The 55,576-nt window shown below is 62.7% G+C and carries 56 protein-coding genes and 1 tRNA gene (2 of these 57 only partly in view); 29 read left to right on the top strand and 28 right to left on the bottom strand.

Going from position 1 to position 55,576, the window contains the following annotated elements; genetic code table 11:
* The 7 genes from eda to ACVIGB_RS50840 all read right to left on the bottom strand — a co-directional run.
* A protein-coding gene (gene eda / locus ACVIGB_RS50870; protein ID WP_456723552.1) for a bifunctional 4-hydroxy-2-oxoglutarate aldolase/2-dehydro-3-deoxy-phosphogluconate aldolase crosses the window boundary here: on the bottom strand, positions 1-336 show its 5' portion. 315 nt of this gene lie to the left of the window's left edge; the window shows 336 of its 651 coding nt (coding positions 1-336); it begins with the start codon at positions 334-336; the stop codon falls past the left edge of the window.
* A complete protein-coding gene (locus ACVIGB_RS50865; protein WP_456723553.1) occupies positions 333-1,289 on the bottom strand; it encodes a sugar kinase in 957 nt (318 codons plus the stop codon). The genes eda and ACVIGB_RS50865 overlap by 4 nt, the downstream gene beginning before the upstream one ends.
* Before the next feature lie 26 nt (positions 1,290-1,315).
* On the bottom strand, positions 1,316-2,302 hold the full coding sequence (denD, locus tag ACVIGB_RS50860; protein ID WP_456723554.1) for a D-erythronate dehydrogenase: 987 nt from the start codon (positions 2,300-2,302) through the stop codon (positions 1,316-1,318).
* A gap of 52 nt (positions 2,303-2,354) precedes the next feature.
* Entirely contained in the window at positions 2,355-3,278 is a 924-nt protein-coding gene (locus ACVIGB_RS50855) for a carbohydrate ABC transporter permease (RefSeq protein ID WP_092113049.1), read from the bottom strand.
* Entirely contained in the window at positions 3,271-4,230 is a 960-nt protein-coding gene (locus ACVIGB_RS50850; protein WP_212315055.1) for a carbohydrate ABC transporter permease, read from the bottom strand. The genes ACVIGB_RS50855 and ACVIGB_RS50850 overlap by 8 nt, the downstream gene beginning before the upstream one ends.
* A gap of 109 nt (positions 4,231-4,339) precedes the next feature.
* Positions 4,340-5,659, bottom strand: coding sequence for an ABC transporter substrate-binding protein (locus ACVIGB_RS50845; protein WP_456656299.1), 1,320 nt, complete (start codon positions 5,657-5,659; stop codon positions 4,340-4,342).
* A 78-nt stretch (positions 5,660-5,737) separates the two neighbouring features.
* Positions 5,738-6,805, bottom strand: coding sequence for an ABC transporter ATP-binding protein (locus tag ACVIGB_RS50840; protein WP_092113040.1), 1,068 nt, complete (start codon positions 6,803-6,805; stop codon positions 5,738-5,740).
* Positions 6,806-7,012: 207 nt separating this feature from the next.
* On the opposite strand from ACVIGB_RS50840, the gene gntR reads away from it, so the two are divergent.
* The 4 genes from gntR to ACVIGB_RS50820 all read left to right on the top strand — a co-directional run bounded on the left by gntR (position 7,013) and on the right by ACVIGB_RS50820 (position 11,726).
* On the top strand, positions 7,013-8,041 hold the full coding sequence (gene gntR / locus ACVIGB_RS50835; protein ID WP_092113038.1) for an HTH-type transcriptional regulator GntR: 1,029 nt from the start codon (positions 7,013-7,015) through the stop codon (positions 8,039-8,041).
* Positions 8,042-8,254: 213 nt separating this feature from the next.
* A complete protein-coding gene (locus ACVIGB_RS50830; protein WP_456723555.1) occupies positions 8,255-10,093 on the top strand; it encodes an IlvD/Edd family dehydratase in 1,839 nt (612 codons plus the stop codon).
* Between the two features lie 129 nt (positions 10,094-10,222).
* A complete protein-coding gene (locus ACVIGB_RS50825) occupies positions 10,223-10,954 on the top strand; it encodes an SDR family oxidoreductase (protein ID WP_456723556.1) in 732 nt (243 codons plus the stop codon).
* Between the two features lie 25 nt (positions 10,955-10,979).
* Entirely contained in the window at positions 10,980-11,726 is a 747-nt protein-coding gene (locus ACVIGB_RS50820; protein WP_456723557.1) for an SDR family NAD(P)-dependent oxidoreductase, read from the top strand.
* 59 nt (positions 11,727-11,785) lie between these two features.
* On the opposite strand, the gene ACVIGB_RS50815 is transcribed toward ACVIGB_RS50820, so the two are convergent.
* Positions 11,786-12,391 (bottom strand): LysR substrate-binding domain-containing protein, encoded by a 606-nt coding sequence (locus ACVIGB_RS50815; protein WP_456749417.1) that lies wholly within the window; start codon positions 12,389-12,391, stop codon positions 11,786-11,788.
* A complete protein-coding gene (locus ACVIGB_RS50810; RefSeq protein WP_456749364.1) occupies positions 12,351-12,578 on the bottom strand; it encodes a LysR family transcriptional regulator in 228 nt (75 codons plus the stop codon). The genes ACVIGB_RS50815 and ACVIGB_RS50810 overlap by 41 nt, the downstream gene beginning before the upstream one ends.
* Positions 12,579-12,767: 189 nt before the next feature.
* Between ACVIGB_RS50810 and ACVIGB_RS50805 the strand changes: the two genes are divergently transcribed.
* From ACVIGB_RS50805 to ACVIGB_RS50790, 4 genes are all read left to right on the top strand, one after another.
* Positions 12,768-13,670 (top strand): DMT family transporter, encoded by a 903-nt coding sequence (locus ACVIGB_RS50805; protein ID WP_456723559.1) that lies wholly within the window; start codon positions 12,768-12,770, stop codon positions 13,668-13,670.
* A gap of 83 nt (positions 13,671-13,753) precedes the next feature.
* Positions 13,754-14,434, top strand: coding sequence for a site-2 protease family protein (locus tag ACVIGB_RS50800; RefSeq protein WP_456723560.1), 681 nt, complete (start codon positions 13,754-13,756; stop codon positions 14,432-14,434).
* A gap of 102 nt (positions 14,435-14,536) precedes the next feature.
* A complete protein-coding gene (locus tag ACVIGB_RS50795; RefSeq protein WP_171948153.1) occupies positions 14,537-14,944 on the top strand; it encodes a hypothetical protein in 408 nt (135 codons plus the stop codon).
* A gap of 197 nt (positions 14,945-15,141) precedes the next feature.
* Positions 15,142-16,377, top strand: coding sequence for an ABC transporter substrate-binding protein (locus ACVIGB_RS50790; protein ID WP_456723561.1), 1,236 nt, complete (start codon positions 15,142-15,144; stop codon positions 16,375-16,377).
* A gap of 135 nt (positions 16,378-16,512) precedes the next feature.
* Here the strand turns inward: ACVIGB_RS50790 and ACVIGB_RS50785 are convergent, their stop codons facing one another.
* The 7 genes from ACVIGB_RS50785 to ACVIGB_RS50755 all read right to left on the bottom strand — a co-directional run bounded on the left by ACVIGB_RS50785 (position 16,513) and on the right by ACVIGB_RS50755 (position 23,127).
* Positions 16,513-17,307 (bottom strand): energy transducer TonB family protein, encoded by a 795-nt coding sequence (locus ACVIGB_RS50785; protein ID WP_456723562.1) that lies wholly within the window; start codon positions 17,305-17,307, stop codon positions 16,513-16,515.
* A gap of 12 nt (positions 17,308-17,319) precedes the next feature.
* Entirely contained in the window at positions 17,320-17,784 is a 465-nt protein-coding gene (exbD, locus tag ACVIGB_RS50780; RefSeq protein WP_456723563.1) for a TonB system transport protein ExbD, read from the bottom strand.
* Between the two features lie 3 nt (positions 17,785-17,787).
* Positions 17,788-18,804 (bottom strand): tonB-system energizer ExbB, encoded by a 1,017-nt coding sequence (gene exbB, locus ACVIGB_RS50775; RefSeq protein ID WP_456723564.1) that lies wholly within the window; start codon positions 18,802-18,804, stop codon positions 17,788-17,790.
* A 3-nt stretch (positions 18,805-18,807) separates the two neighbouring features.
* A complete protein-coding gene (locus ACVIGB_RS50770) occupies positions 18,808-19,497 on the bottom strand; it encodes a Fe2+-dependent dioxygenase (protein ID WP_456723565.1) in 690 nt (229 codons plus the stop codon).
* Between the two features lie 20 nt (positions 19,498-19,517).
* Positions 19,518-22,076: a TonB-dependent receptor gene (locus ACVIGB_RS50765; RefSeq protein ID WP_456723566.1), complete on the bottom strand. Its 2,559-nt coding sequence runs from the start codon at positions 22,074-22,076 to the stop codon at positions 19,518-19,520.
* A gap of 227 nt (positions 22,077-22,303) precedes the next feature.
* A complete protein-coding gene (locus ACVIGB_RS50760; protein WP_092112999.1) occupies positions 22,304-22,543 on the bottom strand; it encodes a hypothetical protein in 240 nt (79 codons plus the stop codon).
* A 122-nt stretch (positions 22,544-22,665) separates the two neighbouring features.
* The gene (locus ACVIGB_RS50755) at positions 22,666-23,127 is read right to left on the bottom strand and encodes a MarR family winged helix-turn-helix transcriptional regulator (protein ID WP_092112995.1); all 462 of its coding nucleotides are present in this window, start codon (positions 23,125-23,127) and stop codon (positions 22,666-22,668) included.
* Between the two features lie 182 nt (positions 23,128-23,309).
* Between ACVIGB_RS50755 and ACVIGB_RS50750 the strand changes: the two genes are divergently transcribed.
* From ACVIGB_RS50750 to ACVIGB_RS50740, 3 genes are read left to right on the top strand one after another with little or no spacing between them, the layout of a single operon-like run.
* Positions 23,310-24,479, top strand: coding sequence for an efflux RND transporter periplasmic adaptor subunit (locus ACVIGB_RS50750; protein WP_456723567.1), 1,170 nt, complete (start codon positions 23,310-23,312; stop codon positions 24,477-24,479).
* Positions 24,476-27,622 (top strand): multidrug efflux RND transporter permease subunit, encoded by a 3,147-nt coding sequence (locus ACVIGB_RS50745; protein WP_456723568.1) that lies wholly within the window; start codon positions 24,476-24,478, stop codon positions 27,620-27,622. The genes ACVIGB_RS50750 and ACVIGB_RS50745 overlap by 4 nt, the downstream gene beginning before the upstream one ends.
* Before the next feature lie 58 nt (positions 27,623-27,680).
* Positions 27,681-28,247, top strand: a complete 567-nt coding sequence (locus tag ACVIGB_RS50740; protein ID WP_456723569.1) for an invasion associated locus B family protein — start codon at positions 27,681-27,683, stop codon at positions 28,245-28,247.
* A gap of 125 nt (positions 28,248-28,372) precedes the next feature.
* Here the strand turns inward: ACVIGB_RS50740 and ACVIGB_RS50735 are convergent, their stop codons facing one another.
* The gene (locus ACVIGB_RS50735) at positions 28,373-30,658 is read right to left on the bottom strand and encodes an arylsulfatase (protein WP_456723570.1); all 2,286 of its coding nucleotides are present in this window, start codon (positions 30,656-30,658) and stop codon (positions 28,373-28,375) included.
* Between the two features lie 117 nt (positions 30,659-30,775).
* On the opposite strand from ACVIGB_RS50735, the gene ACVIGB_RS50730 reads away from it, so the two are divergent.
* Positions 30,776-31,420 carry a TetR/AcrR family transcriptional regulator gene (locus tag ACVIGB_RS50730; RefSeq protein ID WP_456723571.1) on the top strand — a complete coding sequence of 215 codons (645 nt, stop codon included), beginning with the start codon at positions 30,776-30,778 and terminating at the stop codon, positions 31,418-31,420.
* Between the two features lie 23 nt (positions 31,421-31,443).
* Here the strand turns inward: ACVIGB_RS50730 and ACVIGB_RS50725 are convergent, their stop codons facing one another.
* Positions 31,444-31,851 (bottom strand): GNAT family N-acetyltransferase, encoded by a 408-nt coding sequence (locus tag ACVIGB_RS50725; RefSeq protein WP_456723572.1) that lies wholly within the window; start codon positions 31,849-31,851, stop codon positions 31,444-31,446.
* 329 nt (positions 31,852-32,180) lie between these two features.
* On the opposite strand from ACVIGB_RS50725, the gene ACVIGB_RS50720 reads away from it, so the two are divergent.
* From ACVIGB_RS50720 to ACVIGB_RS50675, 10 genes are all read left to right on the top strand, one after another.
* Positions 32,181-33,446, top strand: coding sequence for a site-specific integrase (locus tag ACVIGB_RS50720; protein WP_456723573.1), 1,266 nt, complete (start codon positions 32,181-32,183; stop codon positions 33,444-33,446).
* Between the two features lie 79 nt (positions 33,447-33,525).
* Positions 33,526-33,882 (top strand): hypothetical protein, encoded by a 357-nt coding sequence (locus ACVIGB_RS50715; protein WP_456723574.1) that lies wholly within the window; start codon positions 33,526-33,528, stop codon positions 33,880-33,882.
* Between the two features lie 15 nt (positions 33,883-33,897).
* Positions 33,898-34,572 (top strand): hypothetical protein, encoded by a 675-nt coding sequence (locus ACVIGB_RS50710; protein ID WP_456723575.1) that lies wholly within the window; start codon positions 33,898-33,900, stop codon positions 34,570-34,572.
* 25 nt (positions 34,573-34,597) lie between these two features.
* Positions 34,598-34,768: a hypothetical protein gene (locus ACVIGB_RS50705; RefSeq protein ID WP_456723576.1), complete on the top strand. Its 171-nt coding sequence runs from the start codon at positions 34,598-34,600 to the stop codon at positions 34,766-34,768.
* On the top strand, positions 34,765-35,061 hold the full coding sequence (locus ACVIGB_RS50700; protein WP_456723577.1) for a hypothetical protein: 297 nt from the start codon (positions 34,765-34,767) through the stop codon (positions 35,059-35,061). The genes ACVIGB_RS50705 and ACVIGB_RS50700 overlap by 4 nt, the downstream gene beginning before the upstream one ends.
* Positions 35,058-35,399, top strand: coding sequence for a hypothetical protein (locus ACVIGB_RS50695; protein WP_456723578.1), 342 nt, complete (start codon positions 35,058-35,060; stop codon positions 35,397-35,399). The genes ACVIGB_RS50700 and ACVIGB_RS50695 overlap by 4 nt, the downstream gene beginning before the upstream one ends.
* Entirely contained in the window at positions 35,399-38,476 is a 3,078-nt protein-coding gene (locus tag ACVIGB_RS50690) for a phage tail length tape measure family protein (RefSeq protein ID WP_456723579.1), read from the top strand. The genes ACVIGB_RS50695 and ACVIGB_RS50690 overlap by 1 nt, the downstream gene beginning before the upstream one ends.
* Before the next feature lie 13 nt (positions 38,477-38,489).
* Positions 38,490-39,554: a hypothetical protein gene (locus tag ACVIGB_RS50685; RefSeq protein ID WP_456723580.1), complete on the top strand. Its 1,065-nt coding sequence runs from the start codon at positions 38,490-38,492 to the stop codon at positions 39,552-39,554.
* 2 nt (positions 39,555-39,556) lie between these two features.
* Entirely contained in the window at positions 39,557-39,805 is a 249-nt protein-coding gene (locus tag ACVIGB_RS50680; protein ID WP_456723581.1) for a hypothetical protein, read from the top strand.
* A gap of 2 nt (positions 39,806-39,807) precedes the next feature.
* Positions 39,808-40,029, top strand: coding sequence for a cold shock domain-containing protein (locus tag ACVIGB_RS50675; protein ID WP_456723582.1), 222 nt, complete (start codon positions 39,808-39,810; stop codon positions 40,027-40,029).
* Between the two features lie 38 nt (positions 40,030-40,067).
* Here the strand turns inward: ACVIGB_RS50675 and ACVIGB_RS50670 are convergent, their stop codons facing one another.
* Both ACVIGB_RS50670 and ACVIGB_RS50665 read right to left on the bottom strand, forming a co-directional pair.
* Positions 40,068-40,481, bottom strand: coding sequence for a hypothetical protein (locus ACVIGB_RS50670; RefSeq protein ID WP_456723583.1), 414 nt, complete (start codon positions 40,479-40,481; stop codon positions 40,068-40,070).
* A 55-nt stretch (positions 40,482-40,536) separates the two neighbouring features.
* On the bottom strand, positions 40,537-40,776 hold the full coding sequence (locus ACVIGB_RS50665) for a hypothetical protein (RefSeq protein ID WP_456723584.1): 240 nt from the start codon (positions 40,774-40,776) through the stop codon (positions 40,537-40,539).
* Between the two features lie 31 nt (positions 40,777-40,807).
* Here ACVIGB_RS50665 and ACVIGB_RS50660 point away from each other — a divergent pair, with 31 nt between their 5' ends.
* Positions 40,808-41,260, top strand: a complete 453-nt coding sequence (locus ACVIGB_RS50660) for a hypothetical protein (RefSeq protein ID WP_456723585.1) — start codon at positions 40,808-40,810, stop codon at positions 41,258-41,260.
* Positions 41,261-41,271: 11 nt separating this feature from the next.
* On the opposite strand, the gene ACVIGB_RS50655 is transcribed toward ACVIGB_RS50660, so the two are convergent.
* Positions 41,272-41,418 (bottom strand): hypothetical protein, encoded by a 147-nt coding sequence (locus tag ACVIGB_RS50655; RefSeq protein ID WP_456723586.1) that lies wholly within the window; start codon positions 41,416-41,418, stop codon positions 41,272-41,274.
* 240 nt (positions 41,419-41,658) lie between these two features.
* On the opposite strand from ACVIGB_RS50655, the gene ACVIGB_RS50650 reads away from it, so the two are divergent.
* The 4 genes from ACVIGB_RS50650 to ACVIGB_RS50635 all read left to right on the top strand — a co-directional run bounded on the left by ACVIGB_RS50650 (position 41,659) and on the right by ACVIGB_RS50635 (position 46,517).
* Positions 41,659-42,108, top strand: a complete 450-nt coding sequence (locus ACVIGB_RS50650) for a hypothetical protein (protein WP_456723587.1) — start codon at positions 41,659-41,661, stop codon at positions 42,106-42,108.
* 140 nt (positions 42,109-42,248) lie between these two features.
* Complete coding sequence (locus ACVIGB_RS50645; RefSeq protein ID WP_456749363.1) at positions 42,249-44,240, top strand: primase-helicase family protein; 1,992 nt, start codon at positions 42,249-42,251, stop codon at positions 44,238-44,240.
* Between the two features lie 385 nt (positions 44,241-44,625).
* On the top strand, positions 44,626-45,261 hold the full coding sequence (locus tag ACVIGB_RS50640) for a hypothetical protein (RefSeq protein WP_456723590.1): 636 nt from the start codon (positions 44,626-44,628) through the stop codon (positions 45,259-45,261).
* Positions 45,258-46,517: a DNA-packaging protein gene (locus tag ACVIGB_RS50635; RefSeq protein ID WP_456723591.1), complete on the top strand. Its 1,260-nt coding sequence runs from the start codon at positions 45,258-45,260 to the stop codon at positions 46,515-46,517. The genes ACVIGB_RS50640 and ACVIGB_RS50635 overlap by 4 nt, the downstream gene beginning before the upstream one ends.
* 220 nt (positions 46,518-46,737) lie before the next feature.
* Here the strand turns inward: ACVIGB_RS50635 and ACVIGB_RS50630 are convergent, their stop codons facing one another.
* The 5 genes from ACVIGB_RS50630 to ACVIGB_RS50610 all read right to left on the bottom strand — a co-directional run bounded on the left by ACVIGB_RS50630 (position 46,738) and on the right by ACVIGB_RS50610 (position 51,372).
* Entirely contained in the window at positions 46,738-47,448 is a 711-nt protein-coding gene (locus ACVIGB_RS50630; protein WP_456723592.1) for an adenylate/guanylate cyclase domain-containing protein, read from the bottom strand.
* Positions 47,445-47,957 carry a Pycsar system effector family protein gene (locus tag ACVIGB_RS50625; protein WP_456723593.1) on the bottom strand — a complete coding sequence of 171 codons (513 nt, stop codon included), beginning with the start codon at positions 47,955-47,957 and terminating at the stop codon, positions 47,445-47,447. Before ACVIGB_RS50625 ends, ACVIGB_RS50630 begins: the two co-directional genes overlap by 4 nt.
* A 255-nt stretch (positions 47,958-48,212) precedes the next feature.
* A tRNA-Gln gene (locus tag ACVIGB_RS50620) sits at positions 48,213-48,286 on the bottom strand.
* A gap of 220 nt (positions 48,287-48,506) precedes the next feature.
* Complete coding sequence (locus ACVIGB_RS50615) at positions 48,507-48,710, bottom strand: hypothetical protein (protein WP_456723594.1); 204 nt, start codon at positions 48,708-48,710, stop codon at positions 48,507-48,509.
* 166 nt (positions 48,711-48,876) lie between these two features.
* Positions 48,877-51,372, bottom strand: a complete 2,496-nt coding sequence (locus ACVIGB_RS50610; protein ID WP_456723595.1) for a penicillin-binding protein 1A — start codon at positions 51,370-51,372, stop codon at positions 48,877-48,879.
* Positions 51,373-51,922: 550 nt separating this feature from the next.
* On the opposite strand from ACVIGB_RS50610, the gene ACVIGB_RS50605 reads away from it, so the two are divergent.
* Positions 51,923-52,273, top strand: a complete 351-nt coding sequence (locus ACVIGB_RS50605; protein ID WP_092112972.1) for a hypothetical protein — start codon at positions 51,923-51,925, stop codon at positions 52,271-52,273.
* 153 nt (positions 52,274-52,426) lie between these two features.
* Here the strand turns inward: ACVIGB_RS50605 and ggt are convergent, their stop codons facing one another.
* Positions 52,427-54,133: a gamma-glutamyltransferase gene (gene ggt / locus ACVIGB_RS50600; RefSeq protein WP_456723596.1), complete on the bottom strand. Its 1,707-nt coding sequence runs from the start codon at positions 54,131-54,133 to the stop codon at positions 52,427-52,429.
* A 173-nt stretch (positions 54,134-54,306) separates the two neighbouring features.
* Between ggt and ACVIGB_RS50595 the strand changes: the two genes are divergently transcribed.
* Complete coding sequence (locus ACVIGB_RS50595; protein WP_456723597.1) at positions 54,307-54,519, top strand: hypothetical protein; 213 nt, start codon at positions 54,307-54,309, stop codon at positions 54,517-54,519.
* A gap of 201 nt (positions 54,520-54,720) precedes the next feature.
* On the opposite strand, the gene ACVIGB_RS50590 is transcribed toward ACVIGB_RS50595, so the two are convergent.
* A protein-coding gene (locus ACVIGB_RS50590) for an amino acid permease (RefSeq protein ID WP_456723598.1) crosses the window boundary here: on the bottom strand, positions 54,721-55,576 show its 3' portion. The gene runs 638 nt beyond the window's last position; the window shows 856 of its 1,494 coding nt (coding positions 639-1,494); the start codon falls outside the window, past its right edge; it ends in the stop codon at positions 54,721-54,723.

The raw sequence follows: 55,576 nt of genomic DNA, 5'->3' as shown, positions 1-55,576 counted from the left end.
AGGCAGCCGGCTGGCGGCGACCGCCTTCAACAGTTCTGGCGTCGCGCCCGGGCTGATGCCGAATTTGGCGCCGAGCGCCTCGGCGCGCGCCAGATCGCCGGCATTGAGGATCGTGCCGATCCCGACCACCGCATCGGGCACCTCGGCGATGATGGCTTTGGCCGCATCGGCCGCGACCGCCGTACGCAGCGTCACCTCGAGCGTCCGCACGCCGCCCGCGACCAGCGCCTTGGCGAGCGGTACCGCATCGGCAAGTCGCTCGATGGTCAGCACCGGGATCACGGTGGCCTGGCGGATCAACTCGGCGATCTGGTCCTGCTTCGATGTCGTTGTCATTGCGAGGCCTTGCGGGATGGTGGGGGACGAGGCGCCTTCTTCGGCGGCATGGCATAACGCGGAATGATCGCACCAGGATAGCACACCACGACGCCGGCCAGACGATGGCCCGCGCGCGCCGCCTCCTCGGGCTCGGCACCCCCGAGCCGTGCGGCGAGATAGGCCGCGGCAAAACTGTCGCCGGCCGCCGTGGTATCGACCACTGGCTTCGGCAGCGGCTCCGCTCTCACCTCGCGCGTTCCCCCGGCCGAACGCACGATGCAGGCGGGCTCGGCAAGCTTCAGCACCACCTCGGGGCTCGAGATGCCGGCGAGCAGCGCCGTGTTGCTCTCGCCAGGATAAAGCGGCGCCAGATCCTCGGTCGAGGCCAGCACGATATCGGCGGTCTCGAACGCGCTGCTGAAGACCTTCCGCGCCACATTCAGGTCCGGCCAGCCGCGGGCGCGGAAATTGGTGTCGAACGCAAAGCGCGTGCCCAGCAGCCGCGCGCGCTTCAGCGCCGCGATCAGGCGGTCCCGTCCGTCCTCGCGCAGGATCGAGAGCGTGATCGCCGAGAGATAGACGATGTCGTAAGTCGCAAGCGAGTTCAGGATGTCGTCCGTCTCGGGCAGATCCATCAGCTCGCGCGCGGCGGCGCTCTCGCGCCAGTGGAAGAAGCACCGCTCGCCTTTATCGTCGGTCTGGATCAGATAGAGCCCCGGCAGCTTGCCTGCCAATCGCGCGACATGCTTGGTGCCGATGCCTTCGCTCGCCCAGCCCGCGATCATCTCATCGCTCAGCGCATCATCGCCGAGCGCCGTGATGTAATCGATGTGGACGCCGAGCCGGGACAGATAGACGGCGGTGTTGAGCGTGTCACCGCCATAGGAGCGCGAATACAGCCCTCCGGGCTGACCGCCCGGAGCCTGACGCAACTCGATCATGCATTCGCCGATGCTGGCGACCCTGGTCATACCAAGACCCGCGTGCCTGAGCGGAGCTAGGCGGCGAACTTGCCGCCCAGCTCGTCCTCGATGTGGATGCGGATGATGTCGTCGAACGTCTTTTCGGCCGTCGTGAAGCCGAGCTTCAGCGCGCGGTCCGTGACGAAATCGCGCGGCCAGCCCGAGACGATGCCGATGATGGTCGGATCGGGCACCCGCTTGATCCGCGCGGTGACGTTCTTGCCGGCGACCCGTTCCAGCGCCTCAATCTGCTCGCCGACGGTGACGGACATCCCGGGCATGCTGAGATTACGCCGCGGCCCGATCGCATTGAGGTCCATGGTACCGGCATGGACCAGGAAGCCGACCGCCGATTTCGGCGAGGCGTGCCAGTGCCGCACGTCCTCCGACACCGGCAGCACCGCCTCCTCGCCCGCCAGCGGCTCGCGGATGATGTTGGAGAAGAAGCCGGACGCCGCCTTGTTCGGCTTGCCCGGACGCACACAGATCGTCGGCAGGCGGATCGAGATCCCGTCGAGCAGGCCTTTGCGGGTGTAATCGTTGATCAGCAGCTCGCAGATCGACTTCTGCGTGCCGTAGCTCGTCAGCGGCGTATGGAAGAACTCGTCGCCGATCTTCTCCGGGAACGGCGCACCGAACACCGCGATCGAGGAGGTGAACACCAGCCGCGGCTTGTAGCCGCCGCCGACGGCGCGGATCGCGTCGATCAGATAGCGGGTGCCGTCGAGATTGATCCGGTAGCCCTTGTCGAACTCGGCCTCCGCCTCGCCCGAGACGATTGCAGCGAGATGGAAGATCACGTCCGGGCGCTCGGCGATCAGGGGCGCCGCGGCGCCGCCATCGGCGAAATCGGATGCGACGACATTGACCGGGATCGAGGCGTTGGCGGGCTTGGCCGGCGCGACCACGTCCTGCAAGGTCATCCTGCTGATGTCCTGCTTGCCGAGGCGGCCCTCGCGCAGCAAACGCTCGGTCAGCTTGCGGCCGACCATGCCGGCGGCGCCCAGAATCAGAATGTGCACGACCCTGCTCCTTTTCTTCTCTTCTTCGAATTCAGCTGCGGGCCTTGCGCGCTTATTCCTTCACGGCACCCGTCATCGCCGAGACATAATGCTCAACGAAGAAGGCGTAAAGAATAACCAGCGGCAGCGAGCCGCATAGCGCCCCTGCCATCAGGGAACCCCAGCGATAGATGTCACCGTCAACGAATTCGTTGACGATGGCGACCGGCACGGTCTTGTTCGGGGTCGATTGCAGGAACGTCAGCGCGTAGATGAACTCGTTCCAGCACAGCGTGAAGCAGAAGATGAAGGCCGAGATCAGGCCGGGAATGGCAAGCGGCAGCACGATCTTGATCAGGATCTGCCAGCGGCTGGCGCCGTCGATCAGCGCGCACTCCTCGAGCTCGAACGGGATGGTCTTGAAATAGCCCATCAGAAGCCAGGTCGAGAACGGGATCAGGATCGTCGGATAGGTCAGGATCAACGCCATCGGCGAGTCGAACAGGCCGTACTGGAACACGACGGTGGCGAGCGGAATGAACAGGATCGACGGCGGCACCAGATAGGCCAGGAAGATCAGGCCGCCGACGACGTTGGCGCCCTTGTAGCGCAGCCGCACGATCGCATAGGCCGCGAGCACGCTCGCGATGATCGACAGCACTGTGGCACCGATCGCCACATACATCGTGTTCCAGAGCCAGTGCGGATAGTAGCTCTCGAACAGCAGCTTGTGGATGTGCTTGAAGGTCGGATTCCAGGTCCAGAACGGATTGTACTTGTCGAGGTCGAGCAGCTGGTCGTCCGGCTTGATCGCCGTCAGCCCCATCCAATAGAACGGGAACAGCAGGATGATGACGATGATCGACAGCGGAATGTAGAGCGTCACGATCCGCCGCGGCACCGACTGCAAATAGCTCATGCCCTCGCTGTTGTCGACGCGCGCCGGCGTCGACAGGATGGACTTGAGATCGACCTTGGGGGCCGGAAGGTCAGTCATTGCTTTCTCCCTGCTGCCACTTCCTGCGCTGCAGGCCGAACCAGGACACCATGATCGCGGCGAGCAGGAACGGGATCATCGCGCTCGAGATCGCGGCCCCCTCGCCCAATTGTCCGGCGATGATCGCGCGCTGGTAGGACAGCGTCGCCATCAGATGGGTGGCGTTAACCGGGCCGCCGCGGGTCATCGCCCAGATCAGCTGGAAATCGGTGAAGGTGAACAGCACCGAGAACGTCATCACGACCGCGATGATCGGCGTCAGCAAGGGATAGGTGATGAAGCGGAACATCTGCCAGCGCGAGGCGCCGTCGAGCGTCGCCGCCTCATAGAGCGAGGGCTGCACGGTCTGCAGGCCCGCCAGCAGCGTGATCGCGACGAACGGCACGCCGCGCCAGATATTGGCGAAGATCACGCAGATGCGGGCCCAGGTGGTGTCGCCAAGGAAATTGATGTTCTGGGTGATCAGGCCGAGATGCTTCAGCGACCAGGAGATGATCGAGAACTGCGAATCGAAGATCCACCAGAACGCCAGCGCCGACAGCACGGTCGGCACGATGAAGGGGATCAGCACCGCGGCGCGCAGCAGCGCCTTGAACGGCATGCGCTCGTTGAGCAGCAGCGCGAGATAGAGCCCGACCGCGAATTTCACCGCGCTCGCGACGGAGGTGTAGAGCAGCGTGTTGAACACCGACAGCCAGAAGATGGAATCATCCCACAGCCACTCATAGTTCTCGGTGCCGATGAAATGACCGACGCGGCCGATGCGGGTGTCGGTGAAGGACAGCCAGATCCCGAGCCCCAGCGGATAGGCCAGGAAGAAGATCAGGAACGCCATCGCCGGCACCATGAACCAGAAGCCGAGCCAGTTCTTGTTGTGGCGCAGCTGATCCCAGGCGGTCGCTTCGCGGATTTCGGTCTTCGCACGTCGCGGCGCAAGGGCGATGTCAGCCATAGGCGATGTCCCGATTGCTCAGAGGATTGAGCATGACCACGCAATATTCCAGTGATGGCATTCCGATGATGGCGCAGGCGGCGGTCGTCCGCCGCCCGCGGCCATCACATCAGCGATAGATCCGCTTCAGCTGCCGCTCGGCTTCCGCCATCGCGGTCTTGCCGTCCTTGGCGCCGGTGCAGTAGTTCGCGAACATGTCGACCACGATGAAGTCGGCGATCGCGGTCGCCGCCTTCTCGCCGGGCGTGCCGATGCCGGAGGCCGGCAGCGCGCGCTTCGAGGCCTGGCCGAACACCGCGTTCTTCGGGTCGGCGGTCCAGACCGGCGCGGTGTCGTAGGCGTTGAGCGTGTGGGTGAGGTAACCCCGCGCGCCCGACAGCCACTTCTCGAAATTCTCCTTCTCCAGCATGAAGGCGATGAACGCCTTTGCCGCATTCGGATATTTGCAGAAGTTGAAGGCGAGGATCGGAACCGCGAGTTGCAGCTCGGTCGGCTTGCCGATCGGGCCGACCGGCCACAGCGCGTGGTCGATGTCTTCGGCGAGCTCCTTCTTGCTCGGGTCGTCCTTGGCCGCGACGTAGATCGAGATGCCGTTCGAGGTCAGGTACAATTCGCCGGACAGGAACGCCTTGTTGTTGGAGGAATCGTTCCAGGATGCGACACCGGGAATGAAGGTATCCGACAGTGCCTTGGCGTACTCCAGCGCCTTCATCGTCTCCGGCGAGTTGATGATGACCTTGTCGTCCTTGTCGACGGTCCAGCCGTTGAAGCCCCAGAGGATGTTGTGCACCCAGGCATTGGCGTCGCCGGTGGCGTGGCCGAGCGCGAAGCCGGCCGGCGTGTTGTTCGCCTTCAGCGCCTTGCAGAGTTCGAGATAGGCCGGGAAGTCGGACGGCACCTGCTTGAAGCCGGCCTTCTCGACTGCCGACTTGCGATAGGTCAGATAGCCGCCGATGGTCGCGACGGGAATGCCGAGCCAGTCATCGCCCTGCTTGCAGGTCTTGGCCGCGGCCTCGGTCCAGCCGCCGTACTTCTTGCCGAGATAATCGGCAACGTCGTTCATCTTGAGAACCTTGGTCGGGAACAGCTGCGGCAGCGTATGCAGGCCCCAGGCGAGGTCGAGACCGGAGCCGGTGTTGGCGGCGACCGAGGCTTTCGGCTGCACGTCCTCGAAGGACTCGCTGAACACGTTCATTTCGGTGCCGGTTGCCGCCTTGAAGGCCGCCACCATGGCATTGAAGGCATCGTCTTCCGCGGGCACGAAGCGCTTCCAGCGCATCACGGTGAGCTTGGCGCCGGGCTCCGCCTTCCAGGGCGCGCTCTGCGCCCAGGCCTTGGCGAAGTCAAACAGCGCCGGCCCGGTCAGCATCCCGGTTGCGGCCAGCGCGGTGCCGCCCTGAAGTAGCGAGCGGCGAGTAAAATCGTGCATCGTCCTTCCTCCCAAATGACTGTGTTTTTCTTGTTTTTGATCCGGCCTGTTGGTCGGCCATTCAGATCGATCAGTCGGTCAGCTATTCAGTCGTTTCCCCGTCGAATCGTCGAACAGATGGACCAGCGCCGGATCCGGCTTGAGCCGGACCTTGTCGCCCGGGTTGAACTGATGGCGTTCGCGGAACACGGCGACGACCTGCTCGCCACCGAGCTTGGCAAACACTTGGGTCTCCGAGCCGGTCGGCTCGACCACCACGATCTCGGCTTCGGCGCCGTCATCGGCGATGGTGAAATGCTCGGGCCGCACGCCGTAGACCGCGGGCTTGCCGTCGGAATTGGCCGGCGCAGATTTCAGCGGCAGCTTGACGCCGTTCGGTCCCTCGAAATAGGCGGCACCGTTCACCTTGACCTTGCCCTTGAGAAAATTCATCGCGGGCGAGCCGATGAAACCGGCCACGAACTGGTTCTCCGGCTTGTCGTAGAGCTCCAGCGGCGAGCCCATCTGCTCGACGATGCCGTCATGCATCACCACGATCTTGTCGGCCATGGTCATGGCCTCGATCTGGTCGTGGGTGACGTAGACGGTCGTGGTCTTCAGCCGCTGATGCAATTCCTTGATCTCGGTGCGCATCGCGACGCGCAGCTTGGCGTCGAGGTTCGACAGCGGCTCGTCGAACAGGAACACCTGCGGATCGCGCACGATGGCGCGGCCCATCGCGACACGCTGGCGCTGGCCGCCGGAGAGCTGGCGCGGATAGCGCTCGAGCAGCGGCGTCAGCGCGAGGATTTCCGCCGCGCGCTTGACGCCGCTCGAGATTTCCTCGGGCTTGGCGCCGCGCAGCTTCAGCGAGAAGCCCATATTGTCGGCGACCGTCATGTGCGGGTAGAGCGCGTAGTTCTGGAACACCATCGCAATGTCGCGCTCTTTGGGCTGGACATTGTTGACGACGCGGTCGCCGATCGAGATCGTTCCAGAGGTGATGTTCTCAAGTCCGGCCAGCATGCGCAGCAGGGTCGACTTGCCGCAGCCGGAGGGGCCGACCAGAACGACGAACTCGCCGTCCTCGATCGGGATCGACACGCCGTGCAGGACTTCAAAATTGCCGAACGACTTCCGCACGTCGCGAATCTGGACCGACGACATCCACTTCCCTCCCTCAAGTTCCCGACGGCGTACGACGAGTGCCGCCACCGCTCTGTTTTGTTCCGGCCACGCTGGGTGCGCGGCTCTGTTGGACTTGCGTTATTGTCCGCAGTTTATCCGGTTTTGGCAATCGTTCGATTAGCAATCGCTTGGTAGCGCTGTCAATATCGGTTTGTCTGCGACGAACGTCGTGATATGAGCGGCAAAATGGCCCGAAAGCACATCACGCCAGGCAAGATCCGGCTCGCCGAAGTCGCGAAGCTCGCCGGCGTCAGTCCGATTACGGCCTCACGTTTCTTCAGGAATCCGGATGCGCTCTCGGCCGGCAAGCGCGCCCGGGTCGAAAGTGCGGCAAAAGAACTCGGTTACGTGCCCAATCTCGCGGCACGCGCGCTTGCGTCGCAGCGCACCGAGGTGATCGGTGTCCTGATCCCGTCGCTGACCAACAACGTGTTCGCCGACGTGCTGCGCGGCATCTATGACGCGCTCGACGGCAGCCGCTACAGCATTCAGCTCGCCAACACCCGCTACAGCATCCTGCAGGAAGAGCGCCTGCTGCGTCTTTTTCTGGCACAGAAGCCGGCCGGGCTGATCATCACCGGCATCAACCAGACCGCCGATTCCCGCCGCATCATGGAAACGGTCGATTGCCCGATCGTGCAAATCATGGAGGTCGGTCCCTCCCCGATCGACATGATGATCGGATTCTCGCATTTTGACGCGGCAAAAGCCGCAATCGCCCATCTTCTCGCGCAGGGCAACCGGCGGATCGGCTTCCTCGGCGCGCGAATGGATCCGCGGGTGCAGCGGCGGCTTGACGGCTATCGCGCCGCGATGACCGAGGCCGGGCTGTTCGATCCGCAGCTCATTGTCACGACGGCGATTCCAACCTCGGTGACATTGGGTGGGACGCTGTTTGCTGACCTGCTCGCCAAGACGCCCGACATCGACGCGGTGTTCTGCGTCAATGACGACCTGGCGCTCGGCGCGCTGTTCGAATGCAAGCGCCGTCACATGGCGGTGCCGGAGCAGATGGCGATCGTCGGCTTCAATGACCTCGAATTCATGGCATCGAGCGAGCCGACGCTGAGCAGCGTGCGCACCAATCGCTACGAAATGGGCAGAAACGCTGCCATGATGGTGATCGAAACGCTCGAAGGACGCCGGCCCGCCGAGCCCATCGTCGATCTCGGCTTCAGTGTCATGGAACGGCAGAGCTCGGCGCGGCGCAGCTGACATCCGCCCGACACCAGCCCGTCACAAGGGACGCAAAAGATGACAAAATGATAGCGCAACCAAACGCCTTGAACTAAGGTCCAATCCATCCAGTGAAACACCTGTGCGTGATCGTCGAGGTTTGTAATGCGCGACGATTTGCGCAAGGTAGAACAACGTTGAACCAGAGCCCTTGAATGGGCCCATCAAGAGTTTGCATTGCGGGAGAAACCAATGACAAAACCCCACACCAACGGGCATAGCGCCGCAGGCGAGACCAAGACGGGCAAGGGCCGCAGGCTCCGCTCCCAGGAATGGTTCGACAACCCGCACAATCCGGGCATGACCGCGCTCTATCTGGAGCGCTACCTGAACTACGGCCTGACTCGCGAGGAATTGCAGTCGGGCAAGCCGATCATCGGCATCGCCCAGACCGGCAACGACCTGTCGCCCTGCAACAGGCACCACCTCGAGCTCGCGCACCGCGTCCGCGAGGGCATCCGCGCCGCCGGCGGCATCGCGATGGAGTTTCCGACCCACCCGATCCAGGAGACCGGCAAGCGCCCGACCGCGGCGCTCGACCGCAATCTCGCCTATCTCGGTCTGGTCGAGATCCTGTTTGGCTATCCGCTTGATGGCGTGGTGCTGACCACCGGCTGCGACAAGACCACCCCGGCCTGCATGATGGCGGCGGCGACCGTCAACCTGCCGGCGATCGTGCTGTCGGGCGGCCCGATGCTGAACGGCTGGCACGAAGGCCAGCGCACCGGCTCCGGCACCGTGGTGTGGAAGGCGCGCGAGCGCCTCGCCGCGGGCGAGATCGACTATGAGCAGTTCATCGAGATCGTGGCCTCTTCGGCGCCCTCGGTCGGCCATTGCAACACGATGGGCACCGCCTCCACCATGAACTCGCTCGCCGAGGCACTCGGCTTCTCGCTGCCGGGCTGCGCGGCGATCCCGGCACCTTATCGCGAGCGCGGCCAGATCGCCTACGAGACCGGAAAACGCATCGTCGACATGGTCTGGGAAGATTTGAAGCCGTCGGACTTCCTGACCCGCGAGGCGTTCGAGAACTGCATCGTGGTCAACTCCGCGATCGGCGGCTCGACCAATGCGCCGATCCACATCAATGCGCTGGCGCGCCATGTCGGCGTCGAGCTGTCGATCGACGACTGGCAGAAATACGGCCATGACGTGCCGCTGCTGGTGAACATGCAGCCGGCCGGCTTCTATCTCGGCGAGGAATATCACCGCGCCGGCGGCGTACCGTCGGTGGTGCGCGAGCTGATCAAGCACAAGCGCATCCATGAAGGCGCCCTCACCGTCAACGGCCGCACCATGGGCGAGAACTGCAAGGAAGCGCCGACGCCCGACGGCGACGTGATCTGCGGCTACGACAAGCCGCTGGTGAAGGACGCCGGCTTCCTGGTCTTGCGCGGCAATCTCTTCGATTCCGCGATCATGAAGACCAGCGTGATCTCGAAGGAATTCCGCGACCGCTATCTGTCCAACCCGAAGGACCTCAACGCCTTCGAGGGCCGCGCCATCGTGTTCGAGGGCCCGGAGGACTATCACGCGCGGATCGAGGATCCCGCGCTCGACATCGACGAGCACTGCGTGCTGTTCGTTCGCGGCACCGGCCCGATCGGCTATCCCGGCGGCGCCGAGGTCGTGAACATGCAGCCACCGGCGGCGCTCATCAAACGCGGCATCCTGTCCCTGCCCTGCATCGGCGACGGAAGGCAGTCCGGCACCTCGGGCTCGCCGTCGATCCTCAACGCCTCGCCGGAAGCGGCGGCCGATGGTGGGCTCGCGATCCTCAAGACCGGCGACAAGGTGCGCATCGACCTCAACAAGGGCAGCGCCAACATCATGATCTCGGAGGATGAGCTGCGCACCCGCCGCGCCGAGCTGAAGGCCAAGGGCGGTTTCCCGCACCCGGCCAACCAGACGCCGTGGCAGGAGCTTTACCGGCAAACCGTCGGCCAGCACGCGACCGGCGCCTGCCTCGAGCTCGCGACACGCTACCACGACATCGCCGGCAGGGTCGGCGTGGCGCGGGACAATCACTAGCTCCGCATCGTCATTGCGAGCGCAGCGAAGCAATCCATTTCCCCGCCGCGGAAGTATGGATTGCTTCGTCGCTTTGCTCCTCGCAATGACGGCGGCAGCAAATTCAATCAGAACTTCGAGGAGACTTCCATGTCAGACAGACTGAAGGGAAAGCGCGCCGTTGTCACCGCCGCGGCGGCGGGCATCGGGCGCGCATGCGCGATCGCATTCGCGCGAGAAGGCGCGACCGTGATCGCCACCGACATCAATGAGAGCGGAATCGCCAACCTCGGCAAGGACGGCGTCGCCGAAACCGCCCGGCTAGACGTTCGCAGCACCGCTGACGTGAACGCTTTCGCCAAGCGCGTCGGCAAGATCGACATCCTGCTCAATGCGGCGGGCTTCGTGCATCACGGCACCATTCTGGAGTGCTCGGACGAGGACTTCGACTTCTCGTTCGACCTCAACGTCAAGTCCATGCACCGGACCATCAAGGCGTTTCTGCCGGCGATGCTGGAAGGCGGCGGCGGCAGCATCGTCAACATTTCGTCCTGCGCGGCGTTGCGGCCGCCGGCCAATCGCTACGTCTACAGCGCGTCGAAGGCGGCGGTTTCGCTGCTCACGCGCGCGGTTGCGCTCGACTTCATCACCCAGGGCATCCGCTGCAACGCGATCTGCCCCGGCACCGTTGAGACGCCCTCGATGCTGGAGCGCGCAGCCGCCGCAGGGCCGGACGGACGCGAGAAGTTCGTCGCCCGCCAGAAAATGGGCCGGCTCGGCACCGCCGAGGAGATCGCGGCGATGGCGGTCTATCTTGCGAGCGATGAAGCCGCATTCACCACCGGCGTCGATATGGTCGTCGACGGCGGCTTCATGCTCTGACGTTCCCCGATCAAAGGCATTTGGCATGAACAAGATCGATCTCAACGGCCGCTGCGCCGTCGTCACCGGCGGCGCGCAGGGGTTCGGCCGGGCCATTACCGAGCGCTTCGTCGCATCCGGCGCCAGGGTCGCGATCTGGGATTTCGACCAGCCGCTGGCAGAGAAAACCGCCAGGGCGATCGGCGAGAACGTGATCGCCATCAAGACTGACGTCACCGATCCCGCCGCGGTCGACGCCGCGCGCGATCAGACGCTGCGGGCGTTCGGCAAGATCGACATTCTCGTCAACAACGCCGGTATCACCGGAGCCAACAAGCCGGTTTGGGAAACCGATCTCGACGACTGGCGCAGGGTGATGCGCATCAATCTCGAGGGTCCCTTCATCTGCTGCAAAGCGATCGTGCCTACCATGATCGGCCAGAAATACGGCCGCATCGTCAACATCGCCTCGATCGCCGGCAAGGAAGGCAACCCGAACGCCGCGCATTATTCTTCGTCGAAGGCCGGCCTGATCGCGCTCACCAAATCGCTCGGCAAGGAGCTCGCGCAGCACGACATCCTGGTCAACGCGGTGACGCCGGCCGCGGCGAAGACCGCGATCTTCGACCAGATGACGCAAGCGCACATCGACTTCATGCTGTCGAAGATTCCAAAAGCCCGGTTCGTCCAGGTCGAGGAACTCGCTTCGATGGTGGCGTGGCTGGCGTCGGAGGATTGCGCGTTCTCGACCGGCGCCGTGTTCGACATCTCCGGCGGCCGGGCGACGTACTAGAGCGTTTTCGAGCGAAGTGGACGCCGGTTCGCGTGAAGAAAACGCGTCAAAATAAGAAGCTAAAGCTTCGGTTCTGATTCAACCAGAACCGAAGCTGCCGCGCCCCGCTTGGCGGGTTGTCGCAGCGCTGCGACGAGATGATCTGCGAGCAATGACGCCGCGCGCGCAAGATTCGGCGCGCGGTGCAGACGGATCTCCGCGCGCGGCAGCCGCGGCATGCCATCGCGCGCGGTCAGGCGGCGCAACGACGGCGGAAAGGTCCCCGACTTCACGACCGTCACGGCGAGGCCCTGTGCCGCGATCGCCTCGACCGCGGACAGGCTGTGGCTGACAAAGGCGAGCCGCCACGGCCGGCTCGCTTCATCCAGCGCCTGCATCGCCCAGCTCCGGAACAGACAGCCCTGCGGGTAGAGCGCAACCGGCAGCGGATCGAGCTCCTCGACACGATGCGTGGCGCTCGCGGCCCACACCGCCTGCTCGGTGCGCAGCAACTCGCCCTCGCCGCGCCCTTCGGGGTGCATGGCGATCACCAGGTCATAGGCTTCGCCGAGCCGGTCCGTCATCGACGATGTCAGCCCGGTCTCCATCTCGACATGGATCAGCGGATAGTTGGCGACAAAATCCTTAAGCAGCGGCGGGACGATCAGCGTCCCGTAATCGTCCATCACGCCAAGGCGCACCCGCCCCGCCGGTGCCGTGCGCGCGCACCCGGCCGACAGCCTCCGCATTGAGGCTCAGAATGCGGCGGGCGTAACCGAGCAGCCCTTCACCGGCCGCGCTCAGATCGACACTGGACGTGCTGCGGTGAAACAGCTCGGCCTGCAGCCGTTTCTCCAGCCGCTTCACCTGCATGCTGACGGCCGATTGGGTCCGGTTCAGCGCCGAAGCGGCGCGGGTGAAGGAGCGATGGCCTGCAGGAGATCCGGGTCCAGGACGGGCGAACTCATCAGAATCCGTGATTTAGTCGATCAAATTTATTCCATTCACTGATTATCGGCCCTTCCCTAGATTGCGCAAGCAAAACAGAGGGGTCGAAGCGGGATGGGCGAGATCTGGGGGGTGTTGGCCGCAGTGGCGTCGAGTGCGCTCGGCGGAACCTCGATCGGGGCGACGCGGTTTCTGGTCGGCGCGATCGATCCGCTGGCGATCGGCGCGTTCCGCTTCGGCATCGGCGTCCTGCTGCTCCTGCCGCTGGCGCTGCTGCAACGTGGAAGCTGGCCGCCGCGGCGCGACTGGCTTGGTGTCGCCGGCCTCGGCCTCTTGTTCTTTGCGGCGTTTCCGATCCTGTTCAACGCCTCGCTGATTTTCACCACTGCCGCGCGCGGCGCGCTTGCGCTTTCGACGCTGCCGCTGCTGACCATGCTCGTCGGCGCCGCGCTCGGCGCCGAGCCGCTCACCGCGCGAAAGACCACAGGCGTGCTGATCACCATCCTAGGTGTCTCGATGGCGCTGCTTTCCGGCCTTGCCACGGCGCCTCCGGGCGCCTGGCGCGGTGACCTGTTGATGGTCGCAGCGGCGCTCTGCATGGCGCTCTACAGCATCTGGTCGAAACCCTTCATTCGCCGTTCCGGTCCGATCCCCTTCACCACCCTCGCCATGACGGCCGGGGCGATGGTGCTCATTGCCGCCTCGCTGCTGCGCGGCAGTTTCGCGCCGGTTGCCGAGTTCGGTGCGCCGCAATGGTTCGGCGCGACCTATCTCGGCGCCTTCGGCGCAGCGCTCACCTTCTATCTCTGGGCCTTCGCGCTGGAGCGGACCACGCCGACCCGGGTGGCGATCTCCGTCACTGTCAATCCGATCGCCGCCTCGCTGGTCGGCGCAGCCTTGCTTGGCGAGCCGCTGAGCTGGAATCTGATGGCCGGCATCGTCACCGTCTTCGCCGGCATCTGGATCGCGACGACCCAGCCGCAACGCGCCCGCGTGGTCGCGCCGGACACACACTGACCCGCGGCCACGCCCCCGCAAGGCCGTCAGCGAATCCGTGCTAGCCTGAGGGTCCGGTCCCAGCGAACCCGAGGCGGCGCGCATTGAACATTTCCCTTTACGACGTCTCCGTCTGGGTGCTGCCACTGGTGATCGCCATCACGTTCCACGAGGCGGCGCACGGCTTCGTCGCGCACAGGCTCGGCGACGACACTGCATGGAAGCTCGGCCGCGCCAGTTTCAATCCGCTGATGCACATCGATCCGTTCGGCACGCTGATCCTGCCCGCGGTGCTGCTGTTCGCGCATTCGCCGTTCCTGTTCGGCTACGCCAAGCCGGTGCCGGTGAACTTCCGCAAGCTCAACCATCCCAAGCTCGACATGGTGTGGGTGGCGCTGGCCGGCCCGGTCACCAACATCATCCTGGCGACCGCGGCGGCGCTGGCATTCCACGCGCTGCCATTGGTTCCCGCAGATGCGGCAAAATGGACCGCGGATAATCTGAAAAACGCCTTCCTGATCAACATCGTGCTCGCGATCTTCAACATGATGCCGATCCCGCCGCTGGATGGCGGCCGGGTCGCGGTCGGGCTGCTGCCGCGGCCGCTGGCGGTCCCGCTCGCCCGGCTGGAGCCCTACGGCATGCTGATCCTGATCGGGCTGTTGATCCTGCTGCCCGTGATCGGCCGCCAGATCGGCCTAAATCTTGATGTTATTTCAACGATACTGCGAACTCTGACCGGCTATGTAATCAACGCCCTTCTCCTCATTACCGGAAACACATAGCCTTGATTTGCGGATGACCCGATCGCAACATCGGAACCCAATCTTCCTACTCACGCGCAGGGACGGGAACGCTTCGAGGCCATGGTGATCAAAGCTGCCGATATGCTGATTGCACGACGCGCCGACACCCGCGCGCGGGCTGACTTTGCAACCTGGAAGATGATGGCGAAGCTGAACGGCGCCTCCGCCCTGCCGCCGGAGGCGCAGAATTTCCTGGCCATCCACAAGAGGCTGCTGGACCAGATGAGCGACGGCGAGGCCAGCGAGGCGACGATCCAGGAGATGTACCGCACCTACTATGCGGAGATGGGCGGCGCCGGCAAAGCACCCGAGGTTCCGGCACGCTCGCGCGAACCGGCCGCCGACACCGGCAACGTCACCGCGTTCCGCCGCCTGCCCGCCAAGAAGACGGCCGCCGCTACCCCGAACGCCAAGCGTCCGATGCCGGTAGCGCTGATCTTCGCCTGCCTCGTCGTGGTCTACGTCGCGATCCGCTACTACTGGAAATAGCGCGCTCCTCGCTGCAAGCCATCCCTCGCTTTCGTCGTCGACGCGCGCACGCTGCGGCGTCCCGTCGCGCGTCACTGGCCGCTCAATCGCCGCAGCGTGGAATATCGCGCGCGATCGATCGCGCCCGTGCCCTAGGCGATACGCCCGATGCCGGGCATAATGAGGAACTCAAGAACAAAAATCATACTGGAGGGAAGATGAAGCGTTCCATTGCAGCCTCGGTCAAGACAGCCCTGGTGATGACCACGAGCCTCGTGTTCGCCGGCAGCGCGTCGGCGCAGACGATGGACAAGGTCGCCAAGGTCGGCGCCCTCGGCGATCAGTCCGGTCTCTATCAGGACATCGGTGGTCCCGGCTCGACAGTGGCGGCGCAGATGGCGATCGAGGATTCCGGGCTGCTGGCGAAGGGATGGAAGATCGACCTGATCTCGGCCGATCACCAGAACAAGCCCGACGTCGCAGTCAACATCGGCAAGCAGTGGATCGATGTCGAGAAGGTCGACGTGTTCGTCGATCTCGCGGCCTCCAATGTCGGGCTCGCGATTGCCAATCTCGCCAAGGAGAAGAACGTCGTCAACCTCAACTCGGGCTCCGCCTCGTCCGACCTCACGGGCGCGCAGTGCTCACCGAACACGGTGCACTGGGTCTACGACACCTACATGCTCGCCAACGGCACCGGCAAAGCGCTGGTGAAATCCGGCGGCGACAGCTGGTTCTTCCTCACCGCGGACTATGCATTCGGCCAGGCACTCGAGCGAGACACCTCAGCGGTCGTCACTGCGAATGGCGGCAAGGTGCTCGGCAGCGTCAAGCACCCGCTCAACAACGCAGACTTCTCGTCCTTCCTGCTGCAGGCGCAAAGCTCGAAAGCCAAGATCGTCGGTCTTGCCAATGCCGGCGGCGACACCACCAACGCAATCAAGCAGGCCGCCGAATTCGGTATCGTCTCGGGCGGCCAGAGGCTTGCGGGCATGCTGCTGTTCATTACCGACATCAACGCGCTCGGCCTCAACGTCGCCCAGGGCCTGAACTTCACCGAGACTTTCTACTGGGACATGAACGATCAGACCCGCGCCTTCACCAGGCGCTTCATGGAGCGCTTCAAGAAGAACCCACCGACCATGGTGCAGGCCGGTGTCTATTCGTCGCTGATCCACTATTTCAAGGCATTGGAAGCGCTCGGCGGCAATCCGCATGACGGCCGCGCCGTCGTCGCCAAGATGAAGGAGCTGCCGACCGACGATCCGCTGTTCGGCAAGGGTTCGATCCGGATCGACGGCCGCAAGATCCACCCCGCCTATCTGTTCGAGGTGAAGAAGCCGTCGGAGTCAAAGTATCCGTGGGACTACTACAAGCCGGTCGCCACCATCCCCGCGGATGAGGCCTGGCTGCCGCTCGAGAAGAGCGTCTGCCCGCTGGTGAAGAAGAGCTGAGACGACATCATTCCGGGCCTCGCGAGACGAGCGCCCGGAATCGGCTGGCAGCACATTCGACAGCGAAATGGATTCCGGGCTCGCGACTTCGTCGCGCCCTGGAATGACGCCGGCTCCTGATCGAGCCTCGGCTCGCTACGACTTCGGCTTGTTGAAGGTGACGGGGAGAGTGAAGGAGAACTGGTCCTCGGTCAGTCCGGCCGGCGGCGCGGGCACCGGATCGGAACGGTGGACCATCGAGACCGCGGCGTCGTCGAACGCGGCGTCTCCCGACGTTTCCATCACCGCAACGGACAAGACCTTGCCGAGACGATTGAGCACCAGGGCAAGCTTCACCTTGCCCTCCTTGGCCTTGACGTTCTCCGGGAACTTCTTGTGCAAGTCGAGATAGGCGCTGATCTTCTTGCCCCATTTGGCCGTCAGCGCGAGCTTGTCCTTACCGATCCCGGGGTTGGGCGCCTTCGTCGTCTCCGACTGACGCGCGTCCTCCAGCTTGGTTGGCGCGGCCGCTTCTGAAGCCTGCTGCGCCTCCTGCGCGTTGGTCTCGACCTTGGCGACCTTGGCCTCGTCCTCCTTCTGCTTCTTGGCGGTGTCCTCCGTCACGATGCGATCGGGGTCGTCGGCCTCCATCGGCTTGGCCTGAGGCAGGTCGGTGTCCTTCACCTCTGCCTTCTGCTGCGCCATCTCCTGCACGGCCTGCTGCTCGTCGGCCGGCGCGCCGGGCGGTGCTGCATCATCGGGCACGTCAGGAGAGGTAAGCTCGACGGCGTATTCCGCGCCGGCAGCACCGAGCCCCTCGTCACCGTCGTCGCCGCGCAAATTCGTCAGCGCCAGCGCCGCGCCGCCCAGATGCAGCCCGACCGCCGTCACCGCGGCGATCACCCAGAGCCGCTTCGACGTCCGCAGGTCAAGATCAGGGTTGGTGGACATCGGTGTTCGCCGTCAGGGTTTGGCCGGTTCGGCCTGCGCCGCCGCGGGCGCTCCAGGCAGGCCCTCGAGCGTGACCAGCTTGACATGCGTGTAGCCGCCGGCGCGCAGCAGCTCCATCACGCCCATCAGCTCGCCATAGGGCACCATGCGATCAGCCCGCAGGAACACGTATTTGTCCCTGCTCATGTCCGGCACCGCATCGAGCGAATTGACCAGGTCGGCCCGCTTCACCGCGTTCTCGCCGATCGCCAGCGTCAGGTCGGGCTTGATGCTGAGATAGGTCGGCTTGTCCGGCTTCTTCTGCGGCGTCGCGCTGGAGGTCGGCAGATCGATCGGCAGGTCGACGGTCGAGAGCGGCGCCGCCACCATGAAGATGATCAGTAGCACCAGCATCACGTCGATGAACGGCGTGACGTTGATCTCGTGGGATTCCGCGAAATCGTCGTCGTCGTCGTTCTCGGAGATCGAGACCGCCATCGCCTACTCCGCCGCCGCGGCGCGCGGAACGTCGCCATGGGTGCGATCGAGATCGCGCGACAGGAGCCGTCCCGCCGCGCCCGAGGCGCGGTTGACGAGCTCGAGGTAGACCTTCGTGACGCGCGAGAAATGGTTGTAGATGATGACAGCGGGGATCGCCGCGACGAGGCCGATCGCGGTTGCGAGCAGCGCTTCCGCGATGCCGGGCGCCACCACGGCAAGGTTCGTCGTCTGCGACTTCGAAATGCCGATGAAGCTGTTCATGATGCCCCAGACGGTGCCGAACAGGCCGACGAAGGGCGACGTCGCGCCGATGGTCGCGAGCAGCCCCATGCCGACGCGGATCTTGCGGGCTTCGGCGCGCACGATCTCGGCAAAGCTCGACGCCGCGCGCTCCTTGATGCCGGCGTCGCTGGAGATGCCCGCCGACAGGCGCCCCTCGCGCATCGCAGCCGCAATGAACGACGACAGCACGCTGCCCTTGGCGCCAAGTGCGAACTGCGCTTCCGCCAGCGACCGCGATTCAGCGATCTTGGCGAGCGCGCCGCGCAGCTTGCTCTGCGCCACGGTCAGCTCGACCATCTTGGCGATGAACACGGTCCAGGTCACCAGCGAGGCGAAAGCGAGACCGAGCATCACCGCCTTCACGATGATGTCGGCGTTGAGGAACATGTTCCACGGCGACAATTCGTGCAGGCCGGTGCTGGTCGACTTCAGCACCTTGCCGTCGCCGTTCGCGGGCGCGGCCGGCGACGCATCGAGCGCCGTCGGTGCCGGAGCGACAAGTGCCGGCGCGGCCTGGGCCTGCGCCGCTGCTGGCGACGGCTGGGCCATCGGCGCAGTCTGGGCAGTCGCAGCAGGAGCGGCAGCCGGCGGCTGGGCCACGGGTGCGGACTGGGCCCGGGTCACGGGCTGCGCGGCAGGCGCCGTTTGCTGCTGCGCCGAAGACGGCGCGGCCAGCATCAGCATCGCCAGCGAGGCGATCACGGCGGATGCAGCGGGGAACTTGAATGTCATCATCAGTTACACTTCAGCCCAGTGGCGGATCAGGTTGTGATAAATCCCGGTCAATTTGACCGTTTCAGGGTCATCGCGGCCCAGCCGCTCCACCAGAGCCTGGATCGCAGTATCGAGATCAAAGATCAGGCTGCGCGCGTGGGCATCCCGTACCATGCTCTGCAGCCAGAAAAAAGACGCTACCCGGGTCCCTCGCGTGACCGGCGTGACCAGATGCAAGCTGGAAGCAGGATAAACGACGAGATCGCCTGCCGGCAGCTTGATTTCATGGGATCCGTAGAGGTCCTCGATGACGAGCTCGCCGCCATCATACTCTTCCGGCTCCGATAAAAACAGCGTGACCGACAGATCGGTGCGGATCCGCAAGCCCGTCAGCCTGTCGCCCCGCACCGCATTATCGACATGCAGGCCGAAATGGTGCCCGTCGCTGGCGGCATAGCGGTTGAACAAGGGTGGAAAGATTCTAAGCGGGATCGCCGCCGAGATGAAGCGCGGGCTTGCCGACAGCGCCGACAGTATCCGATCCCCGAGCTGCCGCGCGACCTCGCTGTCGGGCGGCAGCTGCTCGTTGCGCTTGACCATCGCGGACGCAGCCCCCGCGGTCGAGCGGCCGTCCTCCCAATCGCTGGCATCCATGATGCGGCGAAAGTCCGCCACATCAGCCTTGCTCAATACGTCGGGAATACAGACCAGCATCTTGTGCCGCGAAGCCTCCGTCAGTAACGCGCAGACACAACCAGATACGCAGCGCGTCCCGGCGCTTCCAGCACGAACGGTGCCGCGCTCTGGTACAGCGCGTCGTAGTAGCGCTTGTCGAAGATGTTGTTGACGAACAGCTTCATGGTCCAGTGCTTGTCGATCTTGGCCTCGGCAAAGGCGTCGAAGCGCCAATAGCTCGGAATCGACGTGCCCTGGTTGGCCGCGAGCAGCGTGCCGCCATAGACCTTCGAGCGATACACCGCCTGCCCGCCCAGCTCCCACATGTCGGTGAGCTGATACTTCGTCAACATGCTGAAGGACTGATGCGCGACGTTGGCGAGCGGCAGTCCGACGTTGCTCGAATACAGGATCGTGTTGGCCGGCGGTGCCATCGACTTCGTCACTTCCGACTGCATCAGCACGAGGCCGCCGAACACGCTCCATTTGTCGGTGATCTTGCCGCCGACGCCGAGATCGATACCGCGGATGCGATAAGCGGCGCCCGCCGTGATGCAGGATACCGCGGTCGATCCGGCCGGCGGGTTATAGGTACAGCCAAGCGCCGCCGCAGCGGAGTTGCTGCTGACATTCTGCGCTTCGCGGGCGTTTTCCTTCTCGGTCTGGAACAACGCCGCCGTCACCAGAAGATGGCGGTCGAACAGCTCCCACTTGGTGCCGACCTCGATCGCCTTGTTCTTCTCCGGCCCGAAGATCTGGGTGTTGCCGCCGTTGAGAACCGGATTGATGCCGCCATAGGCGGTGCTGGTGCCGTCGAACTCGGCGCCGACAGGGTTGGACGAGGTCGCGTACGCCGCATAGACGCTGCCGTTCGGCAGCGGCTTCAGCGTGAGACCAAGGTTGAAGTTCGGCATCCCGAATTCGGCCGACTGCTGACCGAGCGTGCCATTCGTCGCGAACGCGGACGTGTTGATCTTGTAGTCGTCGTAACGGACGCCGCCATTGAGGATGACGAAGTCGTTGTAATTGGCGGAATCCATCACGTATCCGCTCACGGTGTCGATACCGATCTTGGTCGGTCGTCCCATGAGCGAGGGGATTCCGAACGGCTGATTTGTGTTGACCGGGTTGAAGACACTGACGCCGGAGAGCGAGCCGCCCCCCGTGAAGGACGATGTGCCGGTCGTGATCTCGGAGGCCAGGCCGGTGTAGCTGTCGATCGAGGACCGCTCGTTGTCGTATTCGACGCCGGCCGTCGTGGTGTGCTTGAACCCAAGACCGTCGACCGACTTATAGGTCGCCTCGGTCTGGTTGGCGAACACGTCGGTGACCTGGTAGCGGCTTTGCGGGTTGGTTGTGAGCGTATAGCTCGTGAACGGAGCGCCGGCGGCCAGCGTCGGCGATTCCGGCAGCGTGCCGATGTAGTTCTGGGTCGAGCGCGATTCCCGGATCTTGTTGCTGATCGTCAGGTCCGGCGTGATCTGCACCTCGGCATTGATCGTGCCGATGTCCTGCCCGGTCCTGAAGAAGTCGCGATTGACGAAGCCGTAGAAGTTGTTGCGGTTGACGCCGAAGTCCGGGAACGGACCGCCGGCCGTGGTCGCAGTGCTCGGCCGGTAATACGGCACGCCGAAATCCGGGATACCGGTGAGTTCGGTGTGGATGTAGTTGCCGCTGATCTTCACCGCATCGACCGGCTTCCACGTTCCAGCCACGAACGCGCCGTCGCGATTGTCGGTGACATAGCTGCGGCCGGCGACGCCGGCATCCTGGAACAGGCCGCCGGCGCGGATCGCCAGCGTCGGGCTGATCACCTGGTTGACATCGAGCGTCACCCGCTTGGTGCGATCGGTGCCGAACGAGGTGTCCATATTGTAGAAGCTGTTCTCCGTCGTCGCCTGCTTGGTGACGATGTTGATCGCGCCGCCGGTGGTGCCGCGGCCTGCAAAGGACGAGCCGGGGCCGCGCAGGATCTCGACCTGCTCGGTGAAGAAGTTCTCGCGGACGCTGACGCCAGCGTCGCGTACGCCGTCGATGAAGATATCGTTGCGCGCATCGAAGCCGCGGATGAAGAAGCGGTCGCCGAACGCGTTGCCGCCCTCGCCCGTGCCGAGCGTGACACCGGCCGTCGACAGGATCGCCGATTTCAGCGAGGTGGCGTTCTTGTCTTCGAGCACGTCCTTGGTCAGCACCGTGACCGACTTCGGCGTGTTCAGGATCGGCTCGGGATACTTTCCCGATGCCTGCAAACGGTCGCCCTTGTACGGCGCGGCCGGATCCGCATAGCGGTCGCGGTCAGCGGGAAGACCGCCGGCGTTGGGAAACGGCACCGGCGCCTGCTGGGCCTGCTGATTGCTGCGGCGCGCGGCGCGGCGCAGCGCGTTGCGGGCGCGGACCTGGTCCGAGGTGGGCTTTGACGTGACGGGCCGCGGGCGCGCGACCGGGGCATCGACGTTCACCGGCGGCAAGCTGGATTGCTGCGCTTCAGCCCCCGAAAACGAGGCCACCGCGATCAGGCTCGCGACAGCGGAGACCTTCGTGGCGGAATAACCGGTATCATCAGCCGAACCGATCACCGCATCGAAGCGCAGCGATCTCGGCGCCTTCACATTGCTCATTTCTTGCACGCCCCCAGAAAAGCAAGTCCGTTCGCGAAACCACCGTGCGACGAACTGTCTCTTTCGGTTATCGAGCGCGACTTTTTTTATCAATGCGATCAGCGCCACAATTGGCTTGAATCGCCCCAATTCAAAGCGATTCTAATCTGTCGTTTGAAATCGTTCGAAACTTGAGTTTTTAAGCGTTCTAATAACGGTTCTAAATTGGTGCCCATGCGCCTGCGCGATCATTCGGCGCTTGGCGGCTTCATCAGCGAGAACAGCTCGTCGATGGTCCGCTGCGCGACCTGCCGCACGCGGTCGCTGTTCTCGAGGCCGGCGATATTGACGCCGTCGACGACCGCTTTGATCTCGTCGCGGAAGTCGGTGAGAAAACGCAGCGGGTCACGCTGCTCGTTGGCGACGCGCGCGATCAACCCGGTGACCAGGATCTGGCACGCCATCATGCGCCCGTTCAACTCGTCCATCGCTAACCTCATCCTGTCGCATCGTCGCTGCGCGATATGAACGACATCCCGCGGCGTTTCAACCGCGTCGCGCAAATTGCATCAGGTGAACGGATGGAGAGCAGGTCGCGGCGAGGCTCGCGCTATTTCGCGGCGATGTGCGCGGCATCCTCGTCGAGCGCCTTGATGCGATCCTTGACCTCGCGCAGCGTGGCCAGTCCGCTCTCGACATGTTTGTCCGATACGTCACGGAGCACGTCGCCGGCGATCGCATCGCGCAGACTGTCGAGATCGTCAACGAGACGGCGCCCGCTCTTCGTCAGGAACAGCCTATTGGCGCGGCGATCCCGGGGATCGGGACGGCGTTCGAGCAGGCCATGTTCGACGAGCCGGTCAAGCAGCCGCACCAGCGAGATCGGCTGCAACTCGAGCACGTCGGCAAGGTCGACCTGGGACAGTCCTTCCTGTTCGCGCAGGCGGAACAGCACGATCCATTGGGCCCGCGTGGTGCCTCGCGCCTTGGCGCGATGATCGATATAGTTGCGCAGCAGGCGGGAACTCTCGACGAGCTGCGCAATGAATTGGCGTTTGAGATCGAGCGACATAGGGGTCCTCGGTGCGTTTCCCAGACGGAATGTTTCTGCTCGTTTCTGGCCTAAACCTTTCCAAATGTTTAGGATTCTCAAGCCTTGGTGTGTTTACACATTAAGTGCACGCATATTATATCCGCAAGCTCTGTGAACCGTTTCGATCACCCTTTATTGTTACGTCGAGCCCAAGAGTCCGCATGTCAAAGTCACGCACCATCGGTTGGGTTATAGTGATCGCTGCGGTCGGCGCGGCCGGGTATTTCGGCTGGCAGAAATACACGAGCAACCAGCAGGCGGCCGAAGCCGCGCAGAAGCGTTCCGCCCAGCGCCCGGCCGTACCGGTCAAGATCGCGCCGGTCGAGAAGGCCGACTTCCCGGTCTACCTAACCGGTCTCGGCACGGTGCAGGCATTCAACACGGTCCAGGTCCGCACCCGGGTCGACGGCCAGATCACCAAGCTCGGCTTCAAGGAAGGCCAGTTCGTCAAGGCGGGCGACACACTGGTCGAGATCGATCCGCGGCCCTATCAGGCGACGCTCGACCAGGCCAAGGCCAAGAAGGCCCAGGACGAGGCCAATATCGCCAACGCCAATCTCGACCTGCAACGCTACACCAAGCTCGGCGAGTTCGCTACGCGCCAGCAGCTCGACACACAGCGCTCCACCGTGGCCCAGCTCACGGCCCAGATCGCGGCCGACGACGCTGCCATCTTCAATGCCCAGACCCAGGTCGACTACGCCACCGTGAAGTCGCCGATCGACGGCATCGTCGGCCTGCGACTGGTCGATATCGGCAACATCGTCAACGCCTCGGCGGCGACCGGCATCGTGACGATCACCCAGATCGAGCCGATCACGGTGATCTTCACCGCGCCGGAAGACCAGCTGCCCGACATCAAGGCGGCACTGGCGGTGGCGCCGCCCAAGACCATTGCCCTGACCACCGACGGCAAGCGGGTGCTGTCCACCGGAACCCTGGCGCTGATCAACAATCAGGTCGACACCACCAGCGGGACTGTCCGGCTGAAGGCGGTGTTTGATAACAAGGACCATGCGCTGTGGCCGGGCCAGTCGGTCTCGACCCGGCTTCTGGTCAGAACCTTGAAGGATGCCACCGTCGTCCCGGATGACGCGGTGCAGCATGGCACCGAAGGCCTGTACGCGTATTCAGTCAATCAGGAGAACAAGGCCGAGCTTCGCAAGCTCAAGGTCAGCCAGTCGATCGACGGCAAGTCGGTGATTGAGGATGGCCTGTCGCCGGGACAGCAGGTGATCACCGCGGGCCAGTACAAGGTCTCGCCGGGAACCCTGGTGACGACGGCGGTGGCGAGCACGGACCAGTCCCAGTCGAAGGTTACGCAGGAATGAGCGACGGAATTTCCGCACCATTCATTCGCTTCCCAGTCGGCACCTCGCTGCTGATGGCCGGCATCCTGTTCGTCGGCCTTGTCGCCTATCCACTGCTGCCGGTCGCGCCGCTGCCGCAGGTCGACTTCCCCACCATCCAGATCACCGCGACGCTCCCGGGCGGCAGCCCCGAGACAATGGCAACTTCGGTCGCCCAGCCGCTGGAGCGCCAGTTCGCGCAGATCCCCGGCATCGCGCAGATGACGTCGACGAGCTATCTGGGCACGGCGTCGGTCACGATCCAGTTCGACCTCAACCGCTCAATCGACGGCGCCGCCAACGACGTGCAGGCCGCCATCAACGCCGCCAGCGGCCAGTTGCCGAAGAACCTTCCCTCGCCGCCGACCTATCGCAAGGTCAACCCGGCGGACGCGCCGATCATGCTGCTGTCGGCAACATCGGACACGCTGCCGCTGACCACGGTCAGCGATTCCGTCGACGCCCAACTTGCCCAGCAGATCAGCCAGATTTCCGGCGTCGCGCAGGTCATCATCGGCGGCCAGCAGAAGCCGTCGGTTCGCGTCCAGATCGACCCGGCCAAGCTGGTCGCGAAAGGCCTATCGCTAGAGGACGTCCGCGCCGCGATCAACATCGCGACCGTCGACAGTCCGAAGGGTAACATCGACGGCGCCACCCGTGCCTACACCATCTATGCCAACGACCAGCTGCTCACGGCGGACCCGTGGAACGACGTCATCATCGCCTACCGCAACGGCGGTCCGCTTCGCATCCGTGACGTCGGCAAGGCCGTCACCGGGCCCGAGGACGCCAAGCAGGCCGCTTGGGCCAACGGCAAGCGCGGCGTGTTCCTCGTCGTGTTCAAGCAGCCCGGCGCCAACGTCATCGACACCGTCGACAAGATCAAGGCGACGCTGCCGAGGCTGGTGGCGGCGATCCCGCCGGCGATCAAGATCGAGGTCATCTCCGACCGCACCACAACGATCCGCGCCGCAGTGGAGGACGTCCAGTTCACCCTGCTCCTGACCATTTTCCTGGTCGTCATGGTGATCTTTGCCTTCCTGCGCAGCTTCTGGGCGACCGTCATCCCTGCCGTGACGGTGCCGCTGGCGCTGCTCGGCGCCTGCGCGCTGATGTGGGTGTTCGGCTACACGCTCGACAATCTGTCTCTGATGGCGCTGACGATCGCGGTCGGCTTCGTGGTCGACGACGCCATCGTGATGCTGGAGAACATCAGCCGCTACATCGAGGAAGGCGAGAGGCCAATTGCCGCCGCCTTCAAGGGTTCCAAGGAAATCGGCTTTACCATCGTCTCGATCAGCATCTCGCTGGTCGCGGTGCTGATCCCGCTGCTTTTGATGGGCGGCATCATCGGCCGCCTGTTCCGCGAATTCGCGGTCGTGCTGGCGATGACGATCTTCGTCTCGATGTTCGTGTCGCTGACGCTGACGCCGATGATGGCCTCGCGCTTCCTGCGCGCCCACAATGAGGAGAAGCACGGCCGCTTCTACCAGCTCAGCGAACGTGGCTTCGACGCGATGCTGCGCGGCTATCAGAGCGGGCTCGACCTCGCGCTGCGCTGGAAGTTCACGACCCTGATGATCTTCTTCGCGACGCTGGCGCTGTCGATCTACATGTTCGTCATCATCCCGAAGGGCTTCTTCCCCCAGCAGGACGTCGGCCTGATCACCGCGACCTCGGAGGCCAGCCAGGACGTTTCGTTCGCTGAAATGAAAGGCAAGCAGGAGGAGCTCAGCAAAATCGTCATGCAGGATCCGGGCGTGGCGACGGTGGCGATGGCGATCGGCGGCAGCGGCCGCGCCGGCAACAACGGCAACATGTTCATCACGCTCAAGCCGCTGAACGAGCGCGATGCCAACGCGCAGCAGATCATCGCCCGGCTGCGGCCGAAACTGGAGAAGGTGCTCGGTGCCCGGCTGTTCATGCAGGCCGCGCAGGACGTCCGCCTCGGCGGCCGCCCGACCCGCACCCAGTTCGAGTTCACGCTGCAGGATGCCGACCTTTCCGAACTGAACCAGTGGGCGCCGAAGATTCTCGGCAAGATGCAGACGCTGCCGCAGCTGCGCGACGTCGCCACCGACCAGCAGACCAACGGCACCACACTCGAGCTGAAGATCAACCGTGACACCGCCTCGCGCTACGGCATTCAGCCGCAGCTGATCGACGACACGCTCTATGACGCGTTCGGCCAGCGCCAGGTGACGCAGTACTTCACCCAGCTCAACAGCTACCACGTCATCCTCGAGGTGCTGCCGGAGCTGCAGGGTTCGGTCGACACGCTGAACAACATCTACATCAAGTCGCCGCTGACCGGCGAACAGGTGCCGCTGTCGACCATTGCGAAGTGGACCACGGTTCCGGTGCGGCCACTGTCGATCAGCCACCAGGGCCAGTTCCCGGCGATCACCATCTCGTTCAACCTGGCGCAGGGTGTCGCGCTCGGCCAGGCCACGGACGCAGTGCAGAAGGCCATGGTCGACCTTGGCGCGCCGCCGACCCTGAGCTCAAGCTTCCAGGGCACCGCGCAGGCGTTCCAGCAATCGCTGTCGAGCGTGCCGCTGTTGATCCTGGCGGCGCTCGTGGTCGTCTACCTGATCCTCGGCATTCTCTACGAGAGCTACATCCATCCGATCACCATTCTGTCGACGCTGCCCTCGGCCGGCGTCGGCGCGCTGGCGATCCTGATGGCCGCCGGCTTCGACTTCTCGCTGATCGCGCTGATCGGCATCATCCTCCTGATCGGCATCGTGAAGAAGAACGGCATCATGATGGTCGACTTCGCGATCGCCGCCGAGCGCGATCAGCACATGGAGCCGGTGGCGGCGATCCGCCAGGCCGCCCTGCTCCGCTTCCGCCCGATCATGATGACGACGATGGCCGCGATGCTCGGCGGCGTGCCGCTGATGCTCGGAACCGGCACCGGCTCCGAAATCCGCCAGCCGCTCGGCTACGCGATGGTCGGCGGCCTGATCGTCAGCCAGGCGCTGACATTGTTCACGACGCCCGTGGTTTATCTCTATCTCGACCGGCTCTCCAACGCGTTTGCGAACTGGGGCCGTTCGCCGCCCGCCGACCACGATGCCGACGATGGCGAGGATCGGTCGGTCAAGCAGGCTGCTGAGTGACTTGACTTTTGCCCGCATACCGGCACACCCGAAAGATGTTCATTTCGGAGCCGGTATCGTGAAGATTGTCGCAAAGTCACTTTTCGTCCTGTTCACCGTGTTCGGTCTGGCTGATCTTGGCCACGCCCAGGTCCCCAAGGGCAAGAATGCGCCCGCGCCCGCGCCGGTTCCGGCAGCTGCTCCCGCGGCTCCTCAAGGAGACGCCCCATCCGGGAACAATACCGGCTGGGTAGCGCGCTGCACCAGCGCGAGCCGCGACGCGCCGCTCGAATGTGCGATGGAGCAGACCGCCGTGCTCACCAAGACCGGCCAGCTCATCGTGCTGGTCAATATCCGCGTTCCCGGCGACACCCGCGCGCCGGTTGCGCTGATCCAGCTTCCGCTCGGGCTGAACCTGCCCGTCGGCGCCAAGCTGCAGGTCGACGACGGCAAGGCCGTCGACGTGCCGATCCAGACCTGCGAGGCGCGCGGCTGCTACATCAATGCGCCGATCGCGGCCGACGTCCTGACCCAGCTGAAGTCGGGCAAGCAGCTCAAGGTGTCGTTCCAGAATCTCGGCAAGGAAACCATCAGCATCCCGATGCCGCTCGCAGATTTCGCGACGGTGTATGACAAGATCAAGTAAGGCGCGGATCTCCCCCGTCATTGCGAGCGGAGCGAAGCAATCCATCGCGCCGTATAACAGAGACATGGATTGCTTCGTCGCTTCGCTCCTCGCAATGACGTGCGCCATCATCGGTGACCCATCGTCTACTGCCGCGCCATCTGCGCATTTCCCACGCCGTCGCCATCGAGCTTCTGGTCGTCATGCATCACGACCGTCACCTGCAACAGCCTGCCGGTGAATTCGAACGGCGCGGCGTAGTGCGAGACCGGACTGCCGCGATCGCGTCCGATATCGAGCCCGGACCATGAGATGAAATTGTGGAAGCCGAGCTGGGTCTGCATCGATCCCACCGGCTCGCCGTCGATCGTCAGCGTGTATTCGGTGACGCCGGTCCGCGCGCCCTTGGCCGGCGGCTCCTTGCGCAGCAGCCGCTCGACATGCACGCCGAGCCGCTGCGCGCCCGCGGGCACCTTGCGGCTTGAGGTGACGAGTTCATGGCCGCCGCCGACGTTCAGGTCGTGCACCAAAAAGCCATCCTTGATGTAGAGGCTGTAACCCGAGGTGGCGTCGCCATGTGCGATCAGCACGCCGCTCGCGCCCTCGGCGATCTCGACATGCGCCTCGATCGTGTAGCTGCGGCTGCGGACATCGGGCGCGACGTCGGTCGGCACGTGGCCCATGCCGGCATGAAAGGTGAACCTCGTCCGCGCGCCGTGAAAGCGCGCCGCGTTCTCGGCAAAGCGCGGCCCAAAACGATCGTCGAGCGGCAGCACGTTGTGCGCTTCGGCCTCGCTCCACCACAGTTTTGTCATCCGCTCCAGACGCTCGGGTTCCTTCGCTGCGAGGTCATCGACCTCGGAGAAGTCCTGATCGAGATGATACAGCTCCCATGTGTCGTTCTCGAACGGCGTACCGGAGGGATGAAACGACACCGCCTTCCAACCGTCCTTCCAGAGACCGCGATGGCCGAACATCTCGAAGTACTGCGCCGATATCTTCGACGGCGCCGCGGCGTCGTCGATCGACCGCGCAAAACTCTCGCCTTCCAGCGGCATCTGCGGACAGCCCGCGATCTCGGCCGGCGCGGAGATCCCGATCAGATCGAGTAGCGTCGGCGTCAGGTCGGAGGCGTGCACGAACTGATGACGCAGTTCGCCTTTGGCCTTGATGCGCTTCGGCCAGCTCATCACGAAGGGATCGCGGATGCCGCCGCCATGGGTGTTCTGCTTGTAGCGCCGCAGCGGCGTGTTCGAGGCCATCGCCCAGCCGTGCGGAAAGTTGGAATGCGTGTTCGGCCCGCCGATGTCGTCGATCCGCTGCAATTTCGCCGGCAGCGGCTCGGGCCGGAAGTTGTACGGTCCCATCGCGTTGACGAAGCCGAGCGGCCCGCCCTCCTGGCTCGCGCCATTGTCGGACATCACGATGACCAGCGTGTTGTCGCGGATGCCGGCCTTGTCGAGAAAAGCGATCAGCCGGGCCAGATGCCGGTCGGCGTGGTCGAGCATGCCGGCATAGGCCGCCTGCAACCGCGTGAACACGCGCTGCTCGTCGGCGGAATGCGCGTCCCACGCCTTCACGCCGTCGTTCCTTGCCGGCATCCTGGTGGCTTCCGGCACCAGCCCCATCGCCTTCTGCCGCGCCATCCGCTGCGCGCGCTCGACCTCCCAGCCATGGGCAAAGGTTGCATCATAGCTCTTGATGATATCGGCAGGCGCCTGATGCGGCGCGTGGCAGGCGCCGGGCGCAAGCCAGGTCAGCCACGGCAGATCGGGACGATCGGCCACGTGATCGGCGATGAAGCGGATCGATTGGTCGACCAGATCCGACGTCAGATGATAGCCGCTCTCGTATGTGCCCGGAGGATCGATCTGCGTGTTGTCGGACACGAGCTCCGGCGCATATTGATCGGTCTCGGCGTCGAGGAAGCCGTAGAAGCGGTCGAACCCGCGTCCGAGCGGCCAGCCGTCGAACGGACCGGTGGCGCCGCTCTCGGTCAGCGGCGTGACGTGCCACTTGCCGACCATGTAGTTGCGATAGCCGTGCTGGCGCAGCATCTCGGCAAGCGTCCCCGCCTCGCGCGCGATCTTGCCGCGATAACCGGGATAGCCGGAATCGAAATTGGCGAGGCAGCCGACGCCGACGGAATGATGGTTGCGCCCGGTGAGCAGCGCCGCGCGCGTGGTCGAGCACATCGCGGTGGTGTGGAAACCACTATAGCGCAGGCCCTCGGCGGCGAGCCGGTCGATGGTCGGCGTCCGGATCGGTGAGCCGTAGCAGCCGAAATCGGAGAAGCCGACATCGTCGAACAGCACGACCAGGATGTTCGGCGCGCCGGCCGGCGGCTGGCGCGTGTCAGGCCACCACGGCTTCGAGGTAGCAACCGTCTTGCCGATGCTGCCGCCGAACGGCGACTGGCGATGCTCGCTCATGGCGCTCTCCCTGTCCTCGCCGCGGCTGACCCGCCGCCCGTTCCGGCACGATGCGGCCGGATTGCTTTAAATGATAATCCGAATTATGATTATGAAAATCAGGAGACGCGAGCGCAAATGCCGCGGCTTTCAGCCCAGTTCGATCTTCCCGGCGTCACCCCTTCGCGCCAGAAGCGCAGTCGCGAGACGACGCTGGCGCTGCTTGAAGCCGGCGCCGAGCTGTTGCGGACGCGGACCCTTGCGGAGCTGTCGATCGAAGCCCTGTGCGGCAAGGTCGGCGCCACAGTCGGCGCCTTCTACAGCCGCTTCGAGAGCAAGGAAGCCTACTTCAACGCGCTGATCGCGCTGGCGGCGCAGGACGGCGCGGGGCATCTCGCCCGGATGGACAGCCCCGCCGGCAATCTTGCGCTCGACGACCTCTGTCGCCGCGTCGTGTCGGGCGTCATCGGCTGGATCCGCGCCCATGAAGGCGTGCTGCGCGCCGCGCTCCAGCACGACGACACCAGGCCGGACAAGTGGACCACCTTCAAGAGCCTTGCGCGCGCGACCACCGAGCACGCCACCCTGCTCCTGCTGCCTGCGATGGGCAAGGGCCGCAAGGCGGCGAAGACCCGCGCCATCGCCTTCGGCTTCCAGGTCGTGCTGGGCACGCTCGTCAACGCGATCCTCAACGATCCCGGCCCGCTCTCGCTCCGCGACAGGGAGATCGAGCAACGGCTAGCCGATTGCCTCGCGCTGCTGCTGAAGGCGGAGATCAGATAGCGGCGGCGGGCGTTGCCCGGCCGCTATCGTTCGCGCTTGTAGAGAAACGCGTTGTCCGGCTGCGGCATGCCGATGGTCTTGTAGAACCCGATCGAGTCGGGCGCCGACAGCAACAGGCACATCGATTCAGGTCCGACGTGGCGCCGGGTTTCCGCGATCAGGCGCTTGCCGATGCCATGCCCCTGATACTCTCGATCGACGGCAAGGTCCGACAAATAGCAGCAATAGGCGAAATCGGTCAGCGCGCGCGAGACGCCGACGAGCCGGTGCGCCTTCCGCGCCGTCACGATCAGGTTCGCATTGGCGATCATGCGCGCCATGCGGTCGGCATCCGCCAGCGGCCGCCGCTCGCCGAGGCCCGACTGGCGCAGCACCTCGATGAACTCGTCGACGCCGATCGACGGCTCGCGGGCATAAAGAATTTCGTCCATCACCTAAACCTCTGTCGCAACAGGCCGCACCACAGGCGCGAGACCATGGTGGATTATGCCGGGCTAATCCACACTGGACGCCGTGATGGCACGAGCCACCTCACGTCCGGCACGCCATCGGGAGCCGGCCGGAACGAGCAATCATCGGGATTTCAGAGGATGGTCGGGGCCACGGAGGCAGATTGGCTGGGGAACCTGGATTCGAACCAAGACAAACAGAGTCAGAGTCTTCTATCGCATATTGAATTCATTCAGTAATTCAGCGATATGTTGCGCTTTTGTTGCGCCTCCTATATACTCCCGCCTAATCGCGCGATGGAGCCGAGACCATGTCGATCAGGAAACGGGTTTGGATCACAACGGCCGGCGAGCAACGCGAAGCCTATGTCGTGCAGTATTCGATCCCGGAGTTGGACGCCCGTGGCAAGCGAAAGCGCGTCATCAAGACATTCGATCGGAAAAAGGACGCCGAGGCATTCCATGCCCAGGTTCGGGTTGACCTTGGAAAAGGAACCCACGTCCCCGCCTCAAAGAGTCCGACTGTCTTAGAAGCGGGTCGCAACTGGATTGATGCCTGCGCCGATCTTGAGCGCACAACCCGAGACGGCTACCAGCAGCACCTGCGCGACCACATCAACCCTTACCTTGGCGGCCTTAAATTGTCCGCGCTGACTGTGGCGGTCGTTAGGGACTGGCAAGACCGGCTACGGAAGGGTGTCCCGGCCCCCGGTCAGTCCGAAACGGCGCCTCGATCCGCGGACATGGTCAAGCGCGTCACCGGCTCGCTCGGATCCTTGCTCGCCGATGCCCAAGAACGGGGACACGTTGGCCAGAACGTCGTGCGCAGCCTCAAGGCCAACCGGAAGCGAGGAAAAGAGCGCAAGGCTGAGCGCCGCGCCAAGGGCAGACTAAAAGTCGGCGTCGACATCCCCGCCCCTCAGGAAATCGAGGCGCTGCTGCGCCGCGCCGACGGACGTTGGCGGCCCTTCCTGCTCGTGGCGATCCGGTGCGGCCTGCGCGCGTCGGAATTGCGGGGTCTGCGTTGGCAAGACGTCGATCTAAAAAAGGGTGAGTTGCACGTTCACCAGCGTGCGGACGCGTATAACGAAATCGGCCCGCCCAAGTCCGAAGCCGGCGACCGATCGATTCCTATTCCGCCGACAACGCTACAAGCACTTAAGGAATGGAAATTGAAATGTCCGCGCACCCCAGATGGAGCGCAGCACTTCGTATTTCCAAATGGGATGGGAAAGGTCGATTCGCACGCCAACATCATCAATCGCGGTCTAATCCCGACGATGATTGGCGCTGGCGTGACGGCGCCAGTTTTGGACAATGAAGGGAAGCCGGCCCGCGATCAGGAAGGCAAACCGATACTGACGGCAAAATACACCGGCCTTCATTCGCTGCGGCACTTCTTTGCAAGTTGGTGCATCAATCGCAAGGTCGACGGCGGACTCGAATTACCTCTGAAGGTCGTGAGCGAACGGCTCGGGCATTCGAACATCGCGATCACGGCCGACCTTTACGGCCATCTCTTTCCTCGCGCCGACGACTCGGCGGAATTGGCGGCAGCCGAAGGGGCTTTTGGTTAGTAACGAAGAATTAAGATCAGTGCCTCAGGCTAACGGGTACTAGACAAGTAGTCCTCTGTGCCGACGCCGGGATGGCGTCATGGGGCAAATGCCCTGGCCGGAACAAAACGAAAGTCGAACGGCAAGCGGGATGCGCGCCGAGAGCAGCACAGAAATTGTGCTCGCCTCAGGCGCGTTTTTTATTGCCCTGCAGCGAGCCTTCCAAACGGAGACTCGTATCTTGCCGAGCACCGAGAACGTCAGTTCCAGATCTCCCAACGATCAATTCGTTTGGGGCGCAGCCGCCATCGCGCCGATCATCGGTCGCAGTGAGAAAGGCGCGTTCCACGCGCTTGAAAGCGGACGCGTACCTGGCGCGAAGAAGGTTGCGGGCCGGTGGGGTCTGCATCTCCCAACCTTCACCAGCCATTTCGTCGAGCCCGCCGCCGCGGCCTAACCCCACAGGAATCCCATGCCCAGCTACCTCGACCACATGAATTCGATGATCGCCGCAATGCCGGACGGCGTGGCCAAGTCAGCCCTCGACCGCGTCGTGAAGATGCACGGCGACATCGAGGCGACCAAGGCCAACGTGCACGGCAACGCCGATCTGAGCGCACAGGGGAAGCGCAAGGAAGCACAAGCTTTCATGAGCAAGCGCGCCCATGAAGTGATCCGCGCCAAGAGGACCGCAGACCGCTTGGCAATCCATCTCAACGAGAAGCGCGCCAAGATTCAGCTTCCCGCGATCGATAAGACTGACGCAGCCAGCGCGGCGCTCCGCGGCCAGGTCCGCGACCGTCTCGCCAGCAAGTCCGCGCCAGAGCTGCGCGCCTTGATCCCAAGCATGTCCTTTCTATTCCTACAGTCGATCCTTGAGGCGCCCGAGCTGGTCGGCGTCGACCGCGCGACAATCGATGCGGTGCGCGATCGCGCCATCGATCTTGTTCATCCGGGCGCCCTGGCCGAACTGGACGCAGAGCGCGAGCGCGTTCGCCTGCTGGCCAATGCGACCGCCGCACTGTCGGAAGCCGCCCGCGATATCGCCGATCTGCCGAACGGGGCCGCCCTCGACAACTTCCTGAACGAAACCGTGCCGGATCAACGTCACATCGAAGCCGACATCGAGCGCTCGCTCGCCGCGTAACCCAACCAAACGGAAAGACAATCTCATGGTCAAAAAACTCAACGCCGATCAGGTCGCCACAAAAACGACTGAAGCCATGCAACCCGTCATCGATTTCCGGATCGGCGTCGTGCCGAACGACCCTCGCCAGGCGGCGCCGACCAAGACGCCTCTGCCGGCCGATCTCGCGCGTGCCTTGGGGCAGACCGAGCGATGAATCTGCGGCAGCTTCGGGACGAGCGCCAGGCGGCCGGCACAGCCTATCTCGATGCGCTGGAAGCATTCCGCGATGCATGGGCGCGCCTCGCCGCGATCGACCGCACGTTGTCCAATCAGAACGTTGCGCACGGCGAAGTCATCTGCTCCTGGCATTTCGCCTCACGGAACCGGCTCGAAGACGGCCTTCGCGCATTGCAGCACTCCGAATTCGCGCCGCGCATCATCGTCGGTGACTGGCACGATCGCGCGGTCAGCGTCAGCGACAAGCAGATCGAAGGGTTCACACCATGAGTTATATCTATGCCGATTTCCGCGGCAACGTCGTTCCGTTTATCGGCAATCTCACCGTTACGCGCAGCGACGCCGGCAAGATTTTCCGATGTGACGACCCAGCAAACGTCACGGTCACAGTTCCCGCGGATTTAGACACCGGTTTCAACGTCGGTTTCATCGCGTTCAACACCGGGACGATTACGCTCGCTCCCGGGTCTGGCGCTGCGAACCGATCTGGAAAGACGGTACTATCGACGCAATATCAGGTCGGCTCGTTCATGGTCGTGAATAAGACTGGTGGCGATTTCGGCGTTCCGCCGAAAATTGATTTCCTTGTCGGTGGAGATTTCGCGTAATGGCGGATCTTGCACAACTCGGCCTCTCAGTAACGACGAATGGCATCGACGATGCCAATTCCAAGCTCGACAAGTTCGAGAGCAGTGCGACGGCGGCCGGCCAGGCTGCGGATGACTTCGGCGCGAAAGCGAGCGCGGCCGTAAAGAACACCGGCGCCGCGGCCGTCACTGGCGCCGATCGCGTCAACTCCGCCTTTGCCACCATGACGGCCGGCATCGCGAACGCCAACAAGGCGACCGTGGCGGCCAATGGCGTGATCAAAGACGAAGCCGCCGTGATGGGCACCGCTAAGGTCGCGACAGAGGCGCTTGCAAGTGCCCACGCCGGTTTGTCGGCCCAAGGTCAGACAGCATTCCACATTGTGCGCAGTGGCGTGGAAATGCTCGCGCAGGGCGTCCCGGTTACGCGGGTCGCGGCCATGGAAATGAACCATCTTGCGTTCGCCATGACGGGCGAAGGTGGCATCAAGGGCGCGTTCGGGGAGGTTGCCGGTCTAGTCGGGAACATGCTCACGCCAATGAGGCTGGTGACCGGTGGCGTGATTGGCCTTGCTGCTGGCGCACTCTATCTCGGCAATAGCTGGTCAGAGTCCTCCGCTCAGATCAATCGGTCGATTATCGGTATTGGTGCAGCGACCGGCGCGACATCTACCGACCTCACCAAATTCGCTTCGGCCAATTCGTCCGCAACCGGGCTCTCGATCGGCGAAGCGCGGAACGTTGCCATCGAGTTCACCAAGACCGGCAATATCGCCGTCCAGAATCTGAAGGGCGTAGGTGCCGCTATCCACGGCTACGCGGTGCTCACCGGCGAAGATGCCACGAAAGCAACGAAGGATTTCGCCTCTGCTCTGAGCGGCGATCTGGTCGACGGCGCGAAAGAGTTGAACCGGACTTATGGGTCAATGAGTTCGGCCACGCTAGATTACATTCAGACACTCCAGGTGCAGGGCGATCGGTCCAAGGCGCAACAAGTCATTATCGACTCGATAACGCCGGCCAGCCTCAAAGCGGCCGACAGTCTTGGATGGTTGACCAAGGCGTACAACGCCCTTGGAAATGCAATGTCGGCCATTAAGAATGGACCGGCACCGGTCGTACCCGACAGTGGACCCCCGCAAGATAGATTGCAGCGGGCGACGACAACAAGTCAGACCGCAGGGACTTCGTTTTCCGGCCAAATTTCCGGCGGGTTCGGTTCGGATATTCTCGGGGGTGCAGACACCATACCCGTCGTCAATCAATTGGACGACGCCATCAAGCAGGCACAGCAAGACGTCGATCAGTTCGGTGGTATCGGCAAGGAAGCGTTCAACAAGCTTTCCATGGAAGCGCGCAACGCTACGGAGACGATCTTTCCGCAAATCGAGCAGATTCGAAAGTTGGAAGTCGAACTCGGAAAACTGCAAGAAGCTCAGTCCAAGGGTGCGGCAGGCCCGAACGCCGATGCCGGGGTCACGGTGTATAAGAACCAAATTGCAGCCTTGCAAGACGCTAAGGAGGGAGCCGAGTTATACAATCAACGTGTAGCTGTAATCAGCACGCAGTGGGGAGATGTCGGGCAATCTGCTGCGCTCGCGCTTCAGGCAGCACGGAACCAATTGCCGGTTCTAGAAGCGGTTGGCGGCGCAGCCAAGATGGCTGCACAATACACCGCCGATTACAAGACGTTTATGGACCAGGGAAAGTCGTCGACCGAAGCGGCCGCGCTCGCGGCGAGCAATCTTGCAGCGCATCAGGCGCAGGTAAATTCTAGCGCGCAGGAAACGCTTGCATCACTACGAGATCAGGCCGCCGTCGTGGCAGCAACGAACCCGCGACAAGCGATTCAAGCTCAGGCACAGGCGACGTACAACGGCCTGATCAGACAAGGTGTTGACAGTGAGACGGCTCTGGCAACTGCTCAGCAACAAGGCGCAAACGCCCTGGCTCAGCAGGCCGCAGCTCAGGCAATCGCCGATCAGCAGCGACAGAACGCGCTCGAACAACTTTATCAACAGAACGAAAAAGCTGTTCAATCTTCGCGCGACCAAGTTGCTCTTTACGCGACGCAGGGCAGCGCGGAACAGGCACAGGTCAAGGCCGCCATTGCCTATCGCCAGGCGATCGATGCGGGTGCCGATTCGACGCAGGCCGGAATTATCGCGATCAATACTGCCACGGTCGCGACTGCTCAGTGGGCCGACCAGGCGCAGCGAGCAGCCCAAGCCATGGAGGATGCCCAACGCGCTGCGCAAGACGCGCAGTTCAGCGACATTACGCCTGGCGGAGACAACTCATTCGGCTTCTTCCAGACGAAGGCCGGGCATGAGGGCAATACGGCCGGCACCATTCCGTATTGGCAGCAGAAGCTCTTGCAGGACAACGCGGTGGCGCCGCCGGGCGCATCCGCCACTGTCGACTCACTCCTGAACGCCGGAAGCGGCATCAATTCGACACTCGCCGCGCTTCAAAAGATGACTGCCGGCACGCGCACGAGCAACGTGGGGCTTCCGACTGAAGCCGCACTCAATATGATGCCAGGTCAGTTGGGATTGACGAAATCGACCGCGATCAACGATTCCGACATCATCGGTCAGGTTCAGGCACTCTACGACATCAAGAATTCGCAGACGACTGACACGGCCGTAAAGAACGCCAACATGCAAGAAGAGTTGGCATGGTTGAATAGTCGGCCAGAGTCGCTCGCGCGTGATCAGGCGATCGCGCAGCTCACACAAGCGATGCAGCAAAACACCGACGCAACGAGCGCCAACACAGTATCGCTTAACCCGCTCTACAACGGTCGTGACGCTTTGCACGTCGGCTATTACAAGGCTGCGTCCGGCCTCGACGTCATCGCGCAGGGGCCGAGCACGGGCGACCGCGTGCCGTTTCATGCCATGGTCAACGGCGGTGAGCGGATCACGATCACGCCGGCCGGTCAGAATGCGCCAAGCAATGACAATAGCAGCGGCGGCCGCAGCACGGTCGTCAACAACAACTTCACGCTGCCGTCGGCGCCGACCAACTCCGCGCGGCGCAATCAACGGCAGTACGCTCAAGGGTTCGGCCAAACGATGGCGGCGTTGAGCTAAAAGGAATGATTTGATGGGCTATCTTCAGTTAGACGCAGGTTCCCTCGGCGACTTTTCGCAGGCTATCGTGTCGATCTGGTTTCGGATCCCGGCGGCATCGATCACCGCGGCACGAAGCGTATGGGCCGAGCAATCGGATACACCTTCCGACCTCAGCCTGGCCGGCGTCATTCCGCTGATTACCTTCGGACCCAATGGATCGCAGACGTTCTGGCGTTGGGTCACATCCGGCCTACCGGGCGACGATGGTCATCCCGAGGCGACGTTCACCACGAACACCAGCCCGTGCGTGATCGGCGTCGTCTGCAATGCGGATGAGGATATCAATACGTTGGGAATTCGGTTGCAATACGATTCTGGAGGACCATCGACACCGGACTCGTTCGACGCGCTTCCTCTATCCGGGCCTGATTTCTTTGAAGTGGGAGCTCGTTTTCAGGGCGGGGTGGTGTTTGGCTCGGGCGGCAGCAGGACGGTGACGCCAATCTTAGCTGATACCTGGTATCACGCGCTCATTTCGTGGGACGTCAGTTCCGGCAGTTCAGTTTCCTTCGGTGACGATGGCTCGATTTCGTTCGGCTCGGTCAGCAAATTCTGGCTAGCCATCAACGACGTGAATCTGACAGGCGATGCACTCTGGCCAAACAACCCGGCGTGCTATGTGCCACACGGCGGCTCCAATGATCCGAACGGCATTGTCTCTAACTACTCGATGGCAAAAGATGTCGGCTCATTTGCCGCGGGAAACATTCCGACCTTTGCCAACACTCTAGGCATTCCCTCGGACTCCGCGAACAGCTATCGCGTCAGCCACGTCGAATTAGCCGAGCCGCAATTCTTCACGGGTGTAACGCTCGACACCAGCGTGGAAAGCAATCGCCGGAAATTCGTTGCACCGGATCCAGACGGCAAACCACGCCCTGTCGATCCATCGTTCGCTCAAGCGTTTCTGATGAAACGGCCTGAGATATTCTTCAAAACCAGGGAAGATTGGCGCGACGGCAATAATCGGGGCACCGTGGGCGGATTTACGGTCGTTGGCTCACAAGGCGATTTCAGACCCACGCCGAGCGAGTAGCCATGGCCAAACAGGAACACAAAGACGCGTACAGACGCCACGTACAGACTGCGGCCCGTCACGCCGAACTGCTACCTCTCGATGACAAGCACAAACTCGGGTTGGAGTTCATCGCGCAAGGCCTTGGGCTGGTCTTCGTGGGTTTCCACCACGACGCAATGTTCATGTGCGCTCATCACCTGGTCACGATTGCCGGTGAGGCCCTCAAGGAAGGCTTGAAGTTAAGAGCGGCAGCGGGGTTGGACGAATAAAGATGTCGGAAGTTGGAAGCATCAAATGGTTCAGAACCGATTTAGGATATGGGTTCATTCGCTCTGACTTTGGCAATGACATCTACCTGCATCAAAAGCAGATCGTTGACGGCGTAACGCCGGCAATCGGCTCACGCGTCCAGTTTGATCTGAGAGTCGATGCGGTTAGAGGGACATATTGGGCCAAGAACGTGCGGCTGGCTTCTAGGTCTTCCGGATTGTGATCACATCTACACTCCTACGCGCTCGCTAGCGACGCAAGCTAGTTCGGCATGAATCTAGCGGAGACCATGATCTTGCCGTCGGTGGTCGGCTCGACGGAATATTCGGCCGAAAACTCAAATGTTGGTTTGCCGTTCAGGAGGAAGCGAGCAATCGCGGCGCACCGAACGCCCTTGCCTTCCGCTCCCCTCTCGCGGAAGGAATCGAAGGCCAAGTGCGGAATCTCGCCCTTTAATTGCATATGGCGGATAGACTCCCAGTCTTCACTTGATCCGCCCTTTGTCAGCAAAAACTTCAAACTGGAATAGCTCCAGGATAGCTTGTCCCTCACAAGGCTTTCGACCGTGGCCAATACGTTCTTGTCGTCGCATTTTAAGCTGGTCGGCCAGAGAAGTACGGCGCCAAATCCAGCGCAAACAATGGCGGCAATGGCCGCACCAAAAATCGGTTTCATAACAATCCCTCAAATAAACCAGCATCATTCCGCAACCGGAGCGCGAGTGCAAGCGCTACTTCGGCAGCATCCGATCAAGCGGATTGACCGTCTTTTCCTCGCCGAGATCGGAGAACGCCGCGTCGAGCCGCAGGCGATCCCACACCACCCGACCGTCAATACGCTTCGGACGGGGCATGCGGCCATCGACGACCATCTCATCAAACTTGGTCGCGCCGACGCCGATGTAACGAGCGGCTTCGTCCCGCGACATGCCGCGCGGAGCATAGGCGATCGCGTCCGGTCGAAGGGGCATTTATGTAAACTGTCCGCATAAGCAGGAAATTTTGCGCCATGCTATCCTTGATTCGATGCCAAATACGACACCGATCGATTGGACCGACGAGACGCTGCGGACTCTGGACGAACTTGCGCGCCTCGCCTTCCCGGCAACAAGCGGCGTGACTGCCAACACGCTTAAGCACCGGGCAAGAGAAGACAAGCTAGTCGTCTACCGTCCTGGCAAAGCGTATCTATCGACGCTGGCCAATGTGCGCCTCATGTTGGACGCGACCCGAGTCAAAGCGCCCGCAAAATCGAACCGTGCATCTTCGGACGTGCCAAATGGTCTCGGGCTTACTGAGTCAGAGTTGGCCACCATGCGATGCGAGCGAGCACTACAGGAACTCCGCACCCAAGCCGACGAACGAACGCGGCTACGTAAAATCGAGCGCACAGAGCAAGAGTGGCTTCAGAAATATGAAGCACGAAAGGCGGCCCGCAAGCCGCCTCGCTCTTGATGTCGTGCGCCTTACTGCGGCTCGGGGATCTTCACGCCATGTTCCTTGGCCAACGCTTCGAACGCAACACGCAAACGCTGCAGTGTGGCCTGCGCGTCGACTACATCCTGGGCCATGGCCATGAGCGCACGTGTCGTGAATTCCTTATCCGCCTTCATTGAGGGTCTCTCCTGCCGCTGAAAATTAACGATAAAGCAACATATCAGGCCTAATACTATTTTCAATAGAAGTTTGTACCGTTAAACTACGGCATGACCAAAATGGCTACATCCGGCGACCTCGCCAGGCAGCTTTCGGAACTGCTCTCATTACCCTTCTCAACCGTTGACCTATACGGACGGCATTTGCGGGCGGCTGAGTTGCTGAACGTAAAGGGGCACGGCCGAGGCGCAGCCGAAATGACGACCAAGGACGCGGCTGTATGGCTGACATCGCTCGTGATCGGGCATCAACGCGGCGGCGATTTTGTGCGCGAAGTCAGGCGCGTGCTCGATCTGCCGATGCACGAATATATTATCAATCCAAGGGATTACGCGGACGATTTGACGCACAGGTCAGCCAAGACGGCGGGCCACGGGCTCGCCCTCTTCATCTGCGACATGATGGTGCCGAGGATCCGACAACGCCTGGAACGCGGCGACGACATCGTTACCGCAAACTTCGACGCGGACGGTGTGTTCGTGAGCCTGTCAATCCTCGAATCCTCGCGAGGTGAAGTGTCTAGGTTCGTCGACACGACCTACCAGCGCGGCGAACGAAAGCGGCGCGACGTTGAGCGACTGACCGTCGTTAATGGCCGGGTTCTACTGGAAATCGCGAAGCTACTTGAATTGGAAGCACCAGCATAAACGAAACGCCCCCGGATCGGATGCGATCGCAGGGGCGCGGAACGTAATGGTGACTTGCTTGGCAGCTGTTATCTATCACGTTTCGCGGTTTTTGCAATCGCATTTGCTCCGGGGACTTCACGAGTGAGGAGTCCGCGATTATGAGAGTCGAGAACGCTGAGGAATGGGAGCGGGCGAACGAACGCCTCTCTGAGTATTACGCGGGGCATGCCTATGCGATGCCGGCCACAGTGCAGGATGCGCTTGCGGTCCCAATACCGCTTGAAATGCTGAATCTGTGGCTGTTCTACGCTACTGAACATCCTCCCTCTTTTCCGATCGCCGCACTTGTTTGGGACATTCGGCGCCTCGTCGGCGGAAACTACAAATTTGCCGAAGAATGGCTGATGCCAGTTTTTTGGGAATGGGATGACGCGGAGCGGCTACCGACATTGTGGGCGGAAGCAGAGCGTCCCTACCGCGATGGCGAAGATGTCCTTGTGCTCCGCGAACTCGCGTCGCTGTATCATCAAGAGGCAGACGAAGGCGGGTTGTTCGTGCTTATGCCCGACGACGAAAATCCTGCCGAGGAAGAAGCGATCAAGAATCTTCATCGCCTTTTCAACGAATTGGATAGTGCGGAGATCGACTCTCTAAATGTAGCATCGGGCGTCACCAACCCTGCAGCTCTGACCGCTGTGCTCGCCCGCCCGCTGCTTACGATCACAGAAGCAGATTTGGCGCCATTGTCGTTTCGCGATCGTTTGCGCGTTGAAAGCGAAATCATGATGGCACGCTATGACGCCAGCAAAGCCCAGCCGGCAATGCCCCTCCCCGACCACCCGAACCTCACCGCTCAACAGGCCGTCGCCTTAGAGGACTTTTACGCCTATCTGCCGGCGCATACCTACATTTTCACCCCGACCCGAGAGACGTGGCCGGCGGCTAGCGTCAATTCGCGGATCCCTCCGGTTGCCATTCCGATGCGCGAGAAGCCGATCCTGGCAGCAACCTGGCTCGACAGCCACCGCGGCGTCGAGCAGATGACTTGGGCGCCGGGCATGCCGATGGTCGTCGATGGCAAACTGATCGCTGATGGTGGCTGGATCGATCGACCTGGCTGCAAGACGTTCAACCTGTACCGCGCGCCAACGGTCAAGCCGGCGTCCGGTGAGGCTTCGCCGTGGATCGATCATGTTCGTTACGTGTTCGGCGAGGATGCTCTGCACATCACAAGTTGGTTGGCACACCGAGTCCAGTTTCCGTATCAAAAGGTGAACCACGCGCTCGTGCTCGGCGGCCCGCAGGGCATTGGTAAAGACACCATGCTCGAACCGGTCAAAGCCGCGGTTGGTCCGTGGAACTTCAGCGAGGTTTCGCCACAGCAGATGCTTGGTCGTTTCAATGGGTTCGTAAAATCCGTCGTGTTGCGAGTCAGCGAAGCCCGCGACCTTGGCGATACCGACCGATATGGCTTCTACGAGCACATGAAAACGCTCACCGCAGCGCCCCCGGACGTACTGCGGGTCGACGAAAAGCATATGCGCGAACACGCTGTCCTGAACGTCTGTGGCGTCATCATCACGACCAACAACAAGGATTCCATGCATCTCCCGAGCGACGATCGCCGACATTTCGTTGCCTGGTCATCGCGCAAGAAAGACGACTTCACGTCGGACTATTGGAGCAGGCTATATCGGTGGTTTGCGAGCGGCGGGAACGAAATCGTGGCGCACTACCTCGCCCATCTGGACCTCAGCCGCTTTGACGCCAAGGCGCCCCCACCGAAGACGCAAGCGTTTTGGGAGATCGTGGACTCATCCCGTGCCCCGGAAGACGCCGAAATGGCTGACGCACTCGATGCGCTCTGCAAGCCTGCTGCCGTGACGTTGGGCGCGGTACTGGTTAGGGCTACCCCAGACTTCTCGGAATGGCTTCGTGACCGAAAGAATCGGCGCAAAATACCGCACCGATTCGACGAATGCGGTTATGTCCCGGTTCGCAACCCGGATGCCACGGACGGTCTATGGAAGATCGGCAATAAGCGGCAGGTGGTGTATGCGCAGCGCGAACTCAGCCGGCGGGATCAGATTGAAGCGGCGTCAAAGATCGACGCGTTGCCCATGCCGCCACTGCCCGATCGGTCAGTATGATCAGTGTAGTCAGTGATCTGCCATTATCGTCCACTGAACCTCTGTCTACCGTGTCAATATCAATTTGAACTTGGATCGCAAAAGCAGAGTTTAGGAATGATGGAAATGGAGTGCATTGGAAAATCACTGACTAGACTGACTACACTGACCGATCGTTTTGGTGCTCATTGCGTTCAATCCGCTGCTCATTGCGTTCAATCCGCGTCGGTTATCGGCCGTTGTCGCACCACTTTAGATGCCGATTAACGGATTATATATCTTTTGGTCATTATAAAACTGTAGCAATTATAGATGTCTAGAATGTTGTGTCGCGCTCATGTCGCGCCCTTGGTCGGTGACTCCGATCTTGGGCGTTTTTCGCGTCGGAATTTCGCAGAGGGCTTTGATGCTGAAACGTGGTCCCAAATGCACCGTCTGCGCTCATGACGAGCGCTGGCGAATTGAACTGCTCCATGCCGGCGGCGCGTCGCTGAGTAGCCTGGCGGAGAAGTTTGGGTTGTCCAAGGACGCTATCGGGCGACATTGGCACAATCACGTCAGCAACGAGATCAAAGCCTCGTATCTCGTTGGGCCAGCGCAGCTCGCCGAGCTGGCGGCAAAGGCCGCGGAGGAAGGCGCATCGGTGCTCGATCATTTCCGCGCCGTCCGCACCATGCTGATGAGCCAATTGGCGGCCACCACCGAAGCCGGCGACGCCCGCGGTGCTGCGATCGTGGCCTCGCAACTGGTCGGCGTTCTTGAGAAGATCGGCAAGGTGACCGGCGAGATTGCCACGATCGCGCAGGGCACGATCAACGTCACCAACAACGTGGCGATCGTGAACAGCCCGCAGTTCGCCAAGGTGCAGGCCGCCATCCTGCGAGCCCTGGCGCCCCATAGCTTGGCCAGGGCGGCGGTGGTGGCCGCGCTGCGCGAACTGGATGCCGAGACGGAACACCATAAGGTGGCGCCCATAGTGATCGACGCCGTGGCGTTGCCGATGCCGCCATGTCCCGTCCCGCTCCCGGAGCATGCCCTGTGACCAGCATTGCAGCCGCTCTGGCGAACACCCTGGCCGACGGTGGATGGCGTGCCAAGGCCCGAGCAAGCCAACTGCCGCCGCCTGGCGACTGGCTCGGATGGCTTGCCATGGCGGGCCGCGGCTGGGGCAAGACGTTTACGGGTGCCGGCTGGGTAAATGAATTGGTCGAGACCGGGACCGCCGGCCGCATAGCCCTGGTGGCGCCCACGGCCGCCGACGCACGGGACACGATCGTGGAGGGGCAAAGCGGCTTGCTGCGGATGGCGCCCCCATGGAATCGGCCGCAGTACGAACCGTCCAAACGGCGCCTGACGTGGTCGAATGGCGCGATCGCTACGACCTTTTCCAGTGAAGAGGCCGACCGCCTGCGCGGCCCGGAGCACGACGCCGCATGGGCCGATGAGCTGGCCGCTTGGAACGAACCGCAGGCGACGTGGGACATGCTGATGTTCGGTCTGCGGCTTGGCAAGCATCCGCGCTGGCTCGCCACGACGACACCGCGACCGATCAAGCTATTGAAAGAGATCCTTGCCCGCGAAGGTCGAGACGTGGTGGTCACGCGCGGATCGACTTTCGAGAATGAAGCAAACCTAGCGCCGACATTCCTGGCCGCCGTGCGCCAGCGCTACGAGGGGACGCGGCTTGGCCGGCAGGAACTGAACGCCGAGTTGCTCAGCGACATGCCGGGCGCACTCTGGCAGCTCGATTGGCTTGATCGCGACCGCGTTTCGGTGGCGCCGGAACTACGGCGCATCGTCGTGGCAATCGATCCGGCCGTTTCGAATAACGAGGGCTCGGACGAAACCGGCATCATCATTGCGGGCATCACTAGGGACGACCACGTGTACGTGTTGGAGGATTTGTCCGGCCGCTATGCGCCGCATGAATGGGCCGCCAAGGCGATCGAAGCTTATCGCCGGCACAAGGCAGATCGGATCCTGGCCGAAGTGAACAACGGCGGCGCCATGGTCGAGGCGACGATCCGCGCATTGGATCCGCGCGTTAGCTTCAAAGCGGTTCACGCGAGCCGCGGCAAGGTGGTTCGCGCTGAACCGATCGCAGCCCTATATGAGCAACGGAGGGTCCACCACGTCGGTAACTTCACCATGCTGGAAGATCAGCAATGCGCCTTTACCAGCGACTTCGATCGTGCGCGTTCCGGGTATTCGCCTGACCGTGTTGATGCGCTGGTGTGGGCACTGACCGAATTGAGCGGCCCTCAGCATTTCGTGCGGATTACGGAGTTGCTGATTTAGTCGCCTCGGTCGTTCTCGGCGTCGACTGCGATGCGCCAGGGATGCCCCGATGCATACTGAACCGATAAAACGCGCCCGACGTACTCCGTTTGCTTCCCGGTAAGCGTATCGGTTCCTGCAATTACGACGGTTTTATTGAACCTAAATGCTTCTTCGCAGCGCTTAGCGTCCGCCGCATTCGTAGTTTCAATTATACGTTTCAAATCGAGGACTCCTTGATTCAAGGCTTTCGCATCCAATTAGTGCGATGGATCGTGACGTCGTTCCCTCCGAATTTGATACTGCGTTTTTCCCAAATGTCTTTGTCGCCATCTTTCTTATCTGCATCGCCAAGCTTTTTGAAACTAGCATCACTGATTACGACGCAGTAAGGATACTCTCGGACATCCGAAAGCTTCGCGGCGAGGCTCGGCGGTCGTCCAATCCAAACGAGATCGTTGTTGTTGCGAATGCCTGCGCGGACGGCCACGGATGTGCCGGTATCTATTCCAACACACTGTCGAATTCGAATGTTGTTGTTTTTTATCGACGTGAATTTACTCGTCGCTTCCGGATCTAGAACATTCTCTGTCATCCAGAAGATTTCTCTGGCGCATCTGACGGCATTCGTGTTTTTCGTGTCCCCCATAAAGACGCCCATAACACGATCGCCATCAAAGCTGCGTATTTCCCCCTGATACGCACGGATCAGACGAATCGCGATGTGCAGATAAGCGCGGATAATCTTAGCGGTTGTCTCCCAGGGACAAACTTCGGCCAATTTAGATGACGCAGCTAGATCTGCGTAAAGAAACGTCGCGTCGATACGAACTGCGCCGTCCGCGAGCGCGACAGTGTCGGATTCAGGGATGACAGTCCCATCTCGCACGTCCCATGTTGTGTTTAAAAGCTCTTTAGTTTCTTTCGTAAGATTTTCTACCCAATCTGTCATTTGATAACCGGCCACTGCGTGTGATTGAGTGCGGCCGACACTAAGAATGTCAGCCAGGGCAACAAGCCCGTGCCGGTCAGAACGAAGGCAATCTTAATGTGGTCGAACTTCTTGCCGAGGATTTCGGAGTTGCGCCAAACTTGACCGAGAAGGTCATCCAATAATTGGTCGTCGGTAACTGATTTAATAGCCTGCAGGTATTCTGGCTCGCGCAATTTCGCGATCTCTCGGAAGAAAATCAGCGAAGCATGTCCACCTGCGAGAGATGGAAAGATGCACCGGTAAACAAAGTAAAGACTTAGGCAGAAAAACGCGCTCGCACTGATTGCCGCCAATGCCGCATACCAGATGCTAAAATCTTCTTTCTGCACATTGACTGCGAGAACACCTAACAGGGCAGCGTCGACGGCAAAAAGGAATGAAGCCTTACTTTCCACGCGCGGAAAGAAACTAAGGACACGATCCAACTGTTTGGTCGCGACCTCCACGTTGGTAGCTGTCTTAGGCAATTTTCTCCACTCACCAAAATCGAATCAACGCCTGATAGTGACATGGGCGCCTAGCATCCAGCGCCCGAACTGTTCGCTTTCCCTGTTATTCACAGACGGTCCCTTTTGTCGCGCCCCATGTCGCGTCGAGCCGCCGGGAATGTTCAGGAGTTGCTGAGATTGCTGGAGAATTTTGCGCAACAAGCGCAACACGAGACCAGATCAAATGGCTGCTCCCGCACGTCAAAAAATTGAATTATATCAATAATTTATAGTTGGCTGGGGAACCTGGATTCGAACCAAGACAAACAGAGTCAGAGTCTGTTGTGCTACCGTTACACCATTCCCCAAGAATTGTCCGTGGCATCAACAGCTTAGCTGGATGACTGGACATCTCGGTACAGCGGGCTCGCTTGCCAAATCAGCGCCCGCGCGAGTGCGACCTTCTACCCGCTTGGTCCCACGCTTGGCAAGCATTGTTGGCGGGGAATGGGCGTGAAAATCGCGGCCGACCGGCGACATATCCGGGTGCAGCCCCCGCAGGCGACAGCCTTCGCCCGGCGCGCTACGTCAAAAGCGGTCGTGAAGGAAATGAAGAACCAGCAAGGGATCGGCGGCAAGGAATGCCCCGACGCTGAACCCGATAGTGCCGACCGCGATCGCGCCGATCCAGCCGTGATGCACCCAGCCAAAGCTGGCGCCGATCAGCGTCCCAAGCGAAATTATGGAAACGGCCCAAACGATGTGAGCGGCGGCCTTCAGCACCTTGATCATTCGTGATCCACCGGCGAAAGGCCCGTCTTGGGCCCTGATCAATAGGTCGATCTCGCAAGCGGCACGTTCAACCGCGGCTGACCGGAAGCGCCCTGACAAAGCGCCGCACCGCCGCGCCGGTGCAAGAGACTGAGAAGGCAGTTGGCGGATTTCTTGCGACCGGGCGTCAATACAGCCCGCCCGTCCCTGACCGCATGACGGCGCGATCCGCGTCCGGTGAGATTCCCGGCTGCTGGGTCCCGTCGATCACATCGGTGCCGGCGACCAACGTCGGATCATAGAACGGCGGCGCCTGGCCCGGCTTGAAGGCTTCGAGCACCACGCCCCGGTTCTGACCAGGCGTGGCGCGCAGGCCGGTCTTGGCATCAACCAGCACCAGCCGGATGCCGACCGGCTGCTTGAACGGGGTGGCGGGCTTGTCGGCCAGCGCGAGCTTCAGGAAGTCGCGCGCGATCGGCGCCGCGGTGTGGCCGGCCTGCGCGTTACGGCCGAGCGAGCGCGGCTTGTCGTAGCCGACATAGAGGCCGACCACGAGGTCCGGCGAGAAGCCCACGAACCAAAGGTCCTTGGCCTCGTTCGAGGTGCCGGTCTTGCCGGCGAGCGGCTTGCCGACGTCCTTCAGCGCGGTGCCGGTACCGGCCTGAATCACGCCTTCCATCAGCGAGGTGATCTGGTAGGCGGTCATCGCGTCGAGCACCCTTTCGCGGCGGTCGACAAGTTGCGGCTCGGGCTGGCTCTTCCAGCCCTCCGGCGCGTCGCAGCCGCGGCATTCGCGCTGGTCGTGCCGGAAGATGGTGTGGCCGTAGCGGTCCTGGATGCGGTCGATCAGGGTCGGCTTCACGCGGACGCCGCCATTGGCGATCATCGAATAGGCCGTGGCCATCCGCATCACCGTGGTCTCGCCGGCGCCGAGCGCGTAGGCGAGATAGTTCGGCAACTCGTCATAGACGCCGAAGCGCTTGGCATACTCGCCGATCACAGGCATGCCGATTTCCTGCGCCAGCCGCACCGTCACGGTGTTGAGCGACAGGCGGAGCGCGTTGCGCAGCGTGACCTGGCCCTGATACTTGCCGGTGGAGAAGTTCTCCGGCCGCCAGATGTTGCCCTGCCCCTGGTCGATCTCGATCGGCCCGTCGATCATCACGGTCGATCCGGTGTAGCCATTGTCGAGCGCCGTCGAATAGACGATCGGCTTGAAGGTCGAGCCGGGCTGCCGATAGGCCTGCGTCGCCCGGTTGAACTGGCTCTGGTCGAACGAGAAGCCGCCGACCATCGCGAGCACGCGGCCGGTGTGCGGATCCATCGCCACCATCGCACCCGACAGTTCGGGAATCTGGCGCAGCCGGTACTGGCCTTCGACGGCCTTGCCGTCCTTGAACAGCGGATCGGCGTAGATCACGTCGCCGGGCTGCAGCACCTGCGCCACCGATGTCGGTGTCTTGCCCTTGTACGGGCCGGACAACGCCCTCGCCCATCGCACGCCTTCCAACGTGACGATGCCGGTCTCGCGCTGCTTGCTGATGGCGCCGCCGAGCTCGCGGCCGGGCTGGAAGCCGATCCGCGCCGACTGGTCGTTGCTCTCCAGCACCACCGCCATCCGCCACGGCGAGATGTCCGTGAGCGACTTGATTTCGGCGAGCGGAACGCCCCAATCGCTGGTGAGGTCGAGCTTCTGGATCGCACCGCGATAGCCCTGCTGCTCGTCATAGTTCACGAGCCCCGCCACCATCGCTTTGCGCGCCATCACCTGGACCTTGGGGTCGAGCGTGGTGCGCACCGACAGGCCGCCCTCATAGAGCTTCTTCTCGCCATAGCGCTCGAAGATGTCGCGGCGGACTTCTTCCGAGAAATATTCGCCGGCGAAGGTGTGCGCGCCGTTGCTGCGGTTGGTGACGGTCAGCGGATCCTTGCGCGCCTTGTCGGCGTCGGCAGCGGTGATCCAGCCGTTCTCCTGCAGGCGGTCGATCACGTAATTGCGCCGCTCGATGGCGCGCGCACGGTTGCGCACCGGATGCAGGCTGGCCGGCATTTTCGGCAACGCCGCCAGATAGGCCGCTTCCGAGATCGTCAGTTCATTGACGGACTTGTCGAAATAGACCAGCGAGGCCGCCGCGATGCCGTAGGCACCGAGGCCGAGGTAGATTTCGTTGAGATAGAGCTCGAGGATCTTGTCCTTGGAATAGGCCCGCTCGATTCGCATCGCCAGCAGGGCTTCCTTGATCTTGCGGGTGAACGACACCTCGTTGGTCAACAGGAAGTTCTTGGCGACCTGCTGAGTGATCGTGGAAGCACCCTGCGGACGGCGGTTGGAACCGAAGTTCTGGATGTAGGAGACGCCCGCGCGTGCCATGCCGGTATAGTCGATGCCGCCGTGCTCGTAGAAATTCTTGTCCTCGGCGGCAAGGAAGGCGTTGATCACGAGCTTCGGCACGGCCTGGATCGGCAGATAGAGCCTGCGCTCCTTGGCGAATTCGCCCAGCAGCGATCCGTCGGCCGCGTGCACGCGGGTCATCACCGGCGGCTCGTAGTTCTGGAGCTGCGAATAGTCGGGAAGGTCCTTGGAAAAATGCCAGAACAGCCCTGCGACCGCGGCGAGACCAGCCAGGAACAGGATGGTTCCTGCGGTGAACAGGAACCCGAAGAACCGCAACAGAAATTTCATCGACCAGATTTTCCGTGGCGAATACGTCGCTCGTTCTGAGTGCGCTGCGTGCCACTTAGGCCGCCCGGTATATCGGTCGCACCATGGACCTGCAATTCAACACAGGAGAATTAAAGCGCGCCAGGCGTCAAACTTATGCCATAGAGCCCGGCTCGCGCGCGCAGCCAAATCAGCCCCTCCCCGCTCGTCGGACGCTCCGCAGGACTGCATCGCCCCCAGCCTTCCGTTCCTCGATTCGCCGGGCGTTCGGCGGACGGCACGCCGGTCACCACTCGCTGCGCTTGCGCGGTGAGACGCTTGCGAAAGAAAAGCGCAGGCCGGACCGAGCGCTTGCACTACCCGACTGCCGTTCGAGGCGCTGTGTCGTCAGAAACCGGTGGACCGTGCCGGCGAGCCGACAGGATTATTGGTTTGTTAACCATAACTACCGCAAGTTGTTGTCATACACGCGACTCGCGAGGGCTGGTTTTGCATGGCACTGCGCGGATTTAGACGGCCTTTTACGGCCGACCCGAATGTCCTCGGATTTCCGAGACCTCCCGCATCAGCGATGGGCACTGAAGCCTTGGACCTAGTCTATCAGGCGGCGGATCTGTTCCGCAGCATCGAGGACCGGGCCCGTGCCGGCGAGGCGCGCGCCGAGGCCGCCGAACAGGCGCAGCTCGAAATCATCGCCGCCACCGAGCGCAAGCTGAGGGATGCGTCCCGGGCGCTCGAGGAGGCCCGACGGCGTATCGAGTCCCAGCAGGAGCAACTCGACGCCGCCGAATTCCGGGCCCAGGCCGCCGAAGCCGAGGCGCGTGAAGCCAGGCAATCGCTGGCCCTGGTCGAGGATGCGATCCGCCGGCGCCTGCTGCTCACGAGCGGGCACGACGACGGCAGGTCGACGGCCGTCGCCTGATGCAGTGCCGCAGCGCACAGCCGCGCTGTTTCATCAGCCATTTGTAGCCCGGATGAGCCAACGGGTCGCGCGAACGTGCGCCCGATGACAGGCTCCGCGATATCCGGGGTCCCGCATCTCGCTTCGCTCATGCGGGCTACTGCTCCGTCTCAATCAGTAGCCGGCGGCAAGCCCCGAATTGCGGCGCGGATCGTTCGCCCCATAGAAGCGGTTGCTGCCGACCGGCTTGCCGTCCAGCGACGGCGCGCCGATGATGATGACCGCGAGGTGATTGGCGGGCTGCGGCGGCCCGAACTTCTGGCCCATTCCTTCCAAAATCTTCCGTGTGTCCGGCGATAGCGTGAAGTCCTCGAGGTTGGTCGCCTCCGGAAGCCATTGCTGGTGAAAGCGCGGCATGTCCACGGCTTCCTGTGCGTTCATGCCGTAGTCGATGGCGTTGATCATCGTCAGCAGCACGGCGGTGATGATGCGGCTGCCGCCCGGAGTCCCCACCACCATGACCGGCTTGCCGTCCCTGGTGACGATGGTCGGGCTCATCGAGGACAGTGGACGCTTGCCGGGGACGATGGAATTGGCCTCCCCCTGCACCAGGCCGTAGAGGTTCGGCACGCCGACCTTGGCGGTGAAGTCATCCATCTCGTCGTTCAGGAGCACGCCGGTCTTGGCCGCGGTCACCTTGGCGCCGAACCAGTCGTTGAGCGTGTAGGTCACCGACACCGCGTTGCCGTCCTTGTCGGCGATCGAATAGTGCGTGGTGTTGCTGCCCTCGTGCGGCGGAACGCCTGGCTTGATGTCCTTGGACACGCCGGCCTTGGCCGGGTCGATCACGGCGCGGATCTTCGCGGCGTAGTTCTTGTCGAGCAAACGCTCAAGCGGATTCTTCACGAAGTCGGGGTCGCCGAGATAGCTGTTGCGATCGACATAAGCGTGGCGCATCGCCTCGATCTGGTAGTGCACCGCCTGCGCGGAATGGTAGCCGAGCTCCTTCAGCGGGTAGCCCTCGAGGATGTTCAGGATCTCGCAGATCACCACGCCACCCGAGCTTGGCGGCGGCGCCGAGACCACGTGGTAGCCGCGATAGTCGCATTCGACCGGCGCGAGCTCGCGAACCTTGTAATTGTCGAGATCCTCCTGCGTGAGCAGGCCCTTGCCGGCCTGGCTCGAGGCGACGATCGCCGCTCCCACCCAGCCCTTGTAGAAGCCGTCGGTGCCGCGCTTGCTGATCTCGCGCAGCGTCTCGGCGAGCTCGTGCTGCGTCAGCCGCTCGCCGACCTGGAACGGCTTGCCGTTGTTGAGGAAGATCGCGCCCGAGGCCGGATCGTCCTGAAAATCCTTGGTCGAGGTCTGCAGCATGCTGACGTCGCCCTGGTCCAGCACGAAGCCGTCCTCGGCGAGTTGCAGCGCCGGCGCGATGACGTCCGCGCGCTTCATCGTGCCGTATTTCTCGCGCGCATATTCCATGCCGGCCACCGAGCCGGGCACGCCGACGGCGAGGTGCCCCTTGGTCGACAGGCCGGGAATCACGTTGCCGTCCTTGTCGAGATACATGTTGGCGGTGGCGCCCTTCGGCGCCGTCTCGCGGAAATCCAGGAAGGTCTTGCGGCCGTCGGCAAGCTGGATGGTCATGAACCCGCCGCCACCGAGATTGCCGGCGGCGGGATAGGCCACCGCCAGCGCGTAACCGACCGCGACGGCGGCGTCGACCGCGTTGCCGCCCCGCTTCAACACTTCGATGCCGACTTGCGTCGCGAGATGCTGCGCGGATACCACCATGCCGTTCTCGGCGGCGACCGGCGCAACCGACGCGGCGCGGCCAGGAGCTGACGTCGTGACGCCGATCGCGACAATGGCCGCGACCATCCATCGCGCGCCTGTTTGTGGACTTCTCATTGGAGTTCCCCCGATTGCGCCGTTTGGGTGCGGCGTATGTTCCTTCTATCGGAGCGAGCAAGTGTAGCAGGCCGCGCGCCCGCGCACTATAGGCTCGTCGCGCGCCGCATCGGCCTTGACTTTCCGTTAGCCCGACGCGCGCCGTGGCTTGCCCGGCCGCGATCGACCTGAAGCCGCACAACGGCGCGGTCGGCATGCGCGGTCCCGAATGCGCCCGGCGATGCTACGACGACGATAGCATCCTGATCCGCGCCGCCGCCGATACATTGATGATCTCAACGCCGCCGATCATCACCGAGGACCAGATCGAGGCGAACTTCGCAGCGATCCGCCGCGCGTTGCACGCGATCGAGTGAACCGTTGGCCGCGGACGTTTGACTTTCAATGCCGCAACAAATTCGGTGTCGTCCCTGCGAAAGCAGGGACCCATAACCACGCATGTTGATTGGTTTGCTGCGCTGGAACAACGAATCCCATCCACAACACCCGCCGCGGCGTATGGGTCCCTGCTTTCGCAGGGACGACAGCTTCTTCGCGGAGACGCCGCGCTTGATTTACTACACCCCGCCCCTCGCCCGCAGCCGGCTGTGGCGTCGGCCATAGGCCGCATAGATCACGAGCCCGATCACGAGCCACACCGCGAGCCTGATCCAGGTGTCGAGCGGCAGGCCGAACATCAGGAACAGCGACGTTCCAGCGGCAGCCGGCGCCACCAGCCAGATCGCTGGCGCCTTGAATGGACGCGGCAAGTCCGGATCGCGCAGACGCAGCACCAGCGTTCCGATCGAGACCACGGTGAACGCGAACAGCGTGCCGATCGAGACGAGCTCGCCGACCAACGGCAGCAGCCCGCCGAGAACAGCAGCGACGCTGCCGGCAAAGATGGTCGAGACATAGGGCGTCTGGAAGCGCGGATGGATCCTTGCGGCGATGCCCGGCAGCAGCCCGTCATGCGCCATGGCGCGGAAGATGCGCGGCTGCGCCAGCAGCATGATGAGGATCACCGACGTCAGCCCGAACAGGATGCCGAGCTTGATGAAGGGACCGAGCCAGCCGACGCCAACGGCATCGATGCCGACAGCGATCGGATCGGGCACGCTGAGCTTGTCGTACGGTACGATGCCGGTCAGCACGAAGCCGACCGCGACATAGAGCGCGGCGCAGATCACCAGCGAGCCGAGAATGCCGATCGGCATGTCGCGCTCCGGCGTCTTCGCCTCCTGCGCCGCGGTCGAGATCGCGTCGAAGCCGATATAGGCGAAGAACACCACCGCCGCGCCGCGGACCACGCCGGACCAGCCGAATACGCCGGGACCGGCGTTCGGCGGGATCAGCGCGCCTGACGGATTGCTTGCCGTCACCCAGTTCGCCAGCGATACCGAGGAGGCTGCGGTCGCGAGAAACAATGCGATG

It is taken from the genome of Bradyrhizobium sp. USDA 4341 (assembly GCF_054063755.1).
The sequence above is the reverse complement of the archived record's forward strand: the minus strand, read 5'-3'. Positions and strand labels throughout refer to the sequence as shown.

What these genes read in the sequence shown, in the direction of transcription:
- ACVIGB_RS50680 (WP_456723581.1), top strand. Translation starts at nt 39,557, where the DNA reads ATGGCCAAACAGGAACACAAAGACGCGTACAGACGCCACGTACAGACT.
- ACVIGB_RS50845 (WP_456656299.1), bottom strand. Translation starts at nt 5,659, where the DNA reads ATGCACGATTTTACTCGCCGCTCGCTACTTCAGGGCGGCACCGCGCTG.
- ACVIGB_RS50770 (WP_456723565.1), bottom strand. Translation starts at nt 19,497, where the DNA reads ATGCTGGTCTGTATTCCCGACGTATTGAGCAAGGCTGATGTGGCGGAC.
- ACVIGB_RS50725 (WP_456723572.1), bottom strand. Translation starts at nt 31,851, where the DNA reads ATGGACGAAATTCTTTATGCCCGCGAGCCGTCGATCGGCGTCGACGAG.
- ACVIGB_RS50735 (WP_456723570.1), bottom strand. Translation starts at nt 30,658, where the DNA reads ATGAGCGAGCATCGCCAGTCGCCGTTCGGCGGCAGCATCGGCAAGACG.
- ACVIGB_RS50675 (WP_456723582.1), top strand. Translation starts at nt 39,808, where the DNA reads ATGTCGGAAGTTGGAAGCATCAAATGGTTCAGAACCGATTTAGGATAT.
- ACVIGB_RS50750 (WP_456723567.1), top strand. Translation starts at nt 23,310, where the DNA reads ATGTCAAAGTCACGCACCATCGGTTGGGTTATAGTGATCGCTGCGGTC.
- ACVIGB_RS50790 (WP_456723561.1), top strand. Translation starts at nt 15,142, where the DNA reads ATGAAGCGTTCCATTGCAGCCTCGGTCAAGACAGCCCTGGTGATGACC.
- ACVIGB_RS50690 (WP_456723579.1), top strand. Translation starts at nt 35,399, where the DNA reads ATGGCGGATCTTGCACAACTCGGCCTCTCAGTAACGACGAATGGCATC.
- ACVIGB_RS50830 (WP_456723555.1), top strand. Translation starts at nt 8,255, where the DNA reads ATGACAAAACCCCACACCAACGGGCATAGCGCCGCAGGCGAGACCAAG.
- ACVIGB_RS50840 (WP_092113040.1), bottom strand. Translation starts at nt 6,805, where the DNA reads ATGTCGTCGGTCCAGATTCGCGACGTGCGGAAGTCGTTCGGCAATTTT.
- ACVIGB_RS50755 (WP_092112995.1), bottom strand. Translation starts at nt 23,127, where the DNA reads ATGTCGCTCGATCTCAAACGCCAATTCATTGCGCAGCTCGTCGAGAGT.
- ACVIGB_RS50785 (WP_456723562.1), bottom strand. Translation starts at nt 17,307, where the DNA reads ATGTCCACCAACCCTGATCTTGACCTGCGGACGTCGAAGCGGCTCTGG.
- ACVIGB_RS50615 (WP_456723594.1), bottom strand. Translation starts at nt 48,710, where the DNA reads ATGATCAAGGTGCTGAAGGCCGCCGCTCACATCGTTTGGGCCGTTTCC.
- ACVIGB_RS50745 (WP_456723568.1), top strand. Translation starts at nt 24,476, where the DNA reads ATGAGCGACGGAATTTCCGCACCATTCATTCGCTTCCCAGTCGGCACC.
- ACVIGB_RS50765 (WP_456723566.1), bottom strand. Translation starts at nt 22,076, where the DNA reads ATGAGCAATGTGAAGGCGCCGAGATCGCTGCGCTTCGATGCGGTGATC.
- ACVIGB_RS50700 (WP_456723577.1), top strand. Translation starts at nt 34,765, where the DNA reads ATGAATCTGCGGCAGCTTCGGGACGAGCGCCAGGCGGCCGGCACAGCC.
- ACVIGB_RS50855 (WP_092113049.1), bottom strand. Translation starts at nt 3,278, where the DNA reads ATGACTGACCTTCCGGCCCCCAAGGTCGATCTCAAGTCCATCCTGTCG.
- ACVIGB_RS50760 (WP_092112999.1), bottom strand. Translation starts at nt 22,543, where the DNA reads ATGGACGAGTTGAACGGGCGCATGATGGCGTGCCAGATCCTGGTCACC.
- ACVIGB_RS50705 (WP_456723576.1), top strand. Translation starts at nt 34,598, where the DNA reads ATGGTCAAAAAACTCAACGCCGATCAGGTCGCCACAAAAACGACTGAA.
- ACVIGB_RS50710 (WP_456723575.1), top strand. Translation starts at nt 33,898, where the DNA reads ATGCCCAGCTACCTCGACCACATGAATTCGATGATCGCCGCAATGCCG.
- ACVIGB_RS50720 (WP_456723573.1), top strand. Translation starts at nt 32,181, where the DNA reads ATGTCGATCAGGAAACGGGTTTGGATCACAACGGCCGGCGAGCAACGC.
- ACVIGB_RS50665 (WP_456723584.1), bottom strand. Translation starts at nt 40,776, where the DNA reads ATGCCCCTTCGACCGGACGCGATCGCCTATGCTCCGCGCGGCATGTCG.
- ACVIGB_RS50820 (WP_456723557.1), top strand. Translation starts at nt 10,980, where the DNA reads ATGAACAAGATCGATCTCAACGGCCGCTGCGCCGTCGTCACCGGCGGC.
- ACVIGB_RS50715 (WP_456723574.1), top strand. Translation starts at nt 33,526, where the DNA reads ATGGGGCAAATGCCCTGGCCGGAACAAAACGAAAGTCGAACGGCAAGC.
- ACVIGB_RS50825 (WP_456723556.1), top strand. Translation starts at nt 10,223, where the DNA reads ATGTCAGACAGACTGAAGGGAAAGCGCGCCGTTGTCACCGCCGCGGCG.
- exbB (WP_456723564.1), bottom strand. Translation starts at nt 18,804, where the DNA reads ATGATGACATTCAAGTTCCCCGCTGCATCCGCCGTGATCGCCTCGCTG.
- ACVIGB_RS50795 (WP_171948153.1), top strand. Translation starts at nt 14,537, where the DNA reads ATGCTGATTGCACGACGCGCCGACACCCGCGCGCGGGCTGACTTTGCA.
- exbD (WP_456723563.1), bottom strand. Translation starts at nt 17,784, where the DNA reads ATGGCGGTCTCGATCTCCGAGAACGACGACGACGACGATTTCGCGGAA.
- ACVIGB_RS50815 (WP_456749417.1), bottom strand. Translation starts at nt 12,391, where the DNA reads ATGGACGATTACGGGACGCTGATCGTCCCGCCGCTGCTTAAGGATTTT.
- ACVIGB_RS50865 (WP_456723553.1), bottom strand. Translation starts at nt 1,289, where the DNA reads ATGACCAGGGTCGCCAGCATCGGCGAATGCATGATCGAGTTGCGTCAG.
- ACVIGB_RS50650 (WP_456723587.1), top strand. Translation starts at nt 41,659, where the DNA reads ATGACGACCAAGGACGCGGCTGTATGGCTGACATCGCTCGTGATCGGG.
- ACVIGB_RS50645 (WP_456749363.1), top strand. Translation starts at nt 42,249, where the DNA reads ATGAGAGTCGAGAACGCTGAGGAATGGGAGCGGGCGAACGAACGCCTC.
- gntR (WP_092113038.1), top strand. Translation starts at nt 7,013, where the DNA reads ATGGCCCGAAAGCACATCACGCCAGGCAAGATCCGGCTCGCCGAAGTC.
- ACVIGB_RS50610 (WP_456723595.1), bottom strand. Translation starts at nt 51,372, where the DNA reads ATGAAATTTCTGTTGCGGTTCTTCGGGTTCCTGTTCACCGCAGGAACC.
- ACVIGB_RS50630 (WP_456723592.1), bottom strand. Translation starts at nt 47,448, where the DNA reads ATGACAGATTGGGTAGAAAATCTTACGAAAGAAACTAAAGAGCTTTTA.
- ACVIGB_RS50730 (WP_456723571.1), top strand. Translation starts at nt 30,776, where the DNA reads ATGCCGCGGCTTTCAGCCCAGTTCGATCTTCCCGGCGTCACCCCTTCG.
- ggt (WP_456723596.1), bottom strand. Translation starts at nt 54,133, where the DNA reads ATGGTCGCGGCCATTGTCGCGATCGGCGTCACGACGTCAGCTCCTGGC.
- ACVIGB_RS50670 (WP_456723583.1), bottom strand. Translation starts at nt 40,481, where the DNA reads ATGAAACCGATTTTTGGTGCGGCCATTGCCGCCATTGTTTGCGCTGGA.
- ACVIGB_RS50810 (WP_456749364.1), bottom strand. Translation starts at nt 12,578, where the DNA reads ATGCAGGTGAAGCGGCTGGAGAAACGGCTGCAGGCCGAGCTGTTTCAC.
- ACVIGB_RS50605 (WP_092112972.1), top strand. Translation starts at nt 51,923, where the DNA reads ATGGGCACTGAAGCCTTGGACCTAGTCTATCAGGCGGCGGATCTGTTC.
- ACVIGB_RS50640 (WP_456723590.1), top strand. Translation starts at nt 44,626, where the DNA reads ATGCTGAAACGTGGTCCCAAATGCACCGTCTGCGCTCATGACGAGCGC.
- ACVIGB_RS50850 (WP_212315055.1), bottom strand. Translation starts at nt 4,230, where the DNA reads ATGGCTGACATCGCCCTTGCGCCGCGACGTGCGAAGACCGAAATCCGC.
- ACVIGB_RS50695 (WP_456723578.1), top strand. Translation starts at nt 35,058, where the DNA reads ATGAGTTATATCTATGCCGATTTCCGCGGCAACGTCGTTCCGTTTATC.
- ACVIGB_RS50805 (WP_456723559.1), top strand. Translation starts at nt 12,768, where the DNA reads ATGGGCGAGATCTGGGGGGTGTTGGCCGCAGTGGCGTCGAGTGCGCTC.
- ACVIGB_RS50655 (WP_456723586.1), bottom strand. Translation starts at nt 41,418, where the DNA reads ATGAAGGCGGATAAGGAATTCACGACACGTGCGCTCATGGCCATGGCC.
- ACVIGB_RS50685 (WP_456723580.1), top strand. Translation starts at nt 38,490, where the DNA reads ATGGGCTATCTTCAGTTAGACGCAGGTTCCCTCGGCGACTTTTCGCAG.